The sequence below is a fragment of the cf. Phormidesmis sp. LEGE 11477 genome (assembly GCF_015207105.1).
Classification (GTDB): Bacteria; Cyanobacteriota; Cyanobacteriia; order Phormidesmidales; family Phormidesmidaceae; genus Phormidesmis.
Map to the genome: position 1 here is coordinate 57,480 of NZ_JADEXO010000002.1, position 57,671 is coordinate 115,150.

Below are 57,671 nucleotides of genomic sequence, written 5' to 3' on the forward strand. Positions count from 1 at the left end.
CCGACAGAAAGCTTTCAGCCAACGCGCCCTGCCTTAGCCAACTGACCTTGGCCAGCTGACCAGCTACAAAGTCGCTATCTCAGCGTAACTTCTGGTACGGGCGGCACAGGAGCCTCTGCCGCGCTCAGCTTAGCGGCTTCTAGTGCGTTCAGCTCTTTGTCTAGTCCTTTGATCAGACTAAAGCACATTACCAATAGCACGCAGGCAAAAGGTAGACCCACCGCGATCGCAGCCGATTGCAGCGCCCCTAACCCGCCCGAAAGCATCAGCACCGCCGCCACGACGCCTTCCATCACCGCCCAAAAAATCCGCTGAGGAACAGGAGAATCGAGCTTGCCACCAGAGGTAAGATTGTCTACCACTAGCGAACCAGAGTCAGAAGAGGTCACAAAGAAAACAACAACCAGCACAATGCCAATAAACGAAGTGAGGCCAGTAAGTGGAAAGTTGTCTAGCATCACGAACAGGGCCGTAGCCACATTTTCATTCACCGCTTCAGCAATGTTGCCAATGTTGTTTAGCTCTAGGTACATGGCCGAACCGCCAAATACCGACATCCAAAAGAACGAAACCATCGAAGGCAACAGCAGCACACCCAGCACAAACTCTCGAACCGTGCGCCCCTTAGAGATACGAGCAATAAACGTACCGACAAAAGGTGCCCAAGAAATCCACCAGGACCAGTAGTAAACAGTCCAGCTATTCTGCCACTGGGTATTTTCAAAGGTTTCTGTCCAAAAGCTCAGGGCAGGCAGACTAGAAATGTAATAGCCCAAAGTCTGCGAAAAGCCGCCTAAAATAAACAGCGTCGGTCCAACAGCTAGAACAAACAGCATTAGCGCTGCGGCCAAATAGATATTCAGCTCACTGAGTCTTCTAACGCCTGCCCCCAGACCCGAGACCACAGAAGCTGTCGCAAAGCCAGTAATGATGAAGATCAAACCGACCTGCATAGCGGTTGTATCTGGCGTGCCAAAAAGAAAGTTGAGGCCCGCTGAGATTTGACCTACGCCAAAGCCTAAAGAAGAAGCTAGACCAAACAGCGTCGCCCAAACTGCTAGAACATCAATCGCGTTACCAGCCCAGCCGTAGATGCGATCGCCCAGCACCGGATAGAACACCGAGCGCATCGTCAGCGGCAGTCCCCAGTTGAACGCAAAAAATGCCAGTGCCAGCCCCAAAGCCGCATAGACGCCCCAAGCATGCAGTCCCCAATGAAAAAAGGTCAGACCTAGTGCCTGCTGAGCAGCCTCGGCAGTCTCTGGCGTCACGCCATTCAGCGGCGGTGCCAAGAAGTGAAAAATAGGCTCGCCTACGCTCCAAAACATCAGACCGATGCCCATACCGGCGCTAAAGAGCATTGCTAACCAGGCAAACAAGGGGAAATCAGGGCGAGCCTGCCGCCCCCCCAGTCGAATACTGCCAAATCTACTCAAGGCCAAGAACACCATCGTGCCTAGATAGATGTTGACCGCTAGCACCAGAAACCAACCCATTGAGTTGGAGATCAGCGTCTGTAGATTGGTCAGCGCTGTTGAAGTTTGCTCTTGAAACAACAGCGTGACGCCGATAAATAAAAGCAGCAGCGCCCCAGAGGTAAAAAAGACCTCTGGATGAATATCGAACCCCATCTTGACCAAATTGCGATCGCCAGGGGTTCGATGAAGCTTTGGCGCGCCTACCGAATATTTTCCATTAGATTCCATAGCAGAGAAAAAAAGGTGAACAGTACACAAGGCTAGCGGTAGCCCACGTGAAACTAACCCTGCGTTATTGATGCTAATTTATGAACCCATACAACAATTAGAAGTTTTCCTTTTGAATTGTTGTTGTCCCTGATACCGTTGAATGGATTAAGTTGAGAATCGTTACGTTTAGGCTGTCTCCTTCACCTACCCCTTGACTTATCTGACTTCATCTATATGACCTCATCTGTCTGACTCTAGATTACCTAACCTTTTCGATCTAACCTTTTTGATCTAACCTTTTTGATCTATAGCGATCGCCACCTTACCTCCACTCCAACGGTGGAGTTCTTGTCATAAAAGAGCAAAGTAATCAGCCAGCGGTACGGATACATTCGACACTTGCATTCGACACTATCTGTACTTTGTCGATCTGCCTTATCGGGCCGAACTTCACTGATTTTATTTTCGCTGGGTTTTATTGAGCAGCTAGATTCATTGTTTCTACTTCTTGAACTCTTCTAAATATCATTCAATAGCGACAGGTATGTTCTTCAAAGCTTTATCTCTCAAATAGAAATTTTTCTTTTTAGTTGTTGTCCATTCGTTTAGCTCTCTACCTATTAATTTTTCGATCTCTAAAACGTCTAGCATGACAAAATCTCGAAGAATTTGTTCTAGCCGCTCAGTCACGACAGGTTTATCATCTATCTTTCTTCGACCAGGTTTACGAATAGCGTCAAACACTGGCTTCGCTACATATTCTGGCAGGAGCGACCTTACTCCTTGTGCAAGTGAACCTTGCAAAATTTCATCGATTTTAGCGCTATTCTTGTATTCACCGACTGACCTATTGGCATGAATATCATCAACATAGTCAGACAACGAAGATTCTATTCCCAAGAAATTAAATACCTTACCTAAAGAGGAATTTCTATTTGAGATAAACTCTTCAAAGGTTAATAGTAAAACTTGTTCTCTGCCAAAGCGCTCTATATATGGCTTTATCTGTACATAGTATCGAGAGATATTGATATACTCAGGGCGAGTTAAAACCTCCTTCTCAAAAGAGTCTTCTAAAGTCGTACCTCTCCCGCGCCTATGTACATACTGAGAGACTATTCTATCGATAGGGTCTCTCAATATGTATATCAACTTCATATGGGGATTGAAGTCATAGATTGCCTGACAAGGATCTACGCCAAAGTTTGGATAGAAGGTATAGGTTGTGGATGCTTCTCCGCATATTTGGTTGTCTGTAGGATTATATAGTTCCTTGTATTCTTCAATATGATCCTGCCAGTTAGAGACTTTACTAAAAAAATGAGGCTCTTTGTTTTCGCAAAAACAGACTCTAGGATGCATTGACAAAATTTCAGACAAGCTAGTTGTCCCACTCTTCATAGCACCCACTATTACAAAATCGACGAAAGACATCGCTCACTCCTAAATTGCTTTTCTATAGTACTTTTCTTTTTCTATAGTACTTTTCTACAGTGCTACAACACTTTTCTATAGTAATAGTACATTCATGATGGCTCACTAGCTAAACAGAGGCAATATCTGTGTATACATCTCATTTCCACATTTCCGTGAATTAGCATCTCTAGATAGGCTCAAACTACTTCCATCCAGGCTATAAAAGCGTCTAACAAAGTAGAGGCTAAATTGTACAACAGACCACTTAATTCCGTTGCGAATCAAGAATTATTTCTTCTATATTCTCTAGCTATTATCATCTTCCATACATCTTTGATAGACGTTCAAAGTCATCTGCGCTACGGTCTCCCAGCTCCACTCCGCAGCTATCTGGTAGTTATACTCGCCCATCTGGGATAGATCATTTTTTCTGTCATTAGCGCTCTCCAAAGCCTGAACTAAGCCATCACCGCTGCTAGAGTCATAGAGATAACCGCCCGCCTCATCCAATATCTCTTCCATGCAGCCTATCCTCGGAGCAACGCAGGCTCGACGAAATGACATCGCTAGGATTAAAGCCCCTGATGTCAGCAATCTTCGATATGGGAATAGCACCGCATCACAGGCATTCATATACACTTGGACTTCTTTCTCTGGAATGAAACCAGTTACCAACTTGATATTTTTATCATCCTTCACTTTCTTTTGAATAAGATCGGCTAGCTCTTCGTCGGCATCTCTAAATCTACCTGTGATCGCTAAATAGGTACTCTCAGATTGCAGCACTTTGAAAGCATCAATTAGTTCTGGGACTCCCTTGTACCACCGAATCATACCAAAAAACAAAAAGACAGTACTCGATTCTGGAATCTTTAGCAGCTTGCGGGCTTCTAGCTGACTCATATTATTTTCATAAGCTTCAGCGTAGTTTCCATGGGGAACCACAGAAACCTTTTTGATATCTTTGACGTGAAATGTCTGGCATAGCTCTGATTTGGCTGCATAAGAATGAGTTATAATCGCATCAGCCAGCTTACTGACGAACGAAGTACAGATACTGTCCGAGAGCGGGTACAAATTTTCGTGATGCTTGAGATTATGTACCGTCCAAACGATCTTAATGCCTTTGAATTTTAATAGTGCTAATCCACTAATAAACCCTACTACCTTTAGCAGCGAACTGATTGGGTTGGACGCACGAAAGTATCCTTGCAGCCAGTGTAAGTGCAAGATATCTGTATTCTTTCGATTGACTGTAGCTGGCAGAAAAAATTTTCTATGATCTATGCCTTCTATCTGGATACCTAGTTCCTTCAATTTATTAGATAGTTGCCTTTGATAGGGATTTTTCTCACTAAAATTCGGAGCGTAGCTTATCTTCAAACAGACATTTTCATTCTGTTTCATTCTATCAAGACTGTTGCGAGATTGAATCTTCTGTTCGTCTGTGTACAATATCGAATTAGTCACTTTTGTCTCCTGATTTTCTAATGCCGACACGTAAGTTTTATTCTTTAGTAATAGATACCTCGCCCAGACAAAAGCTGTAGTTTAACCATCTGGCAAAGCCTATAGGCTTCTACTAAATTTCATAGTCTTTTTCAGGAACTCAAAATCTCTAGGTCGACGAAAACTACGCTACGAGAACATATTTTTCAAAATAGGTGTAAATTCGCTCATTCTCTCTTTATACTTTGCCAAACCAATATGTAGCTTGTCACACGAAGCAGGCAAGTCAGACAAAGTTTTATTGACTATCGGCCAAACTTTATCGCTGTTGAATTCTGACAAGGGTATGGATGAATGACCTTGTTCGAGCTCATCCATAAATCCTTTCACTTTAGAATCGTATTCTGCTGCAATGATTGGGACACCTAGTCCGCTAGCAAGAATCAGTGAATGCAGTCTCATTCCTATTACTAGATCCAAGGAAGCTATAGTAGATTTCAGATCCTCTAGGGAGTCAAAATACCGATGGACCTTACAGTGATTCGCATATTTGCTGTATCGAATCGCTTCGAGAGCACAGACGTAGTCATCATCTACTGGATGAAAAGACTCTTTATATGTCCGAAACGGAAGGAAATGTATCTCTGCATCGTAGGTGTCAACTATTAAATCGATAATCTGAGCTATCTCTCGGTATACTGACTCTTCTTTAACTAAGTCAGTGGATAATCCTCTCCCTTGAAGATGTCTAACTGAGATGCCGATATGCATTGACCGACTACCATCATATACTCTTCTTGTAGGTGGCGTTGTTATATCAGATAGGGCCAGATCACTCATTACGTGAATCCGACTGTCAACGCCTATCTCTTTGAGTTTGAGTTTAGAACTGTTATCTCTAACTGCTATCAGGTCAACATTATTCAGAGCCTTGCGAATTAGCCGTTTAGTTTCTGGTCTCCAAACCTCTCCTACACTTACGCCTAAGACCATCGTGCGGCACTTTAACATTTGAGCCTTTTGCAGAGGATCCAGCCAGGTTCTTGCAATCGGCTTTTTAACACTATCGCGTAGTAGATCCCCACCACCGAGAACAAAGTACTTGTTCTTTAGCAGGCTAAGCCAAAACCTTTTGCTCTTTGGATAGATAGCAGAAACGTGAAATCGGCGTTCTGTATCTACCGGATTGCGAGAAACCACAGTAAACTCTAGATCTTCTCTACAGCTCACGAAGAGCTTGAGCATTCCAGCTAGCATGGCTTCATCGCCAAGGTTGAAGTTCCCATAGAAACCACAGATTGTTACCCCACGCATGTTTGATATCTTCATCAAGTTTTTGCACCTTCTGCTTTTACTAGCCTGGCTTGACTAGTATGTTTTCACCAGTAGCATTCAAATGATTTAGAACATTGTGAGTTCGTTTCCTGTCAGCTTATTTTCTGTCAATTATGAAAAGCGGAGCTTCCTAGCAAAACGACCGTACCTAATCTGAATAGTAGCTCCTTCCCGATAGTGACACAGGACAAAGTTACAACATTTGCTTTGAGCAAGCATTGCGGTCGATGCTAGCGGCTTTCAAGGTATTGCCTTCAGTCTTCTGGTGACGAGCTCCTTACAAACTCTCAAAGAACAGTGGTTCGATGATTCAATAAGTAAACTGTATAGATTCTCAGGCTGACGGATTCTCAGGCTAACAGATTCTCAGGCTAACAGATCTTCAGACGTCGGCATACCTTCGTCGATAATTGTACCTCCTAGCCCGCAGAGGAAATGTTTTCGTTGATACGCATGTTGCAAGATAGCTGACTATTCTACAAGCTCTATTCACATAGAACTTCCCGTAGTTTTCTGCTTATCTTTTATTTGACTGAATTTCGGTACCTCGATAGGATTGTTGATTCTCGCCTCTAACAATGTTTCATTGAAGTCTTGCCACCCATGCTCAAATCTACCAACGCTCAAACTTGATCGGACAGATCTAGCCTTTTCATCCATCTACAGAGATTTTTTCTCTTTTTGAAAGTTCGGTGGTGGGGCTGATAGAAGAGCAAGGTTAGACATTCCCTATCTCGGGAGGCATTCCCTAGCGCCATACGACGACGCGGGGTTCTACCGCTAGCGCCAAGCCCTTCACACTACTGAGCTGACACAAAGGCGATGACTGCGCTACGACTAGACGCGATCGCCTCTGATCACCTGTATCTGCTCGCCTGTACCGAAGCAAAAGCCAAAATCCGAGAAGTTGACACTAAAACCACGAAAAATCATCAAATTCAGTGGATACTATAAGACTGGAACTTAATAGAAGCGAATAGGGAATGGATTTTATAGCCTCAGGTAAATCTTGTTTGGAATGGCAGGGAGATTGTTTGGTCGTTGGGCTACTAGAAGAATCGCTGCCTTTGACTGGCGTCCTATCAGACCTGAACGATCAAGTCGGCGGCTTGCTGCAAATGCTGATCGAAGAAGAAGCCTTCAAAGGAAAAGCAGGCTCAACTGCCGTTACCCGACTCGGCCCTGATTCAGATATTAAGAAGATGGGTGTTGTTGGCTTGGGCAGCTCTGATTCTATGGGATTAGAAAGCCTCAGAAAAGGCGCGGCTACAGCCGCCCGCCTCGCTCAAAAAGCCAAGTGTCCTGTCTTGGGCATGAGCTTTCCGGTTTGGAACAACAATCCTACCTTGACTGCACAAGCCCTAGCTGAAGGCGCAACGCTGGCGTTAAATCAAGACAATCGCTTCAAATCTGAGCTAGAGACCGAAAAGACAGCACTATCAGCCATTCATCTACTCTCGTTTGAAGGGCAAGAGCCAGCCATAACAGCGGCTCAGACCGTTTGTGACGGCGTGATCTTAGCTAGAGAGCTCGTCTCCGCCCCGCCCAACGTCGTCACCCCCGAAAAGCTAGCTGACACTGCCGCTGAAATTGCGCGCGATCACGGCCTTCAGCTAGAGATTCTAGAGCGCGCAGACTGTGAGGCTTTGGGCATGGGCGCATATCTAGGCGTAGCCCAAGCCTCCGACTTGCCACCTAAGTTCATTCACCTTACCTATGCGCCCGAAAACCCCAAGCGCAAGCTCGCTATCATCGGCAAGGGACTCACGTTTGACTCGGGCGGGTTGAACCTAAAGCCTAGCGGCTCGGGCATTGAGATGATGAAAATCGACATGGGTGGCGCGGCGGCTGTACTAGGAGCGGCCAAGGCGATCGCACAGCTCAAACCCGACGTCGAAGTTCACTTTATCAGCGCCGCCGCCGAAAATATGGTCAGCGGCCATGCCATGCGCCCCGGTGATATCTTGACCGCCGGTAATGGTAAAACCATCGAAGTCAACAACACCGACGCCGAAGGCCGCTTGACCCTGGCTGATGCGCTAGTCTTCGCGGACAAGCTCGGGGTCGATGCCATGATCGATCTAGCCACCCTCACTGGCGCTTGCATCGTGGCCCTCGGCGATGACATTGCAGCGCTCTTTAGCCCCAATGAGCAGCTCGCTCAATCGCTATCTGCTGCCGCTGATCTCTCTGGCGAGAAGCTGTGGCGGATGCCAATGGAAGAGAAATATTTTGAAGGGCTAAAATCTGTTGTCGCGGATATGAAAAACACTGGGCCAAGAGCAGGCGGATCAATCACAGCAGCGCTCTTCTTAAAGCAGTTTGTCAAAGAGACGCCGTGGGCGCACATTGATCTAGCCGGCCCCGTTTGGACTGATAAAGAAGAGGGATACAACAGCGCCGGAGCGACCGGATACGGCGTGCGAATGCTCGTGCAGTGGATACAGGGAGAAAATTAGTTCAAAGCGACTTCGCGCTGCTTAGAGACGGCTTCTAGATTGGCAGGTTTAGAAGCTCGTCTCTTAGCGCGGACGGTCTGCTTTAGGAGCGGAATGTCCTGGCGGCAAGAAGGGCAATACCAGCTCAGCTCGCGCTGCCGAAAATGCCTCAGCAGTCTGTCGCTGCAGATGGTGCATCGATTGAGCGATCGCGGATTGTCTTTGGAGTAAGCCATAAGATATTGCTCTTTTATTAAACTGGTTTTCAAAGTGTATGAGCGCAAGCGTCGCTGTGTCCTCTGATACCAGAGATGACTAACCCATATCTATCTGAGCCTTTAGGAACAGATTCAGACTGTCATCATCTTTACGACTTTGCTACCTCAGACGTTTTCAACTTGTGCAACCTTCACCGCTATCAAGCAGCTCTGTATATCCGCTAAGTGCGAACCGCTATATGAAAGCGGATCATTAAAACTATACAAAGGTTCTAAGTGATAGCCTCTAAAAACATTGTTACAGTTAGGATAGCGAGGATGCCGAGTCAACGTGTGGTAGGAAATTACTGAAGTTAAAGTAGGGAATCGCTACCTAGCTACCCTTAGCTGGCCAGTTCCAACGAGCCAACTTAGCGCTTAGCCAGTCAGTACCTAGCCAGCTCAGCACCCAGTCGGTTCGATACTTAGTCGATCCAGTTCTTGGCCCTTTCTACCGCCTTTTGCCAGGTAACAAAGTCGGCTTGCGCTTTTTCAGCATTTTCCGATGGCTCGAAAACGCGATCGATCTGACGGTTATTGACTAGCGTGTGATAGTCATCCCACAAGCCGACGGCCAGACCTGCGGCAAAGGCAGCGCCCTGAGCAGTCGCATCGAGTACAGCAGGCCGTTCTACTGGAATGCCTAACACATCAGCCTGATACTGCATCAGAAAGTCGTTCTGGCAGGCACCGCCATCTACCTTAAGCTGCTTGATCGGCGTGCCAGCATCTTGATTAACGGCTTCGACTACTTCTCTCGCCTGATTTGCGATCGCCTCCAACACCGCCCGCACCATATGCGCCTTCGAGGCCCCTCGGGTGATTCCTAAGAACGCACCCCGCGCTCCCATATCCCAGTGCGGTGCCCCTAGTCCGCTTAGGGCGGGCACAAAATACACGCCGCCATTGTCCTCGACTTGAGTCGCCAGATCAGCCGTCTCAGCCGCATCGTCAATGATTTTCAGCCCGTCTCGTAGCCACTGAACACAAGCACCCGCTGTGAACATGCTGCCTTCTAGCGCGTAGCCTAAATCGTAGTCGTCACCGTCTGGTTTGGCCGTTGTCCAGGCGACCGTAGACAGTAGTTGATTTTGCGATCGCTCTCTTTTTTCGCCAGTACTCGCGACCAAAAAGCAGCCAGTGCCATAAGTACATTTGAGCAGACCAGGGCGATCGCACCCATGAGCAAACAGCGCCGACTGCTGATCGCCAAAGATTGCCGCGATCGGCACCTCTACCCCTAGCAGATCTGGATCGGTATGGCCAAAGATCCCCTGACTGGGCTTAATCTCCGGCAGAATCTGAGCAGGAATATCGAACAGCTTTAGCATCGAATCATCCCACTGCTGAGCGTCCAAATTCATCAGCATGGTGCGACTAGCGTTGCTATGGTCCGTCGCATGCACCTTGCCGCCCGTCAGATTCCACAGCGCCCAGCTATCCACCGTACCCGCTAGCACATTATCTAGATCGACATCGCCCAATTGATCTAGCAGCCAGTTGATCTTAGTCGCCGAAAAATACGCATCCAAAAACAGCCCCGTCTTTTCATAGATCTCTTTGCGCGAAGGCTCTATCTTTTTACAAAAGTCTGCCGTCCGTCGATCTTGCCAAACGATCGCCTTGTGCAGCGGTTTACCCGTCGTTTTATCCCACAGCAAACAGGTTTCTCTTTGCACCGTCAGCCCAATCGCCGCCAGCTCTTTGGCTTCGATGCCAGCATCTTTTAGCGCTGCGCCCATCGCCCATTTCACCGCCTCCCAGATCTCGGTAGCATCGTGCTCTACCCAGCCAGGCTGCGGGTAGTACTGCGTCAGCTCTCGGTAGGCTTGGCCGACAATATCGCCGGATTTGTCGAAGATGATGGCGCGGTTGCCAGTGGTGCCGAGATCGAGAGAGAGAATATGAGGCATGGGCAGAAGGGGATTAGAAGGTGGCTGAGCAGAGTCGAAGCTAGGTAGCTGAGCAGAGTCGAAGCTGGGTGATAGGGAGCTACATCATGGCTTCAAACAGGCCGATGAGGTTGCCTGCCGGGTCTCTGAAGTAGGCAACTTTGAGAGAAAATTCGTTGTTTTGCGTTGGCGGCTCATCGAATTTGACATCGGCTCGGCGAAGCTCGTGATAGATATCGTCTAGGTTGTGAACATTGAGGATAAGGCCAACTTTGTCCTGTGCATTTTCGGCTGCAGCGCGATCGCTAGTCCGCAGAATTTCAGCCATTTCGCGCCGACGAAACAGCGAAATCCATACATTCTCAGTGATTTCAAATTCGGCGTAGCCTTTTTCAACTTGCAGTGTGCGCGGCTTAAATTTGAGGACGTCTTTATAGAACTGAGCGCAGGCGGCAACATCATCGACAAATAGACGGGTATGAGCGGTTCGAACTTCCATGTCGCTTGAGCTTTTTCTTCAAAGGGTGCCTTGATTATTTCTTGATTCTGAGACGCTAAGAGGCTGAGTTTGAGGAACTTAATATAGACCGCCCCATCGCCGCCGCGAAAACCCACTACGAAAACTCAATCTGCTTGATATATCAGAATTCGGCCAAACGGCAACTGTAGAGCCTCTTAATCGTATGCATTGAAACAGTTGCTATAGCCGGGTCATCTCAAGCTTAAATCAAACTCAAAATGCTTTTTCCTTATGCCTAATACCAACTCTCATGAGTTAGCTCAGCGCCCAGCCACAGACGCTGTGTCTGCTTCTATATCGGCCCGACCGCCAGCGGTGATTGTGCTGCTGTCGGTTCTCTACTGCACGTTTTTCTTAGTGATGCTGGCAGCCGCATACACCGGAGATCTGCCAGTCGCTGAGCTTTCAAAGATCAATAACTTCGACAAAATTGGCCACGTCATCTTGTACTTTATCCCTACGTACTTGGGTCATCGACTGTGCCGAGGAAAGCATGTTAGGCGGGCCATCCCTGTATTTCCTAGCCTGTTTGCGCTTTTCACGATTGCTGAAGAGTTGGTTCAGGGGCTGTCGCCAAACCGAACGCTAGACGCGGGAGATATGGTGTGTAGCTTAGTAGGGGTTGCCATGGGCTATTGGCTAGCGCAGCGGCAGTTGAAGCGAAGCGTGGATGGGCGTTAGGGGCAACGAATAGTAAGCTTGCAGCGTAACTAAGACGATACAGCTACGAATGAAGTCCATGCCGATGATCTAGTATCTAGTACAGCTTCTAATTCATGAAAGGCTGGGGAGTATTGCTAAAGTGAACCGGCGCTACCAACAGTTACTAGCTCAGTTTGCCGAGGCGCGTAGGGCGGGCACGGCTGATGTAGATTTGCTGACAGCTTATTTACTGCCTGCTTTGGAAAGTTTGGCTGAGGATGGCGAACAAGAATTACTACAAACATTGCTCATAGAATTTGAAGGACTGCTAGGGTCGCTGCAGCTCAGTGAAGCGCCGGAACTAGAGAGTGCAGTCAGCCGACTAGCCCGTTTGTATGATGAGCAAGGGCGTTATGACGAAGCGGAACCGCTGTATGTGCGATCGCTCGAACTTAGAAAAGCGGCATTAGGCGATCGCCATCTATCCACCGCCAACAGTCTGGATAACTTGGCAAAACTGTATTGGTTGACGGGTCGCTATGAAGAAGCCGAACCGCTATATCTAGAGGCGTTGGTCATCCGTCAAACGGCATTAGGCGATCGCCATCTAGATACCGCCAACAGTCTAAATAACCTGGCATTACTGTACTGTTTGATAGGTCGCTATGAAGCAGCCGAACCGCTATATCTAGAGGCGTTGGTCATCCGTAGAACGGCGTTAGGCGATCGCCATCTAGACACCGCTAATAGTTTGGGCAGCTTGGCAGGACTGTATCTATCGATGGGTCGCTATGAGAAAGCCGAACCGTTGTATCTAGAAGAGTTAACTATCTACAAAACAGAATTAGGCGATCGCCATCCATCCACCAACAACAGTCTAAATAACTTGGTAGAACTGTACCTGTCGGCGGGTCGCCATGAAGAGGCTGAACTGTTGTATCTAGAGGCGTTGGCTGTCTGCAAATTGGAACTAGGCGATCGCCATCTAGAGACCGCTAACCGGCTGCTGAGCTTAGCGGTGTTTTACTACAACACTCAGCGTTACCAGCTCGCTCTAGACTATATTCACCAAGCCTTAAATATCTACGTTCCGACACTAGGCACAGATCATATCGAGGTTCAAGCCGCTAATAGCTGGCTAAAATCCATTCGGCAGGCAATCGACCAGTCCCCCGATTGATAGGTGCTTGAAAGACTTCTGTCGTGAGATTAGCAGATCCACAACTCACCTGTGCTGCATTGCCAAAACAACAATCACTTGACGCAGTTCCAGAATCCGCCTATCTTCAATAGCTAAGGCTGTGACATTTCGCACAGTCCCACCTCAGAACTCAACTGACTAAAGCACGATACGGCAGGTGTTGGTAGCACCCACCGCATCGCTAGCTCCCAAACTGAGTACAGCAGTCTGGCAGCTAAGGCACAATGTACCTTAGCGACCCCGATTTGCATACACGTGATGGAGTCGCCGAGGTCTTTTGAGTTCTGGTTTCCTACCCACATACACACATCGGAGACCAGATCTCATGTTTATTTCCCCACAGGGCGCTGATGCGTCCACAGCGTCCACTGCCGCTAAGTCTGCGCTGACGCCCACTGCCGAACCCTTGCGGCACATGCTCTTTGGCAGTCCTAATGCCGTCCGTACCACCATCCAAACCCTGCATAAGCGCGGCTATGCTGAGCCGAATGATTGGAGTAAGCCTGTTGCTACGGGTAAGCCAAATGAAGTCATGACTATATTGACCAAGCGGGTGCGGCTAGAGCGTTAACCGACAGAGTGCGGGTTGCTAGCGGTTCCTAGATATACGCTCCAAGAAAAGCTGTTCCTATGGGAACCGCGCCAAGTAACAAATGCTATGGAAGCATTCAAAGGCGCTGACTATCCTGTCGGCTCCATTGGTTTACTCATTTCCTGATGTCGATAGCTCAAGGACTCCGCAAACGTCTGGACTTCTTCGAGCAGCTCTTCCGGCATTTCGTCTAGCAACCGAAACAACCCAACTTTTACAACATCAGCGCGCTTCAGGAGGATCATTTGCTGACGTTTCACAACCTCAACCCCTAAAGTTTCCCGAAAAGCCCCTTCCTCAGAAGCCGCCGCCCTTCGTAACCCCTCAGCCTCCAGCTTCACCCAGTCACCAAAAAGCTCTACCAAAAACACTTGCGCTGGTTCTAGAACCTCAACAATAGTGCCCACCGTGCCGATAGGCGCTCTATCGGCAACCGTCAAAGCATTGTCAAAACCGCTCTTCAACGGAACGGGCTCTAATAGCCGAACTCGATCTAATAGATTGAACTGTTCCATAATTTTGTCGGACGGGTCACCTTCTTAGCCTCACCGTAGCTAGAGAGTGATATCGCATAGTAACGTTCAAGTGGCTCTTCCCTTTCGCTGCTGATAGCTCCAATAGATAGATTCTAGAAAGGTGTTTGCACTCATTTCTGTTGGAAGTTGTTCTAGTTCAACTTTCGCTTTGAGGCTTTGGGCGAGCTGGGTGCTAATGTTTTGGCGGGCTTCGGGGGTCATCATGCCGCGTCGCTGTAGGTATTCTCTGATGGTGGCGAAGTTGTCGGGGCTGATGCGGTTGAAGTCTATGGTATCTAGCAGGTCGGGGCTGACGGCTTTGGCGGTGTCGGATATTTTGATGCCTTCGCTGGCGCTGCGTGAATCCATTTGTACGACGAGTGTACCGGCTAGCCAGTCGCCGATTCTCTTTTCTTGTTTGCCTAACAGAATGAAGAAGAAACCAATGAACAAAATGTCGTCTACGGGGCGGGCGATCGCACGCAAAGTCGCCTGAAAAAGCCGCACGGGCTGGGCATCGTCTCGAATGACTCGAATCTTGGCATATCGCTTTCCGGGCGTTTGGCCGTACCACAAGGTTTCAAACCCGACAAAGTAGCCGACGTACAGGCCAAACAACAACAGAGAAAGAATGGCGATCGCCCATAGCTGAAGGGTGTCTGTATCCACAGCGATCAGCGTACTAGATTCGCCAAGCTGAAACAGCACGAAGATACCGAGCCACAATACCAGCAGTAGGCCAATCCCGAGCACGATGTAATCGATCGCTAGCGCAACCGCACGGCTGCCTACGCCTGCTAGCGAAAACTCTAGCTCTACACTTTCGGGCGTTCGGATTTTGATGCTATTAAACAAGCTCATTGCTGGCCTCAGCGGACTCGGGCTTATTCTATATAGCCCGAGTGCGGCCCTGCTGGCTAGATATCTGTTGGTTGGATCTGTAGATCTAATCCCTCGCGGCGGCTACGCAAATCGTAGTAAAGTACGCCTTTTGCCGCCTGCCAGAAGGGAAGTACCACCATACTACCCGCCAAGCTAACCGCAAACAGTATCAAGTACACGATTGAATAGACCGCCGTCCCAGGTTCAAATCGTGGTAGCAGAAGCAACTGAGGCAAAATACCAGTAAGCAACAGCAGCGGCAACGTGATCAAATAGGTGGCCAACACCACTAGCTGAATGCGTACAATCGAGTTTTTTGTCAGCGCCCAACTGCGGCCAATGCTCTTGGTCGCGTCATTACCAGGTTCTAGCGCTAAGGGCACTTCGACCAAAAACAAACGGCTAGCCATCCAAAGTAAACCAAAGAAGAAGATGGCAAGAAACAGCAGACCGCCGATGATAGAGGTAATAAGAACGCCGCTTGGCCCTATAAGCGATAAAAACGGGCCTAGCAAGGTAGAGACGATCAGGCTAACGATAACCGCCGCGATTCCCAGGACGATATAGGTGGCAATAAAAATAAGAATAAAGAGTATACCAAGCCCTAAAAACGACCAGAGCTTTGGGTTGACCTGCTGATAGGCTTGCTTGGGTGTTTCTGGCTGATTAATCAGCTCTTGATAGGCCATCCGTGCTATTAGCCCAGTGTGCATGCCGTATTTAGCCCAGCCATAGACAGGCACTAGCAGCCAAAGACAGGCCCGAGCGGACAGGCCGAAGTAAGTTTTAAAGCGATCGCGATAAATTCTCAGCGCAGCGCTAACAACATTACCCGGACTCAGTGGCCCTGGCGTGGAAGACGAATCCGAAATCATCGCGAGTGCTCCTTCATGTTTATCACAGAGATCAAAGTGCGTGGTTTGCGATCACATTACTACAGCGCTTCAAAAAGCGTAAGCTATGTTACTTAAAGGACATCTTTACGAGTGATCGCGATGAATGTGCAAAGGTGGATAGCCCGACGGGAAACGAGCTGGCGACAGCTTGAGCAGTTGCTAAAGCTATCCGAGAAAAGGGGCCTCAAGTCGCTCGAAAGCGATCAGGTGCGGCAGATGGCTAGCCTGTATCGATCGGTATCGGCGGATTTGGCCCGCGCCCAAAGCTATCAGATCAGCCCAGCGGTGATCAGAGACCTGCGATCGCTCACTTCGCGCGGCTACAGCCAAATCTATCAGGGGTCACGCCGGCAGGAGTGGAAGGAGATAGTAGACTTCTATCGCTACGGCTTTCCAGAAGTCGTCCAGCAGTGCTGGGCCTATATCGCAGTGGCAACGCTGCTGTTTATGGCGGGCGGCGCGGTGGGCTGGTGGTACGCCTGGCAAGACGATAGCTTTATGACACTGGTGCTGAGCAGCGGCTTTGTCGAAGAGGTACGCGATAGCAGAGAGCTATGGACGGTTTCGATTATGGGAAATGAGCCGGTTGTCTCTAGCGGCCTCATGATCAACAACATCACCGTGGCTTTCTTTGCCATCATTGGCGGCGTGGCTATGTACCTTCAGCAGATTCCTATAATTACGCCGCCAGGCGGGTTTACGATCTACATACTGGTCTCTAATGGGGTGATGATTGGCTGTGTGGCGGCGCTGGTTGCCCAGGTGAATTTGGCCTACGACCTGTGGGCGTTTGTATTTCCTCACGGGGCGCTAGAGCTGCCTGCAATTTTCTTGGCGGGCGGGGCAGGGCTGCTGCTGGCTAGAGGAATTTTGCTGCCGGGGCGCTACCGTCGAATAGACGCGCTGAAGGTATATGGCCTGCAGGCAGCTAAGCTGGTGTATGGCATTGTGCCCATGCTAGTAATCGCCGGGATTATCGAAGGCTTTTTCTCACCCCAGACATGGATTTTGAATGAACTGAAGTATGTCGTAGGCACGGCGATCTTCGTGGCGCTAGTGCAGTACTGTCGGCGGCGGCGACCTGAAGCTGACACGCTAGAGACGACGGTCTAAAACTACCGATCTAAAGCTACAGTCCTAAAGCTGACAACCTAGAGCTAAAGATCTAAAAACAAAGATCTAAAGCTACAGCAGCGCACGGGCCTTAATCCGCAGGTAGTTGTCTACCAAAGCTTCCGTAATGGCATTAGCGGGTGCGTCCAACACCATCACGCCGCTTTTTTTCAGCCGGCTCAGGGCCGCTCGCCTTTGCGCGATCAGATCGATGGCGACAGCTTTTTCGTACGCGCCTGAAATATCGGGCTGGGTAGCGGCGGCTTGCTGGTCCACGTGCGGATCGCGCAGGGTGACGCAAAAGGGAAGATAGCGAGGCCGCAGACGAACCAGGGCGCTAAGCAGCTCGGCAGAGGCGGTTTGGTCAATAACGTCGGTGATAGCAACGACGAGCGCCCGGCGATTTTGAGCCCGAACCACCTGAGTGACTGCGCCAAAGTAGTCGGATTCTACCAGTGTTGGCTGGATCGGGGTGAGCTGTTCGATCATTTGGCGCAGATAGGGCTGGCCGCGTTTGGGGGGCATCCAGGTGTGCATCGTGCGATCAAAGATGCCGATACCGACGCGATCGCCCCGCCGAATACCAGCTAGCGCCAAGGCCAAAGTCGCATTCAGTCCCCAGTCAAATCGCGACAGTCCCTGCACCTGAGCAGTCATCAACCGACCGCGATCTAGCAAGATAATTAGCGTCTGCTCTCGCTCTGGCTCTAGCGCACGAACCAGGGGCTGACTACGACGAGCGGTCGCTTTCCAATCGATAAAGCGCGGATCGTCACCGACATCGTACTCTCGCAGCTCGGCAAATTCAGTGCCAACGCCAAGCTTACGCTTTTGCTTGAGGGTGCCTGTAGACTGTAAGGCCAAGCGAATGGTCAACTGACGCAGACCGATCAGATCGGGATAGACAGCCGCTGATTCTGTGGCCGGAATGCGCCAGCCAGACCAGGCGAGTTTGAGCGGCCCTCGCTGACGAACGTCAATGTCACCCCAGGTATAATCGCCTCGACGCTTGGGATTGACGGTGTAGTCTAGCGTCTGTACGGTTTGGTCTAAACTGCCTGAACTGGCCGTATTTAGCGCTGCAATCATAGCTCGCAGCGGCATGTCTGGGCCATCAAAAGCGACAGGATAGCGATCGTAAATCAGAATATCGGCGGCTGTTTTCGATGTGATCTGCAGCTCAATGTGATTATCGCGGCCAATAGACAGACGCTGTAACGGATCGCGAACGATCTGGACGCGGCGCTGCTTGACCATGATGCCGTCCCACAGCATCGCTAGTAGAACCGCACCGTCGAAGCAAAGCACAGCCAAAAGGGCAAGGGCGACTCGACCTCCACCACCGCTACCACCGCCTCCCGTAAAGGTCGCCAGCACCGTCGCCGCCGCCCCGCCCGCAATCAGCAGTCCATAGGTTCTTCGAGTAGGCACCATATGTTTTGATCCGTTGTTTTAGCTTCCTTACTCCCAGACCAGCCAGACCTATCTAGGAACAGGTACGCTCTCTAGCAATCCTCGAATCACGTTATCGGCGCTAGAGCCATCGAGCTGCGCCTCTGCCCCCAGAATCAAACGGTGCCTGAGCAATGGCGGAGCGACGGCCTTCACCGCATCGGGAGAAACGTAGTCATAGCCCTGTAGCCAGGCGTAGGCTTTACTTGCCTGTAGCCACTGCACAGTCGCCCGTGGTGAGGTACCGACTTCTAAATCGGGGTGCTGCCGTGTCTTGTGAGCCAAAGCTAGCAGATAGTCTAAAACCGGCTCTTGCACGACTACCTGCTTGACGGCCTGACGAACGTTGAGAATATCAGCAGCGGTAGTCACTGGCTGCAATCGGCTCAGCGAGGTTCGCTTGGCTTCAAAGCCTGCCTGGGCGTTGAGCAGCATCTGCTTTTCAGCCTCAGGGGTGGGGTAGTCGACCACCAGCTTGAACAAAAAGCGATCGAGCTGAGCTTCGGGCAGCGGATAGGTCCCTTCGTATTCCAAGGGGTTTTGAGTCGCGACTACCCAAAACAAATTGGGCAGCGGATGGCTAGTCCCGTCGAGCGTTACCTGCTGCTCTTCCATCGCTTCTAGCAGCGCGGCCTGCGTCTTAGGCGGCGTGCGGTTGACTTCATCAGCCAGCAGCACTTGGGTGAAAACTGGGCCTTTTTTCAGCGTGAAGCTGCGCGTGTTCAGATCGAAGACATTGGTGCCCAAGATATCTGAGGGCAAAATATCGGGCGTGAGCTGAACGCGGCAGAAATCGGCCTGCAGCAGTTGAGAAATGACCTTGACTAGCAGGGTTTTGCCCGTACCAGGCACGCCTTCTAGAATGACGTGACCGTCGGCGAGTAGCGCCACCAGCAGTTGATCGACCAGCGACTGCTGACCAACGACGACCTGGTTGACGGCCTGACTAATCCGACTAAGGCTGGCTTGCAGTTCGTTCATGCCTAAACTTCTTTCCGTAGCGTTGTTTTACTAATCGACTTTCTGAGCTGACTGATTGGCCTGTCGGCCTGCTGAACGATTGGCCTTGAAAGCTAGAGACTGAAGCCGCTGCAGCCAGGTGCGTAAGGCGCTGCTGTTTCGGGGCGCTGATTGTAATACATTCAGTTCGCCAGGGTTTTGACCGATCTGCTGCCAGGCGGTTTGCAGCGTTGCCAAAGAGACAGGCGCTTCACCCAGTCCTAGAGCCTTCTGTAATTTCTTTTGCTCAGCCTGGGTAAGGGTTTCGACGAGAAAATCGCGGCTGTCGGCTTTGTGCAGTACGCCTGCTAGCGCCTTGATATAGGCTTCGCTGTTGTTGGTTTTGACGACAGGCAGCGATCGCCTTAGTCCCAGCCGACGATTTTGAGCAATCAGCACCACGATTAATACAACAGCGGCCTGCGCGATCGCAACTAGCAGCGGCGTTCTAGACAGATAGCCCACCCAGGTTCCTGCTACTTCTTCGACCACAACGTCTCTATCTCTGTAACCGTGCAGATATTCATCCACCCAGATTGGCCCGCCCGCTTCGTTAGCCAACTGCGCCAAAAACGCAAAGTTCCCCGGCGCATCGAGATAGGCATTTGCCGCCAAGAACGGCGTCGTTGACACGATCGAACGGCCAGCAGCAGTCCTAGCCTCAGTGTTACCTTCAGGGTCGCTTCCAGAGCTAGCTTCAGAAGTGCCTTCGGAATTGTCTACCAAGTTATCTCTATCAACTTCCCAAACCACAGCACCATAGCCATCAGACAATAGGGGAGCCTGAGCCTCTTCCTTACGGCGGCGAGTCGCGATCGCCACTTCACCGACTTCAGAAGCTAGCTCAGAGAAAAAAGGCGCGGCTGTCACCGCCTGCGGCTGTCCTAACAGAATCAACTGATTACCTTGATCTAGCCAGTCTTCTTGATCAACAAAAGTGCTGAACAGTTCTATAGATATCCCCGAAGGCACAACTCGAAGCAGTGTTGCCGGACGATCAGACGCCGTTTTTTCTACCAGCTCGGACAAAGGTCGCTGCCACCTTTCGATCGGTGCGCCCTGCGTTTGCATGTACTCGTACCAAGCACCGTAGCCACCCGGATTGGTTTGCCACGTAGATCCTGCCGAGGTGCGGTTATAGGTCGGCGCGATCGCCAGCGCCACCAGCAGCACTATCAATAGTATGCCAATGATCCAATAGCGACGATTCGGCGATTTAGTCTCAGTTCTGTCATCAGGAGAGCTAGTCTCAGGCGAGTTTGAAGGAGAAACCGTCATTTCTTTGCGATCTCCTTCTGAATTTGTTCGTAGGCGCGGCGACAGCGTTTGAACATCTCAGCCGTGGCAGTCGCAGCCCCAAACGTCAGCCGCTCATGAGTGCCAATCAATAGCTGATAGGGGCGGGGCATCGGTTTCCCCAACGCCTGATCAAGACTCGCCAAATACTCACCATCCGTGCGACTAGGATCGTGTGTCAGCGTGCGGCTATCGTCTAACTGCTGCAGGGTGGCCTGATACAGCGCTTTACACGCCTCGCCATAGTGACCATTCTGAGCAAAGGTCTGAGCCTGCTGCCACCAGTACTGAGCACTGTGATCTGCCTCAGGGGCGATCGCACTTTGGCCTAGCTTCACCCACTGCCGATCTTGCGCCAGCCATTTTTGAATAGAAGGCTCCAGCGCTCGGTACAGCAGCCAGCCCAGCCAGACCGACAGCGCCACGACAAACAGCCAAAACAATACCCGCCCAACTTCCTCTGGCAAAGACCAGTCTGGAAATTCAGGCAAATCAATATCGGCTTGAGCAAACTGATACTCCAGCCATTCGGAGCCGCGTCGCCACATCTGACTAAGCCGCCAGCCGATAGAAGTTGTGTTGTAAGCGCCTGTGGACATAGCGGCAAGAACTGCTGCGTGTTGTGGCCTGGGCACGCCTAAGCTATCACCCCAGCTAGCCCCTAAGTTAGCACCTCTTTGCCACAGCGCCTCAACAACCACAGCGCTTTAATCACTAATGCTTTGATCAATAAGATAGAGCAGCCTTTGCAGAGCTACTTTGCCTAGCAGATCATCCTCGGCCAAAAAGACGCTTGAACGGATTTGATGCAATCTGCCCAATCGAAGGGGACATTTCTTTCTTGGCAGCTTGAACCGGATCGGCATCGGTAAGAATTTTGGCCCCGCGCCTGCTGATGTCTACACTGCGCTCTCGACTGTTTGTAGATACTAGCGTTGCTTTGGGATTGCTATCGTCAGATTCCACATCAGACAAAGCGGCTTGATAGGCTTGGTTTAGGCTAGGAATGCTCGCTGCGATCGCCCGCAACTCCATCACTCGGCCTTCTAGATTCTGACCAATACCCGTAAGCTGCGCCTGCAACCCGGCTGGCAAAGACTCCTCTTGCTCGCTAAGGGCCGTCAAAAAGGCGGTCAGATCTTTCTCTTGTTGTTCGTTCATAGTGATGTCCTCAGACGGCTTACAAAATAGACATCAGACAATAACGTTAGAAAGTTCACAAGTCTGCTTGCCTAGGTTTGTCCTTTAGCAGGATAGGCCCATCCTATAGTGAGTGAAACTAGCTGAACCTCTTTCTTCCGAGGTAATGAATAGTCAAGATTGATGAAGCAGCTGTAGTTTGTTTCTCACTGTTTTCTAGGCGCTATTTTTACGGTCAACTTACTGTTGCGGAAAACGGTCATTCAGCCGCTAGGCATTGTAACCGGAACAGCCAAACAGATTAGCGCTCACCACGAGATATCTCTATCCCGCCTTCAATTCTAAAAATCTAGGGTTGTACACGAATCTAGGACTGCATGCTGCACCGTCTACGCAAACCCTTACACGCCTCGACTTACGCGCTCAAATCTCTAAACACGTAGTCTCTCTTATGAACTCTTATTTTGGATGACGCTGAAAGTTTTTAGCAGTTGAAAATCTCTGGGAGGATCAAACGATGATAGACTAAAATCTATGAGAAACAGTTCAGCATAGATTAAAATCTATCTTTTGCCAATTACCTTCACAGAAGAAGTAGTTTTTCTCAGCCAGTTAAAGCCTGTCACTTTCGCGAACACTTCCAATCAAACACCTTTACAAACACCTCTATAAGACATGGAAAATCATCAATCAAACAATTTCTCTCTCCCTCCACACAGATATCTTCAACGGTGTGATGTCTTTAGTAGCGTAACTGTGGCAGTTGTTACCTCATCTTGAGGTTGTCACTAGAAGTTGTCACTAACCCAGCCCCAGTCTTCAACAGCTATAAATAGGCACTGAAGCATGCAGCTTGCTTAAGCCCTCTGTTGTGGACGAAACGCTCACACAATCCGATAACTTTGTTCTTGAATTTTTTCTTTTCCGAATCATCTTTAAACCCTTTTTTGCCCCCAAAGGCGATTTACGATGCTGCCAACTATCGATTATTGTCTATCCCATTTATCTTCTTTCCTAACCCCAAAAGCCTGGTCCACACTACCCACTCTTTTAGCCGAGACCCCAGAGGCGACTACCCCAGAATCTGAATATGGCTCCTGGGTGCTTGCAGGCGTTTTATTGACCCTAGTAACTATCTACGCAGCCAGTAAACTAGGCGGCGAGCTCTCTAAGCGACTCAACCTGCCGCCTGTACTTGGCGAACTGGTTGGGGGTGTTGTTGTTGGCGTCTCAGCGCTGCAGCTGCTGGTGTTTCCCGAATCTGGCGCGGTGGCGAGTGACTCACTGATCATGGGCATTTTGCAGCAGCTAGGCAATCTGGATGCCACAGCAGTTGGTCATATCTTTGAAAGCCAAAGTGAAGTTATCTCTGTTCTCGCTGAACTAGGGGTGATTGTTCTACTTTTTGAAATCGGCTTAGAGTCAGACTTGCGCGAGCTGACAAAAGTTGGCTATCAGGCTGCCATTGTCGCGATTGTCGGTGTAGCCGCTCCGTTTTTACTAGGTACGGTCGGCCTAGTCGCAATATTTCATTCACCGGTTATTCCAGCAATTTTTGCCGGGGCGGCGCTGACCGCAACCAGTATTGGAATTACCTCAAAGGTACTCTCAGAGCTAGGACAGCTAAAGTCAACCGAAGGTCAGATTATTGTTGGCGCAGCAGTAATTGACGACGTGCTCGGCATCATTGTTTTGGCAGTAGTCGCTAGCCTCGCTAAAACGGGTGAAGTTGACCTGATAAACGTTGTTTATCTAATTTTCAGCGCGACAACTTTCTTGCTGGGTTCGATTCTATTGGGCAAATTCTTTAACCGCAGCTTTGTTGCGATCGCAGACAAACTACAGACGCGCGGTGCCCTATTAATTCCGGCGCTCTCCTTCGCGCTAGTCATGGCCTTTCTAGCCAACATCATTCATCTAGAAGCAATTCTAGGTGCCTTTGCAGCAGGCTTAGTGTTAGACGAAACTGACAAGCGCAAAGAACTCGATCAGCAGGTGCTACCCGTGGCTGATATTGCGGTACCGATCTTTTTTGTAACGGTCGGTGCCAAGGCTGACTTAGGCGTATTGAATCCAGCGGTCGCTGAGAATCGCGCCGGGCTGGTCATTGCCGCGTTTCTGCTCGCTGTGGCCATTATCGGTAAGGTCATCACCGGCTGGGCCGTCTTCGGCAAACCAGAGATCAATCGTTTGGCCATTGGCGTCGGCATGGTTCCCCGTGGAGAAGTCGGTCTGGTATTTGCTGGCATCGGCTCAGCTAGCGGCGTCCTAGACAAGCCTTTAGAAGCGGCAATTATCGTCATGGTAATCTTGACCACTTTCCTCGCACCGCCTTTACTACAGCTGGTCTTAGATGAACCAGAAGGCGCATTGGAAGACGAGGCGGAGCTATCGCCGGTTGATTAGAATCTGCTGTTGACCGGGATCTATCAATTCCCTATCAGAACTACGGTCATCTACAGCCTTTGCTATCTGGCGTAGATGACCTTTTTTGTTGAACTCTGCTGGTAATTGATATAGCGTTTCTCTGATGCATCGGAGCCTGTAACGGATGCATCCAGGTACCTATTTAGGGTACGCATTGGAAAACCCCTCCCTTACGGTTCCCACAGGGAACCAAATCCCGTATCTCTAAACACATAGCCAATGTCCCCTCCGCCGGAGGGGTGGCCGAAGCGCAGTGGAGGTCGGGGTGGGTTTCGATATGTAGCGCTAAACAGGTGTGTATCTGATACAGGCAAGTCACTTAGTCCGTTGTCGCATACAGCCTTAGCATGATCTACCCTACCTTTTCACCCGTTTGTACTTTCCACAAGCCTGCATAGATTCCCTCTTTCGATAGCAGCTGTTCGTGAGTGCCACTTTCAACTAGCTTGCCTTGTTCCATCACATAGATACAGTGAGCATTACGGACAGTAGAGAGACGGTGCGCGATCGCAATCACAGTTCTTTCCTTAGTAATCTTCTCAAGCGACTTTTGAATGGCTGCTTCAGTCTCATTATCGACTGCCGAAGTCGCCTCATCTAGCACTAGAATTGGTGGGTTCTTGAGCAGGGCTCTAGCGATCGCTAGCCGCTGCCGCTGCCCGCCCGATAGCTTCTGACCTCTTTCGCCCACAATCGTGTCATATCCATCCGGCAGCCCGACGATAAAATCATGCGCCTCGGCCACATGCGCCGCTCTAGTGATTTCATCCAAAGTCGCATTAAAGCTGCCATAAGCAATATTTTCAGCAACCGTACCGTGAAACAAAAACACATCTTGACTAACTAGCCCAATTGACTTTCTTAGATCTTCTAACGTCAGCGACTGTACATCTAGGGCGTCTAAAAATATTTGCCCCGCGTTTACCTCATAGAAGCGCAGCAACAGTTTGACCAAAGTGCTTTTGCCTGAACCGGTAGCGCCTACAATTGCAGTTGTTTTTCCAGCCGGAATTTTAAGAGAGAGATTATTGAGAATAGGCTGACGCTCGTGATAGCCAAAGGAAACATTCTCAAAGATGACTTCGCCACTCACCTGCGTAATTGGCAAAGCAGTTGTTCCCGGATGGATAGCGACAGGCGTATCCAACAGGTTCAGCACGCGGCGAGTTGAGGCCATCGCTCTCTGGTATTGATCAAGCGTTTCTCCTAGCCTGGTCAGCGGCCAAAGCAAACGCTGCGTCAGAAAAACCAGCACTGTATAGGTGCCCGCTTCTAGGTTGCCAGCCGCCGTCGCCAGTCCCCCATAGAACAGAATGCCGGTAAATCCAATCAGAATAATAATCCGAATCAAAGGGATGAACGCGGCGCTTAGAACAATCATTTGGCGATTGCTGATTTTGTAAGCTTGGCTTTCGCGGCTGAGCTGATCTAGCTCGTAGCCTTCAGCGGTAAAGCTTTTGATAGTGGCGACGCCAGTCAGGTTGTTGATCAGCCGGGCGTTGATCAGGCCCGCTTTGTCTCGTACGTCAGCGTAGCGAGGGGCCAAGAATTTCTGAAAGGCGATCGCCCCGCCCACAATTAACGGCATCGGCACCAGTGCCATCCAAGCGAGTCCCGGCGCTAGCGCAAAAAATACTGCGCCAATAATCAGCACCGTCGCCGCCATCTGAATCAGCTGATTCGCACCTCGATCTAAAAAGCGCTCTAGCTGGTTAATATCATCGTTCAGCATCGACATTAGCTGGCCAGTACTGCGCTCTTCAAAATAGGCCAGCTCTAGGTTCTGCACATGCCCATAAGCGTCTATGCGTAAGTTATGTTCCACCGACTGCGACAGGTTGCGCCACAGCAGCTCGTACGCATACTGAAAGGCAGATTCTAGAATCCAAACCAGGAAAGTCAAGGCAGAGAGCAAGACGAACTGTGATCGCAACTCCACCACGCCCCATCTCGCCAGAATCGAGTTCTGCTGATCGACCACGATATCAATCGCCACACCGATCAACGCCGGGGGAGCCAGATCGAAAACTGTATTAAGCAACGAACATAGGCTAGCCAACCACGCCTGCGACCGATACTTTCGGCCATAGGTTAGCAGCCGCCTAAACGGATGAGTAGAAGAAGACATAGCAAACTAGCGAAAATCGCCAAAAACTAGGAGGCTTTCGCTAGGACTATAGCAAAACAGAACAGCCGAGTATCTCCACCCAATTGACCAGTCAGATCAAAGAGTCGTAAGCGGCGGCGGCTTAAGTAAGCAATGCTCAGAATGGCTTAGATAGATTTAGATAGATATAGTTGCAGATGAAGATTCGACCATTGGAGATCCAACCACTGAGGCAGGCGCTACTGAGTCAAGGGCTGCTAGATCAACGGCTTCAGACCCAACAACTTCAGACTTGGTAACTTCAGGCTTGGCAACTTCAGACTCGGCAACAGAACTTTCAATGGGCGCTGCTTTATCTGTTTCTGCCTCAGCAGCGACAACATCAACTAGACCCAAATCGTCTATAACCCAACCAAGCGCATTATCTAGAAATAAACCAGTTTCTTCTACCGATAGTTGAACCGGAGTCACCTCAAGGCTGTCCACCTCCGGCGCGAGCAGATCTTCAGACGTCAGGTTTTCTCGTGCTTGCTTAAACTCATCGGCTTTCAGCTCAGGTACAAGTTCATCCAAGGACTGCACCGCACTTTCAGAGATCTCAAATTCTCCTAAATCATTCACAATGCAGAACGAAGCTCCCTTGGCAGGCATTTCTTCTGTCGCAAACAATACTTCCAAAGAGTCTTCAGATTCTACGATCTCAATAGCTTTGGGATCTACTATCTCAATGGTCTCGGAATCTACTATCTCAGTGGTTTGGAGCTCTGCAGCCTTAGTATCTGCAATCTCGATAGCTTTGTTATCTACAGTCGTAGGATCTACAACCTTGATATCTACAACCTTGGTATCTGGGGTCTTGATAGCTTTATTATCTACAGCCTTGGTATTTGCAACCTTAGTATCTACAGCTTTAGAAACTACAGCCTTGGCATCTACGATTTCGATAGCTTTGTTATTTGTAACTTCGATACTTTTAGCGACTGCGACCTCAGTGCCCTTAACACTTTCGACTTTGACACTTCTAACGTCTGCGATTTCAATAGCTTCAGCCGTTTGCACCTTGGCCTGAGGCTCTTTAGTCAGCGCTGCTAAAGAAATCATCTGCGGTTGAGTCTTTACGCGCTTAACCGTACGACTATTGACCGCACGACTATTGACCGAATGACGACCGACTGCCCGGCGACCAGCTAATTGACGACCGGCTACTTGACGACCAGCTACTTGGCGACCGACTGTCTGGCGACCGACTGTCTGACTAGCTGTATGACTTGTCGGTAAGATCTCAAGAATTCTCTTTCCGAGTGTGGCCGCTTTCTTCTCCGCTCGGCGATGGGATGCTGCTGCCACCATGCTCGATGCGATCGCAACACCCAGCAAGGTCTTAGCAACACTGCCGTTGGGTAGCAGCGGCAACAGGGTCTGTGCAGCCGTCATAGACTGAGCATTGTAGACAGGTGTGCCATCGGCCATGATCGTCGATCCTGGAGCCGATTCTGGCGAAGCTGCCAGAATGCTATCGCGCTCCGAGTGATAGCTGTCTAATACGGTTCGCTCAGCATTCAGCTCTCTTTGAAGGCTTTCGTATTCACCGATCTTGCTAGATAAGCGCTGCTGACGGCTCGATAAGCCAATTTCGAGTGCGGCCAGCTTGCGCTGGCGAAGCTGCTGAACTCTCTGCTGATGAGTTTCAACCAATAAGTCACCATACGTCTCGACAGCGATCTTCGCGTAATTAGTCAGCCCCGCAATCTGGTTTCCAGCCGTCATATAGCGACTGAGTACTTCTCTAGCAGCGGTTTGGGTTTTTCCAAGCAGCGTTTGATATTCACCATAGAGCTGGTTGAGCGCAGTGCCATCGGCATTGACCTGGCTATATTCTTTTTGAATGTTCTCTTCTACAGCAACGAGCTGCTGCCATAGCGCCTGATAGTTCGCGTCTTCGGCCAAGATATCCTCGGCGCTACCAGCCGCTACATTGGCGAAAGATAGCTGGGTTGTGAGCCGCTCAACTCGCAGGTGAGTTTGGTCTAATTCAATGTCAAGCTGCCGTTCTTGGCCCGAAACTTCTGCAATGCGATCGCCTAGGGCCGTTTTGTAGGCGCTGATATCCCCTTGCCCATGCTGCCGCGAGAAATCCTTGAGCTGTTCTTCTAGACGCTGGACTTTAGCTGTGATGGCAGGAAGCTGCGAACGGATGTAGGTCAACCGGCGGCAGCTATCGTCTACGCAGCTTTTTGCTCGTCTGGTATCAGAAGCTACCTTGGCGATGACCAATTGCACAGCGCTGTTAGTCTGCGCGGTATTGGCCTGCGTAGCATAGGAGAGAGACCAGCTACTGTCTGTATTAGCGACGGCGGGGGATAGCTGCTCACTAGCCGACGCGAGAGCAGAGCTGTGGCTAAAAGAGACTGGTGGCACCTGATCGACTTGAGGTGCGATCGCCTGCGACTGATTGAATGCTTGGGGGGTCTGTGCTGGTTGAGTAACCGCGTCTAGGTGCTGCGAGATGTCGTATGAGGGGGTAGCAGCATTGGCAAACGAGTTGGCGATCGCGCTTTTGCTAGCAAACGGAACTAGCGCTGTAGCTGACGCTAGCATGAGCACGCGCGATAAAGCATTCTTGCGGCTTTTTTTCTGCTTGCTTCGAGCTGGCAAAGGCCCAGAGGTCTGTCCCAATTGAGAGGTTTGGCCGATAGGCGAGTCGACAGACAAGCTGACAGCAGCAGAAAAATTGCTTTGAATACGGCTAGCTTTTTGCATCAAAATATCCAACTGATTGCTTAGCGGCCCCTAGTACAGCTTACCTGTAGAAAAACCACTGGATAGTTACAGGCTACTCGAAATGAAGGGGGGTGTAACATTTTCGAGGGAGACTTTATAGTTTCTAGAAGCGGGCTACTTAGTCTCTTTATGTAAATACAAAGCAATGACCTATAGCTATCGCGATTTAGCCGACCTGTATCGCAGCACCCTATTCGACAACGTCATTCCCTTTTGGGAAAAGCACTCGGTCGATACCCAGTATGGTGGCTACTTTACCTGTCTAGACGCTGAGGGAAGTGTCTACGATACTGACAAATTCATTTGGCTACAGAACAGACAGGTGTGGACGTTCTCTATGCTTTACAACCAAGCAGAAAGCGTATCGGCTCAAAAAAAGGAGAGCTGGCTCAAGCTAGCTCAAGCTGGCGCAGATTTTCTAGCTAAGTACGGTCGAGACCCGGACGGAAACTGGTTCTTTTCTTTGACTCAGCAAGGACAGCCGCTGGTTCAGCCGTACAACATTTTTTCAGATTGCTTCGCGGCCATGGCATTTAGCCAGTATGCCCTGGCCTCGGGTAGCGAGGCGGCTAAAGAAACTTCGCTTCAGGCATATCACAACGTTCTACGCAGGCAATCCAATCCGAAAGGAACTTACAACAAGGCATATCCAGGAACCCGACCGCTAAGGTCGCTAGCGGTGCCAATGATTTTAGCCAATCTATCTTTGGAAATGGACTGGCTGCTAGCAGACAATCAGCTAGACGAAGTACTAGCCAAAACAGTCCACGAGGTGATCAGCGTCTTTCTAGATAAAGAGCAAGGGCTGATGTACGAACATGTAGCTAGTGACGGAGCGCGCGTGGACTGCTACGAAGGACGTCTAATCAATCCAGGGCATGGGATTGAAGCCATGTGGTTCATGATGGCGATCGCCCAGCGTCAGCAAAACACCCAGCTCATCCACCGGGCCACAGAGGTTATCCTCAGCATTCTCGATTTTGCCTGGGACCAGCAATACGGCGGCCTATACTACTTCATGGACGTAGCAGGTCATCCACCTCAGCAGCTAGAGTGGGATCAAAAGCTATGGTGGGTGCATCTAGAGACGTTAGTAGCTCTGGCAATGGCATACCGACTAACCAACCGAAAAGACTGCTGGACTTGGTATCAAAAAGTACACGACTATACCTGGAGCCATTTCCCCAGCGAGCAGGGCGAATGGTATGGCTATCTCAACCGCCGTGGAGAGGTGCTGCTACCGCTAAAAGGAGGAAAGTGGAAGGGGTGCTTTCACGTGCCTCGGGCGATGTACCTGTGCTGGCAAGAATTTGAGCAGCTAAGCGGGCAAGCCTCTGCATAACATTCGATCACCGTTGGCACCACCGCTGATCAATCGACTGCTAAATCAGGCGACTACTGACTAAACCGTTCTGACTAAACCGTTCTGGACTAAGACTATGCTGAGAATTTCCAATATGGTCTCGATTCCAGATAGCGAGATTGAGATCAGCGCGATTCGCTCTCAGGGCGCGGGTGGCCAAAATGTCAACAAGGTGGCAACAGCCGTGCATCTGCGTTTTGATGTCGGCGCGTCTTCTCTGCCAGATTTTTACAAGCGACGGCTGTTGGCGCGTCAAGACAAGCGACTGACCAAAGATGGCGTGATTGTGATCAAGTCACAAGAGCATCGTACTCAGGTGCGGAATAAAGAAGAAGCGCTGAAGCGATTGCAGCAGATGGTAAAGGCAGTCGCAATATTGCCAAAGGCGCGGCGGGTGACCAAACCAAGTCGGAGCGCTAAGCGGCGGCGATTGGAAAGTAAGGCAAGGCGATCGCAGCTCAAAGCCTCCCGCAAGAAAGTCGATCTTGACTAGGGCTCCACGTTTCAAAGCTGTTGATGCTCGGCTTCATAGAGCTGAGCCTGGCGCATTGTCCTGCTTTGCTCGACCACAGTAACGGTTGGATCTGTCTCTAGAAAGGCCACCAGTGGCTTGGAGGCCGCAAAGACGAAAAAGCGTTGACCGTCAGCTAGCTGAGAAATCGCATCGATCAGTTCAGATTCTGGGACGGTAGCCGTGCGATCACGATCAAACAAAACAAAGCGAGCATCCGGGCTGATCTTATGGCTCAAAGAAAGCACATACGGGTGGTCGGCGTCGGTCAAGATCAGCGGCTGCTGCACTTGGTTGATAAGATTGGCTGTCCTAGCGATAACGCCACTAGTCCCTTTACCCCAGCCGAGTGATTGAGTGATCAGCAAGCTGGAAACCACCCCCCCTAATAAAAGCGAAGTCACCGCTATCTGCTGCAGCCTTTTGATACCCGTTCTGGTGCCCAGCCGAGAGTCAGAGATCTTAGAGCCAGCAAGCTCAGCTTTAGATGCAGATACTGCTGGAGCGAAAGCGCGGGCGATCACATAGGCCACGGCTAGCTCCAATCCCAAGTAAGCCGTCAGGGAATAGCGAGCAACGAGCGATCGCCTACCGCCGTTCAATAGATCAGGTAAAACCTGTCCTACCGCACTCACCGACATTAGCAGCATCACAAACAGCCACACCCGCTTTGGCGTATGACGATATAGCTGCCAGGCGCTAGCCGCGATCGCCACCAAAACCAAATAAGAAAATGGATTATTCCATCTAACTGGCCAGTCAAAATCAACAAAGCCAATGCCTAAATTGTGTAGCCACGTCTGCACTCGTACCAGCAAACTCGTCTCAAAATTGCTCGCCCATCTGGTGGTCTGATCGAGCTTGTCTGTTCGGCTGGCAATCACCCACATCCAAGGGACAAAGCCCACAATAATTCCTGCTGACATCAGCAGATATCGCAGCAGCTTCTGGGTTAATCGAAATCGCTCTATTATGACGACATAGAGTCCGTGCGCCATTAGCACCCAAACAAAAAATAGGTGAGTATACATGCCGAGCAGTCCTGTCACCCCGTAGGCTAGCCAGGTCTTCCAGCTACTTTGATCACTGGTTTGATCACTAGGTTGACGACCAGAATTCTGTCGGAGCGATCGCAGCAATAACGCGCTCGATACAGCTATCAGCAGTGCCCACAGAGTATATTGACGAGCCTCATGCGCCAGCAGCACGTGAAATGGGGAGACAGCGATCAGCGCGATCGCACTCCAGCCCACTGCCACAGCACTACAGGCCGTATCGGCAAACAGCTCAATACATAGCCAATAGACAACCGGTAGCAGCAATAGGCCAAATCCAGCGGCCACCCAGCGTGAAGCAACCGCCCAATGCGACAGCAAAGAAAAGCGCATCAGCAGATAATAAAGCGGCGGATGCTCAGGATTACCGGCTAGTGCCCCTAATGCCTGTCCCAGATCGCGACCAATCTGATTCGTCTGATACTGTTGCACATAGCCACTTGCGATTGGGACACCGGTATAAGCGGTCTCGACGAACTCCTGGCTAGTTGACCCTGACGCTCTCAGCAGACCTCGAACCTCATCGAAGCTGTAGACCTTTTGGCCTATATCAGCAAAGCGTCCATAGATACCCACTATCACCAACCCGACCACTAGCCCAGCCATCACCCTAGCGATTGCTCTGGCGATTGAGGGCCGCCTAGCCGCTACTGTATTTAGCATTGCATTCGACCGCCGCTTCTTATTATTTTCATCAGCAGGCTACCCAATAGCTTTCTAAATAAGGCCATGCCATTCAAACCACTGCTGACTCAGCTAAAACCTTATCTACGCTGGGCGATCCTAGGCGGTACGCTCTTTTTTATCGCCACAACGCTCAAAGACCACTGGCAAGAAGTGGTAGGCATCCAGTTCACCGCTCAAGCTTGGCTGATGGTGACTTTGGCCTTCGTTGTTACGCTGATGGCTCACGTCTGGTCGGGCTGGGTCTGGCACTGGATTTTGGTCTTGTTCGATCAGCCGCTAAGCGGGACTTGGAGTACACCGGTCTATCTCAAAACCAACGTCGCCAAGTATCTGCCTGGCAATGTTTGGCACTTTGTTGGACGGGTAAGCGCTTTGCAGTCAGTGGGCACACCGACAGGGATTGCCGTCGTCAGTGTGGTGATGGAGCCACTATTGATGGCCGTGGCGGCACTGATCATCGCCTGTTTGACCGGGGGACAGCTAGCGGGAATCGAGGATCAGTTGGGTGGCCGCTTCGGACAGATAGCGGTGCTGAGCTTGGCGATCGCTGCCGTGCATCCTCGTGTGTTCAACCCCATTCTTCAGACATTGAGTCGGGCCAAAGCCAAAGCTCAGAAGCTGGAGATTGCGACAGATCAAAAGATGCTGCGGGCTTATCCAGGGCGAGCACTGCTAGGAGAAATGGGTTTTGTGCTACTGCGATCGCTTGGATTTATTGCCATCGTTCAAGCTTTTCAGCCGCTGAGCGTCACAGACGTTCAAGCGCTACTAGCTGCGTTCAGCTTATCCTGGCTGCTAGGGCTAGTCGTACCCGGTGCGCCAGGCGGCATAGGTGTCTTTGAAGCCACCGCCATTTCGCTGTTAGATGCTCAATTTCCAGTGGCTATTATTCTCAGTGGTGTCGCGGTTTATCGGCTAGTCAGCGTCTTGGCAGAAGTCAGCGCGGCTGGCATCGTTTGGCTAATCGATCTGTGCCGAAGCCCCAGTACCTAGAAGCCACAGCACCTAGAAGCCATAGCGCCTAGAACAGAGGGCTCGATTTGCAAGGACATAGTAAATTTGTTGATAAAGTTTGCTGACTTTAAGCCCAGCATATCTATCTTTAGTAAAGACTGTCTGTAGTTTGAGGTTTAACCCAGCTAGGCCCAACCGCTGTGATCTTCCCCACACTTCCTGGAGCATTGCCATGACCAACTCTCCGCTCGAACTGCCCACCAGCCCTTTGCCATCTAGTTCTCTGCCATATAGTCCTCTATCGTCTGGCGCTACAGATAGTAGGTTTATGCCTCAAAGCTCTGATAGGCCAGATCTTTCTATCGTCGTTCCGATATACAACGAAGTAGAAACTATCCCTACGTTGGTAGCCAGGATTACCAAGGTGCTAGAGGGGATGGATGTCACCTATGAGTTTATCTGCGTAGACGATGGCTCTACTGATGGCTCAGTCCCACTGCTTAGAAAAGTTGCACAAGAGCATACAGCGTCTGGTGATCTTCGAGTGGTTTTACTGCGTCGCAACTATGGTCAGTCGGCAGCAATGTCAGCTGGGTTCCATCAGGCCATCGGTAAAGTGATAGTGACGCTAGATGGTGATTTACAAAACGAACCTGCTGATATCGCGACCGTATACTACAAGCTGCTAGAAGGCTACGACCTCGTTAGCGGATGGCGAAAAGAGCGCCAAGACGATGCGGTAACCCGCCTACTACCGTCCAAAATCGCCAACGGCCTGATTGCCAGGGTCACAGGCGTACATCTGCACGACTACGGCTGCTCACTAAAAGCTTACCGGGCAGAAGTGCTTGGCGATATGCATCTGTACGGGGAACTCCATCGCTTCTTACCAGCGCTAGCCTACATCGAAGGAGCGCGAATTACTGAGATCCCGGTTCGTCATCACGCTAGACAGTTTGGCCAAAGTAAATACGGTTTGGGGCGCACGCTGCGAGTCGTGATGGATCTGCTGACCATCTATTTTATGAAGACGTTTCTAACTCGGCCAATGCACATATTCGGGCCATTTGGCATTGTTTCAATGTCAATCGGGTTGGCGATCGGTCTATATCTGACCTTTATCAAGCTGTTTTTGAATGAGTCGATTGGCAATCGGCCCTTACTATTGCTTGCGGTACTCTTGCTGCTTTCAGGCATTCAGCTATTTAGCTTTGGCTTACTGGCTGAGCTGAATATGCGAACCTACCACGAGTCGCAGCGGCGACCCATCTACCGGGTTCGTGAGGTGCTAGGCGGTTCGGCTGAGAATGGCTAGCTAAACACTCCTAATAGACCTAAAGTCATCACGCCCTAAGTTAGTAAGCCCAATCCGGTAAACCCTGCTCAGTAAGCCCAGAATCACCAAACCCAAGATAAGAACCTCTATTGAAAACGATAGAGCAGCTTACAATCAGCGCATCCATGACAAATTTGCTCATCGCTAGCCGAACGTGGCAAGCTGTATAGCACCAGTTGTGTTACTTAAAATGCTTTTAATGGCTGAAACGGTCTGGATACCGCAGGTGATACGACTCGCAAACACCCTAATGCACTAAGACGTCTGCTATATCGGCAGCTCGGAGCAACTTTGGGCTGTAGCATGACCGATAGGATCTAGAACGTCTTCTCCAGAACGTCTTCTCTAGGACAGCTTCATCTATGACCAGTGCTTTGCCGCGCCTTCACCGCCTGAATGAAGGTAATTCAGAGAATCCTCCGCTGAATGATCGACCACAGCTCGGCCCAGAACTTACGCCTGAACAGCTCAAGACGCTCAATCAAAAATTCGATCAGGCTAAGGCAACTGAACTGATCGAGTGGGGGGCCAAAACGTTTGGCAACAGGTTGGTAATGAGCACTTCCTTTGGGATTCAGTCAGCCGTAATGTTGGGCTTGGTCACTGAGGTGATTCCAGATATCCCGGTGATCTGGGTAGATACGGGCTATCTGCCAGCGGAGACCTATCGCTTTGCAGAGCAGCTAACACAGCGGCTGTCACTGAATCTAAAGGTGTATCAGTCGCCGCTGAGCCCGGCCCGGATGGAGGCGCTGTACGGTCGCCTGTGGGAGGAAGGGACGGTAGAAGCGTTTAATCAATATGATGCCATTCGTAAGGTGGAGCCGATGAACCGGGCGTTAGCAGAGCTAGGGGCAAGGGCTTGGCTGACGGGGTTGAGATCGCAGCAGACAGAGCATCGCAGAACGCTAGATCGCATCGACGAACAGGCCGGACGCTACAAGCTGCTGCCGATCTTACACTGGCATTCTAAAGACGTGTACGACTATCTAAAAGCGCACGATCTGCCCTATCATCCTTTCTTTGAGCAGGGCTATGTTAGCGTTGGTGACTGGCATTCTAGTCGGCCACTTACCGCTGACGATCTAGATGCTCGCTCGACCCGGTTCAATGGGCTCAAACAGGAGTGTGGCATTCATATTCCTCAGACTCCGGAGGAAGCGGAAAGCCTGAACTCTAGTTCGCTGTAAGGATTGAAAACTGATGTCTACCCTTCGAAGTTTGGCGTCTCAGTTTGTAGCAGAAGGCAAGGTTGCCACGGTCGAACCTTTGGGTAATGGCAATATCAACAGTACTTTTTTGGTCACAGTACAGGCCGAGAGCCAATCGCGGTTTGTGCTGCAAAAGATCAATGCACAGGTGTTTGAGCAGCCAGAGCTGGTGATTCAAAACATGGTGGTGCTCAGTGAACACTTGCGCGATCGCGTAGGTGGACAATCGCTCTACTGGGAGACGCCACAGATTATTCCCACAGTCAATGGGCAAAATTTTTGGCAAGACGAAGCGGATAACTATTGGCGCGCCATTAACTTTATTGAGAACTCACGGGTACTCGAAACAATCGAAACCCTAGCGCATGCTAAAGAAGTGGGCTATGGGCTAGCAATGTTTCACCGTTTGATCAGCAACTTACCGGTCAAGAAACTTGCTAACACGATAAAAAGCTTTCACATCACGCCAATCTACCTAAAACGCTATGGAAAAGTCCTCAGAAGATATCAGGCTAACTTTTCTGTTGATCGCTCCGACCATTCACGTATTATTCGCTACTGCATAGCGTTCATAGAGGCTAGGCAAACATGGGCTCACGTCTTAGAAAAAGCGAAAGCAGCAGGACATCTTCATCTGCGTCCTATCCACGGCGATCCGAAAGTCAACAACATTATGCTAGGGACAGACGGGCGAGCAATCAGCCTAATTGACCTAGATACGCTACAGCCCGGACTGATTCACTATGACATTGGCGATTGTTTGCGCTCAAGCTGCAATCGGTTGGGTGAGGAGACGCCAGATTGGGAGCAGGTCGTTTTTGATGTGGCGCTGGCAAAGGCAATGTTGGAGGGCTATTTTTCTTTAGCTCGAGATTTTTTAAGTGAGTATGACTATCTTTATGTGTATGATGCGATCCGGCTAATCGCGTTTGAACTAGGGCTAAGGTTTTTCACTGACTACCTCGCAGGGAATGTGTACTTCAAGGTGAAGCATCCAACTCACAATCTGACTCGAGCAATGGTGCAGTTTAAGCTAACTGAGAGTATCGAGGCTCAAGCCAAGACAATTAAAGGAGTGGTTGAGGCACTGAAATAATGGCTGCTAGGTCATTTCAACTACAGCCGTTTGAGGCGATCGCTTCCAATACAGCCCTATCGATTACTGGCAGGGTGACTTTGGAAAAAGACCGGCTGGCGATCGCCTACTTGCTCAGTGGCGACTTGGAAAAAGTCGCGATCGCACCATTAAGATCAGGTAGTCAGAGACGCGATCGCCTTTGGGAGCAAACCTGCTTCGAGTTTTTCTTAGCCTGCGGCCCCACGCCTACCACAAACACACCTTACTGGGAAGGCAACCTTTCGCCCTCGGGAGATTGGAATGTGTTTGCCCTAGAGCGATATCGGCAAAATTCTCAAGAAGAAGAAGCTATCTCTGATCTACCTTTTGGGGTAGAAAACAAACCAGACAGCCTCTATCTAGACCTGTGGGAACTAGATATCAGTGGCTTAGTCGGCACCCATCGACCGCTGTGGTTAGGCATCAGTGCAGTCATCGTCCTCAAGACTGGCAGCCAGACATTTTGGGCGATCGCGCATCCCTCCTCAGAACCAGACTTTCACCACCCCAACAGCTTTGTCCTAGCGCTATGACTACAGCAAAGACTATGTTTAAACGCACAGCCTTTCAAGAAACTAGCCATGTCTGCCCCCTCTCAAGGTCAATCTACGGCCAAAACAATCTTCCTGCTATCGTCCGCAGTCGGCTGGCTAATTGTAGGGGCATCGCTAATCTACCTGGTGCCGACAGTAATCAATCAGCTCAGCCCCTCTGCCACCTCAGGCGTATGGATGGAAACACTGGGCCGCAGTGGCTATAATCCTCAGCTAGCTATCGTGGCTGGCGGGCTGGCGCTAGTAGTAACTGTAGCGGGCAACGCTCTTTGGTACCAGAAGTTTGAAGGAAAGCTCTGATGAAAACCATCGGCCTGCTAGGCGGTATGAGCTGGGAATCGACCACCCAGTACTACAGACTGCTAAACGAAATCGTCAGAGCCGAGCTAGGCGGGCTACACTCAGCCAAAATCTTGATGTATTCGGTCGATTTTGAAGAGCTAGTAGCGCTAAAGCACCAGGGCGACTGGTCCGAGATTGGCAATCTATTAGCGACAGCCGCCGCTCAGCTAGAAGGGGCTGGCGCTGAGTGCATACTCTTGGCCACTAACACAATGCATAAGGTGGCAGATGCGATCGCCCTATCCACAGAGATTCCTCTGATTCACATTGCCGATGCTACAGCAGAAGAGATCAAACGGCAGTCCATCCAGCGGGTTGGTCTGTTGGGCACTCGGTTCACAATGGAAGAATCTTTCTACAAAGATCGACTAGTCCAACAGCATGGGCTAGACGTACTAGTGCCGAACAAAGAAGCGCGCGATACCATTCACGACATCATCTACGATGAGCTTTGCCTAGGGCAGATTCGATCAGCCTCACGCGATCAGATGCGCGCAGCCGTCTCGAATCTATTCGAGTCGGGTGCAGAAGCAATTATTCTAGGCTGTACAGAGATTGGCCTACTGATCGGACCAGAAGACAGTGCCATTCCCTTGTTTGACACCACTGCTATCCACGCCAATGCAGCCATCTATTGGGCAATAGAATCAGACCACCGTATTAAACGCTAAGTCACACCTAGCAGTGAGCTACATCCAGCACTCAGTATCGCCGAAGTAAGCATAAACTCTAAAGACTTCATGAGGTTTTTGTGTCTAACCAAGCGTGGGTGCTAAGTTTTGCTATGCCCTTACGAATTTAAACCTTAGTCTTTGCCCCAAGACAATAGGTCTTCTTAGACAATTAGGTTTACTTTATCTATATCGCTCTGCGGTTGACTAGCCGTCACTTTGCTTCGGTTCAGCTCATATGCTGGCGCCATCAAAACAATCTTCTTAACTAGGAATTGCCCCCTTCCTATAGAGAAGGTCAGAGGTAGCAAAGTATCTATATACAAGAATATTTCTATCCCAAACAGATAGCCGAAAGCAGGCTATCACTTGCCGGTTCTAACACCTGCTATTTCAAAAGATAGAGAAAACTAGAAGCGGATACTGAAGGGTGTAATCCAAGAGCAGCTAATGCGCTGACTGCCTGTGCCTGTTTCAATATCAGCATACTCAGGCCACTTTTTTAATAGTGCGTCTCTATTGTATATAGACTTACAGAAGCCTTGTCAAAAGTGAACTTGACTAATAAAAGTAGAAGAAGCTATGTATTTATCTTGAAGAAAGTAGCCAACTAAGCTTGCTAAAGCATTAAGCCTGCTGAAACTTGTTTACCGCTAGAACTAGGTCTGCCGATAGATGTTTGTGCAACTGTATGCAGCTTATAAGTTGTTTTATATGTTGTGAGTATTTTCTCGGAAAAGTTTGACCAAGGAAATGTGACTTACTGCTCGTGATTTTGTACTATCACTCCTCCTTGCATATTTTGTGGGAAGGGTTCGGTGATTACACTGTAGAACTACTACTCGATCACCACGTAGATTTTGTCATCATATAGAAGATTGCTAAACAGAGAGTAAAGCTAATTAAGTAGAGACTCTCAGCAGCTTCTAACTTTGAACTCAGGGTTTTCTCTAGTCGTGTTGTTACAGTAGCTAAAAGCATCAGACTTTAGGTCTTTTCAATGCTTTTCATATCTAAATTAGTGAGTCAATCTAGTAAGTCGTAGATTTACTGAGTTCAGATAGATGTCTGAAGTTAATGTGAAAGAGTCAGTGTAGAGGGCACTGACGTCAGCACCTAGTTGCACACTATATTCTCTGTAACTTAATTCAAGTTAATCAGTAGGCATAGGCAACATAGCAAAAAGCGTTCAAAAGTGCTAATCTAAACTCATAACGATTACGAGTAAGCGGTTTACTCACATATGATGCGATCAATGATATTCAGTCGGTCTAGTTTTCTACGGTAGAGCGAGCAAGAAAATGCTAGTCGCCTGTTTACCCTTTAATTTGAGCGCAAGAGATTTTTTTTGATAGAGGCCCCGGAACATGGCTAAAAGTACAGAAAAATTTAGATCAACCCAGGGCGCTGATAACGTACAGCAGCAGGACGCTACTAGCACACTAGCCGTTCAGGAGAAGAGTATGACTGACGCAAAACAGACGGCAACAAAAGTAAAAAGAGTAACCAAGACAAAGAAAACTACCGCAAAGCAAGCTGCTACTAAGAGATCTGCCACCAAGAGATCTGCTACTAAGAAGTCTGCTAATAAGAAGTCTGCTAATAAGAAAACTAAGCCGGTATACACAACAGATGCCGTTCGGTCTTATCTTCACGAGATTGGTCGAGTGCCACTGCTCAGTCACGAAGATGAGATTGTACTAGGCAAGCAGGTACAGAAAATGATGGCTCTACTAGCTATCAAAGACGAGCTAGCTGCTCAGCTGCCTGAAGGCGAAGAGCGTGAGGTTTCTGACGCTGAGTGGGCCGCTGCCGCTGATATGACCGAGTCTGAGCTAGATCATCATATGCGCCGTGGTCAGCGTTCAAAGCGTAAGATGCTCGAAGCCAACCTACGGCTGGTTGTTGCGGTGGCGAAGAAGTACCAGAAGCGCAATCTAGAGTTTCTAGATCTAATTCAGGAAGGAACCTTGGGACTAGAGCGTGGGGTTGAAAAGTTTGACCCGATGAAGGGCTACAAGTTCTCAACCTATGCTTACTGGTGGATTCGTCAGGCAATTACCCGTGCGATCGCCCAGCAAGCGCGCACCATTCGCCTACCCATTCATATCACCGAAAAGCTCAACAAAATCAAGCGCGTTCAGCGAGAGCTTTCTCAAAAGCTAGGTCGCAGTCCGAATGCGGTTGAAATTGGTCAGGAGCTAGAGCTAGAGCCAAAACAAGTTCGAGAGTATCTCTCTATCGCCAGACAGCCCATCTCTTTGGACGTTCGCATTGGTGATAACCAAGATACCGAGCTTCAAGATCTCTTAGAAGACGATGGCGATTCACCAGAAGATTACACAGTGCAGCAGTCGCTTCGCTCCGATATCTTCAGAATGCTTTCAGAGCTGACATCTCAGCAGCAAGAGGTCATTAACCTGCGCTTCGGTCTAGCCGATGGCAATCCTCTTTCCCTAGCGAAAGTCGGTCAGCGCATGGGCATCAGCCGGGAGCGCGTACGTCAGCTAGAGCAGCAGGCTCTCAAGCATCTGCGTCGTCGTAAGGCGAGTATCAACGGCTACCTAGCGGCTGGTTAAGCTTCAGTGAATGCTACTTAGTGAGAGCTATCTAGGGCGTGTTCTCTTCTGAGCATTCAAAGTAGACAACAGGACAGATAGAAGTGTGCGCTTCTATCTGTCTTTTAATATGTTTGCCTTTGAATTTGTGAAAACATATCAGCCAGACTATCCCAAAACCGACTAGAACTCCTCAGTCACATTCAGCTTTCGGCGTCATTCTTTCAGGTTTCAAACACGAATTGACTTAAGGCTATCAGCGGCCAGTTTGATCGGCCTGAGCAGGTCTAGAGGTAGTGCTAGCGAATTTAAGTCTTTAAAGTCTGGATTCTTCTCTTTCTTGGGGCCGTGATAGTCGCTACCTCCTGTCATCAGCAGGTGGTGCGTTTGGCAGTATTCCTCTAGTTTGCGGGTCTGGCTAACGCTGTGAGTCGGATGGTAGACCTCTATGCCCATTAGCCCAGCTTTGATTAGCTCAGGCAAGATAGTTTCGACTGTCCCCCCTCGAAAAATATAGGGATGCGCCCAGACCGGAACTGCCCCGCAGCTAAGCAAAAGCTCAATACCTTCTTGGGCGGTGAACTTTTCATAAGGGACATAGGCTGGACCGTCGTCTTTGAGAAAGCGGTCAAAGGCTTCGCGATGTGAGCTAACGTGGCCTGCTCTTTTGAGGGCGCTAGCGATGTGAGGGCGTCCAGGAGCCATTGCCCCTGACAGGTCAAGAAGTTCGATAGGATAGCCCAGTTCGGCCAGCTTGTCGGCCATTTTTTGGGCGCGTCGCTTGCGGCCTTCGACCCGTTCTTGTAGTGGCGCAGCTAGTCGATCTTGGTCTGGGTAGAAACCAAGAATATGCATCGAGCGCCCGTTATAGACAGTGCTCAGCTCTAGTCCAGGAACAATTTCTAAATCGAGTGTCCTTGCGGCTGCAGTCGCTTCTGCCCAACCCGCCATCGTGTCGTGGTCGGTAATAGCTAGCACTTTCACGCCTTGTTCGGCGGCAAAGTTCACGAGCTCTGTAGGCGTAAGGCTACCGTCTGAACAAGTGGTGTGGCTGTGGAGTTCGAGCATGTGGTAAGAGGAGGGACGCTGTAATTACTATGATACAGGGCACAGAAGACATGACCTTCTCTGTATCTTTAGAACGGGAGTTGAATACAAAACTCAGTGCCCTCTCCTAACTCAGACGCTACGGTCAAGCTACCGCCATGTTTTTCGGCGACGATTTGCTGCGCGATTACCAAGCCCAACCCGGTGCCTTTGCCCACCCTTTTAGTAGTAAACAGGTGGTCGAAGATCCGTGCTTTCACGTCTTCTGTCATCCCTTTACCGTTATCGCGAATACGAATTTCGAGCCCTTTCTGGTCAGGACACAAGACCGTTTGAACCGTGATAATTTGAGGCTGCTTTTTGAGCACAGCAAAGGATGATTGATCAGCGGCTTCGTCAAAGATATCAATGGCATTGGCCAACAGATTCATAAATACCTGATTGAGCTGGCCGGGGAAACAGTCGATGTCAGGTAGCTCCCCGTAGTCTCTGATGACGGAAATCTCAGGGCGATGCTCATTGGCTTTGAGCCGATATTTGAGAATCAGTAGGGTGCTATCAATGCCTTCGTGCAGATTGGCACTGACCTTGTGCTCGGTATCAGCGCGAGAGAAGGTACGCAGGCTTGTGCTAATAGATTTGATGCGATCATTAGCACCCTTCATGGCGTCCAGCAACTTAGGTAAATCCTCACTCAGGAATTCGAGATCAATTTCTTCTGCATTTTCCTGAATCGGTGCGACTGGACTGGAGTAGTGCTGTTGATACAGGGCCAGATGTTCCAGTAAATCTTGTACATAGTCTTTCCCATTGATAATGCTGCCGTTGAGAAAGCCGATCGGATTATTGATTTCGTGGGCGACGCCTGCGACAAGATTTCCCAGCGATGCCATTTTTTCGCTTTGGACAGTTTGCAGTTGCGATTGCTCCAACTCTTTCAAGACCTGTCTGAGTTTTTGAGTTTTCTGGGAACGTTGATTAGACTCAAGAGTCAGGGCAATCAAGTTAGCAATCGAGCGGATAAAAGTTTTTTCAGCCTGACACCACTGTCGTTTATCCCCTACTTGCTCACAACAAATTACGCCGCTAACTTGACCATTGACCTGAACTCTAGCGTCGAGCATAGATGAGACATTAAATACATCGAGATAGCCCTCCTTAAACTCTCTGGTACAGGAATCGATCCAGGTGTCATCTATAGCTAGGATTGATTCTGACGTGATGGCTGAGAAATAGACTGGGTAGTCAACGACCTTGAGCACTAGACCTGTTGAATGATCTTGGCTGGAGTGTTGAAACAGGTCTACACATGTAATTTGAGTGCAATCCTCATCAAACAGCCAAATACTCACTCGTTCTACGCCTAGCAGTTGTGCTGTTATGGTTGTTAATTCTTGGAATGCATCACTCAAATGCCCTTGGCTAATGGCTTTACTTTCAGAAAGCTGCACCAGTGCCAGAGCCTGTTGTTGCATCATTTGCTCATTTTTCTGTAACTTTGCTTGGGCATTTTGTAAGGTTTGTAGCGACTGTTCTAATTCTTGGGCATTGGCTTGTGACTCCTGATAAAGGCGAGCATTTTCTAGGGAGATGGCGGCTTGGGTACAGAGGAGGTTGAGCAGTTCAACGCGATCACCCGTAAACGCTCCGACCGTAACTTGATTTTCTAGATACAAAATGGCGACGGGCTTGCCCTGCTGCAAAATGGGGGTACAAAGCAGACTTTTAGGCTGATGCTGCAGCACGTAGGCATCGGTGGCCAGGTTGGGATGGCCAGTAGCATTAACGATCACCACAGGTTTTTGAGTGCGTTTAACGGTGTGAATTAAGCTGTGGGGGACCTCTACACTGCTAGAAAGCTCGATCGCGTCTACTCGGGTTGGCTGATTGACGGTGGCAATAGCTTCTACAAACCACTGGCTCTCACGCGGTAGCAGCAGTGCGCCCTTGGTTGCCCCAGCATTTTCGAGTACTGCACGCAGTAAGGTGGCTAGGAGCTTGTCGAGTTGAATTTCACTAGACAGGGTTTGCGACGCTTTTAGAATGGTTGTCAGATCGAGGGTAGCCGAGATATTGGTGCTGTCATAGGTAGAGGAATGCTGGGTACCAGGAGCCTGAAATGACGTAAGCGTACTGATAGCAAAGACGGTTTCCGTTGCCGATAAAGCGGTCTGTTGTTGTTGTTGCGAAATCGGCGCGAGCAAGTTGGGATAGCACTGCTCCAAGTCCTGGACTTTGGCTTTTGCGCCCCAGTGAGCATAGCCATAGTAGGCATTGGTCAGATACTCTTGTGCAATTTTTTCTTTGCCCCAGTTGAGATAGAACTTGGCAGCAAGTTCGTTGGCTAAGGCTTCTTCTTGGATGTAGCCGTTGGTCTTAGCGCCTGTGATCGCCAAATCATAGTGTTCTACCGCAGCCATTGTGTGACCCAAAACGCTTCGGTACTCTGCTTCTATCAGGTCATGCTTATGCTGGAAGTTCATGGGGGCATGGTTAGCCCAACGCTGCATTTCGGCCTGATTGGTCTGAACTTTGTCTAAGATAGCGACTTGTGAATCCTGCTCAGCCTTACTAAACCAAGCTAGTTGGGCTAATGAATCGTAGAAACGGAAAACATGCTCGTCAAAAAAACCAACTACTCCGTCTAGATAGGATGCGGCGATCACAGCGTAATCAACTGCACTTTGATAGTCGCCAAACAGGTAAGCCAGAATCAGCTTGTTGAGATAGACATAATGCAACCCAGTGCGATCCTCTGCCGCAAGTTGTAACGGCAGCGATTTGCTCTCGTCGTAGGCAGTCCCAGTTAACTCGCAAGGATCAGCAGATTGTCCTAGTAAATTCAGCACTGCTTGAGCAAAACTTTGCATCCAGGGTAAGGTGTTCCCCTGTTTGATGGTCGCTAAGGACTGACAGCCAATTCCCATCTCCTTGTAGAGCTGATTCAACTCTTCGCCCACGAAATAAAGATATTGGGCACGGTTCATGAGCGCATAGCCCCCAAATTGAAAATCTCCGGTTTCTAGTCCGGCTTGATAAGCTCGCAGTAAAAAGGGTAGAGATTCTCTAATATGCCTCTTTCCGTAGAGCAAAACAGAGCTAGCCGCAAAGGTGCCGCTGACACGGTTGCCCGTAGAGGGATCTAAATCTAGTTGACAAGCGAGTTGGCCATAGTCATAAGCAGCTTCGAGATCCTGAAAGATATTTGACTGCAACACCCCGTAGCCAGCATACGTAAATGAACTAGCAGGTGAGTTCCCCTGATGCAGCGTGAGCGACATCATCTTGCAGGACACAAAAGGAAACAAGTGCGGTACAGCTTGATAAGCAGCCGAGGTGAGAGCCGCCAAGATACGGATGGCCGCCAAAGACGGAGCATCTTGCATAGCGGGAAGGTGTGCTAAGTCAGCTATCGCTCTGCCGTTCATCGCTGAGGTGATAGCTGCCAATTCGCACTGTAGATCTTCTGGTGTCGGCGTTTCTGGAAAATTAATGCCTAGAAATCTTAGAATTGATAGCCCAGTTTGTAAGGCATCGATTAGGCGAGATTGAGCCACGTAGGCTAGTATCTGTACTTCGTAAACTTTGACCTGGTCGAGATACGATCGCGCCTGTTGGAGTACAGTAGCAATAAGTTGTTCTAACACCTCAAACTCACCGCTTAAATAGGCAGCTTCGGCAGCGGTTTCATGCAGATGTAGCGCCAGTTTGTACTGAGTATCCCAAGCTTCTAGGCTCAGCAACCTAAGCCCTGTTTGTAAATAATTTAGAGCAACAGTATAGGCAGCAGCAGCTTTGGCTTTGCGTCCTGCCAACAAATTGAGATCGACAAGCCGAGCTATTTCTGTTGCATCAGTAATCGTCGGAATAGCTAGATTCCAATGAGCAACAATCGAAAAAATAGTCGCCTCTAGGTCTGCGGCGGCTGTGTTTTGCAGCAACAGCCGCCCGATTTGAAGATGAGTCGTGTTTTGTTTGCCTTCGGGAATCAGCGAATGAGCGGCTTGCTGAACTCGATCGTGCAAAAATCGATAGGCTGGATTAACATTGTCCTGACAATCTGTTTGGCTCGTGTCTTGGAAGAATTTATAGCTCTGAGAGGTGGGTAAGATCAGACCGTCTTGTATTGACTGCCATAATGCGATCGCGACATCGGTAGGGGACTGTTCTAATACAATTGCTAAGGTCGCCAAGTCAAACTGATTGCCGATGCAAGCGGCTAGCTTCAGTACCTGTTGGGTTTCAGCAGGTAATTTTTGCAACTGCAGCGCCATAAATTCGACGACATCATCGGTGAGCGATAACGCTTTCACCTGGGCAATGTCACATTCCCAATAGCGGCGGTTTCGATTAAACGTAATGTGTCTTTCTTCATGCAATGCCTTGAGGAACTGGGTGGTGAAAAAAGGATTACCTTTGGCTTTGCGATCGATTAATTCGGCCAGGGGGTGCGCTAATTCCACCGAACAATTTAACGTATCAGCGACGAGATGATTGGTGTCGGCAAATGCCAACGGTGCCAGCGTGATGGTATTGACAGTCACTTGGGCTTTCTTCAGGTCTTCCACCGTTAGGATAAATGGGTGAACGGGTGACACTTCATTGTCTCGATAGGCTCCCAATATCAACAGATAGCCGTTGTCATTCATCAACAGTCTAATCAGCTGAAGTGATGCCGAATCGGCCCACTGCAAATCATCTAAAAACAATACAAGGGGATGATCTGCGGTGGTAAAGACTTCGATAAACTTCTGGAACAGTAGATTAAATCGATTTTGGGCCGCACTGCCGGAGAGTTCTGTAACTTCGGGTTGTTTGCCAATCACCTGCTCCAATTCTGGAATTACGTCTATCAGAACCTGGCCGTTTTCGCCCACCACAGCTAGGATTTTGGCTTGCCATTGCGCTAGTTGGGCGTCGGATTCGGAGAGCAATTGCCCCATTAAATTACGCAAGGCTTGGACAAAGGCAGAGAGAGGAATGTTGCGATTAAACTGGTCAAATTTGCCTTTGATGAAGTAGCCGCGCTGGCGCACAATCGGCTTATGGACTTCATTCACTACCGCTGTTTTGCCGATGCCCGAAAAGCCCGCCACCAGCATCAGTTCTGAGGTGCCGGCAGAAACGCGCTCAAAGGCGTCTAGTAACGTTTGAATCTCAGCCTGGCGACCGTAGAGTTTTTCGGGGATGAGGAAGCGATCGCTCAAGTCCCGTTCTGCTAAATCAAAGGCGGCGATACTACCCGTTTCTTTCCACTGCGCCAGACACCGCTCTAGATCGTGTTTGAGTCCTAGAGCACTCTGATAGCGATCTTCCGCATTTTTTGCCATTAGTTTAGCCAAGATCGCCGCCAGCATCGCGGGCACATCAGAGTTGACCTGACCGAGCGGCATCGGCACTTTGGCCATATGGCAATGCATCAACTCTAGCGGATCGGATGATTCAAACGGTAGTCGCCCGCTCAATAGCTGATACAGCGTGACACCAAAGGCATAGAAATCAGCCCGGTAATCAATCCCACGATTCATCCGCCCGGTTTGCTCTGGTGCCAGATAGGCCAGCGTCCCTTCCAAAATGTTGGGATTCTGGATCTCTTGCGTTTCCTTGGGCAACAGGGAGGCAATACTAAAGTCGATCAGCTTGACTTGTTTGGAGTCGGGGTGAATCAGAATATTGGCGGGTTTGATGTCTTTATGCACCACCCGATGCTGGTGCAGGTCGTGAAGAATCTCGGTAATTTGCAGGGCGATCGCCAACACTTCAGTGAGATCTAGCGGCGACTGTTGGAGATACTGATTTAGTGCCACTCCGCCCCAGTCTTCTATGACCAGCGCATAGCCGCCACCAAAGGGTTCGAGGCTAAGTGGATGGACAATGCCAGGGATAGCTAGGTTTTTGGCAATCACATACTGATTGCGAAACTGTACCAATTCGCCAAAGCTAGGATAGTCTTTCCGCAGCACTTTGATCACCACTGGCTGTTGCGTTGCCGCTTGCACTGCCTGGTAGACTGCGGTCCGGGAGCCTAGGTAGAGCTGCTCGGTAATACTGTAGCCGGCAATCTCAGGGACTAGCTGGGATGAAGCATTAGTGAGAGGTGCCATAAGTGCGGAGGGTGGTCAGAGGTTCGCTCTTAAAGTTCCCTAGTGAAGCCAAGCTTTTGTCTACGGCGGCTCGACCACTATCGCTAAAGGGCACAGAGATACAAGAGGTCAGACACCCTTATTTCAGCCCGTGGCGGTTTGTTCGTAGGCCAGCTCTCCCAATATATGAACGGCTTCGATGGCGCGGTCGTCTCCCATCATGATCAGTGAAAAAACGCGATCGCTCAGTTCGCCCAAAGAGGTGGGTACACCAGCACTATTGCGAAAAGCCATCAGCGGCGTAGATCGAAGATTGAGCACGATAAAGTCAGCCTCTTTGCCGACATCAAAACTGCCAAGGCTATCCTCTAGACACAGTGCTTTTGCGCCGCCTAAAGTGGCTAAAAATAGTGCCTCAAATGGTGATAGCTTTTGCTGCCGTAGCTGCGCTACTTTGTAAGCCTCGTTAGCGGTCTGTAAGAGTGAGAAGCTAGTGCCCGCGCCAACATCTGTACCTAATCCAACCTTGACTGGATACTCCGACGATTTTGCCTGCTCAATATTGAACAAGCCACTGCCTAAGAACAAATTTGAAGTAGGACAAAAGGCGATCGCACTCTTCGCTTCTGAAAGCCGTTGAAATTCTGCATCGCTCAAATGTACACCGTGGGCAAAAACAGAACGTTCCTTCACCAGTCCGGCCTGATCGTAGGCGTCTAGGTAGCCACTACAGTTGGGAAAGAGTTCTTTCACCCAGGCGACTTCCTTGAGATTTTCGGAAATGTGCGTGTGCAGATAGACGTCGGGAAATTCTCTGAGTAGATCGCCTGCCTTTTGTAGCTGTTCGTCTGTTGAGGTAATCGCAAAGCGAGGCGTGACAGCGTAGCGAAGCCGGCCTTTTTTGTGCCACTTTTGAATCAGGGCTTTGGTCTCTTGGTAGGAGGATTCGGCAGTATCGCAAACCGCTTTGGGGGCGTTGCGATCCATCATCACTTTGCCAGCGATCATGCAGAGGTTGCGGCGCTCTGCAGCTTCAAAGAAAGCATCTACAGATTGGGGGAATACGGTGGCAAAGACAAGCGCGGTAGTGGTGCCGTTGCGAAGGAGCTGGTCTAAAAAGATTTCAGCAACGGCTCTGGCATAATCTTTGTCTTTGAATTTTCCTTCTGTTGGAAATATGTACTGATTTAGCCATTCGAGCAGTTGTTCTCCGTAGGCTGCAATTATCCCAGTTTGGGGATAGTGGATATGGGTATCAATGAACCCTGGCATAATCAGCCGATCCGCATAAATGGTAATCGGAATATCTCCGTACTCAGCTTGCAGTTCTTCATAGGGGCCAAAGGCTTTGATTTTCCCATTCTCTAGAACTAGCAGGCCATCTGGCAGATAGCGGACGCTTTCGGCTTCAGGTACATAAAAGGGGTCATCTACAAAATCTAAGAACGCGCCGCGAATGGCCTTGAGTTGGTTCTTAAGCTGAGGCCGATTCGATTGGTTTTGCAAAACCCCCATCTAAGCAAAGCTCCTAATATGTGTCTTCTATAGGCGTGGTTCAAAGCCGACTTTTAGGTAAGCATTCTGCTGATAGCTTGTAGATGATAGCAAATCGCCCTAACTCGCTTTCAATTCCTCTTCAAGTATTACTTGACGAAGTTGAAGCAACACCTGAAGAGCACTAGGCTAATCTACTAGATATCTTGCGCCAGTTCCGCAAAACAGTATCCTCTACAAGTGATGCTGAAGTAGTTGTCAGCGTCGAGCAGGCACAAGAAAATCTGGACAACCTACCGCTGCGCTAAAAGCATTGGACACAAAGGAGCGACTGAAGCGCTATTGATCGTGGTAAATTCGCTCTAGCCAATCGCGCTGCTCCTCGCTAGCAGGAAGATAAGGATAAAGGCTAGCCTTAGCGCTATAGCGATCTTTGGCCATGACGATGGACGATTGTGCAGACGCTTGAGGCCGCTGCACCATAAAACGAAGAATTGATTTCCAGAGGGTCTTGTTGGACTGCGTTCGAGAAGACTGTCCAACGGGTTGCTGAGGTTGATCGGCGGATGAAGTGAAGTGAGACTTATTTTGCACTGTCTAGCTGAAAAATGAAACTGTATATTTAGATACTATTTTAACTATAAAAATGCGTTTTGTTAGCAGGCAGCGGCATCATTCTTGCTTTAGCCCTATGGATGAGTTGGCAGATCAGCTAAGCAGGCGGACGAAGTGTAGCGATCGGGGCTAGATAATCTGCCTGGCGTTCTTGAGCGACCTCGCAAGCAAGCTGGTCAACAGCTAGCAAGTCATTTCCCCAGATAACCTGACCTATGTCGAAGCTGTTGCCCTTGTCAGGCTTGTAGTCGTGACTGATGAACTTGCGATCGCAATCCACCACCCCACCATCAAACAAATGCCCGATACAGAAATACACATCTTGTAAAACCAGCGGCACAGACGGACGATGCAGCTGACCGCGTGAGTGTGGGCTGCGAGCCCTGTATTTCTCTCTAGGAAATAGGCCGTAGAGATTTTTGAGCGAGGCAGAGATCAGCTCTCTACCTTTCAAATTCGTCTTTTTGAAAGCACTCACAGAAATTCGGCAGTCTACTTCCTGTAGCAGCTTCGGTGCCCACATTGTCTTGAAGCGAACGGGCTCAGGCAACTGGTTAGGGTACTCGATGCACTCTAATTCATCTGCATTGAGTAGTCTGATCCCTTCGGCTAGTAAAGGCATTAGGCCATTCTTGACAGCAATATCCGCCAGCGAAACCTTAGAGCAAACGCCCTCGACAATTAGGATTTCGGCGGTAGGATTAGCCTTTCTCAGCCCTTCTAACACGTTGCTGAGTACAGTCATACTGACGGTGACGGGCGGTCCGACCGGATAGCCGAGGTTTGGTTTTACCAAGATTCGTCTTGCCGTTTTGGCAGTGGGGGGCGGCGAATAGATAAAATCTGCTGTACTGATGGACTGGGCGGCAGTTGGAACGACAGTTTGAGCAGCAGTCTGAGTAGTGTTTTGCAGCGGGTAGGAATGAGCGATGGCTTTCAAGGTAGTGACACCTGGATACGAGGAGGCGTTCGAACGGTGGACAGATGCATTAGAGCAGGCGAATGCGATGAAATCGTCGCTCAAGAGCTGGTTCAAAGATATTCGCATTTTAGAAGACGGTAGACCGGTGTGGGTGTTCGGCAGAGGGCGATCGCACCCCGAATACCTCGGGCCGGGCACCTACGACAGGCTCGCTAGACTATTCATGATCGAAGGTCAGGTGGCAGCGCAGGCAGCAACTATGTGGCAAATTCGCGATCAAAAATTTATTTGGGGCGATCGCACTTATCTGATGGGCGTGCTGAACGTAACGCCCGATAGCTTTAGCGACGGGGGTGAATTTAATACGCTCGAAACAGCCCTAGCTCAGGCGATTGCGTTAGTAGAAGCGGATATGGATATTTTGGACATTGGCGGACAGTCTAGTCGCCCTGGCTCAAAGCCGACCACGCTAGCAGAAGAATGTGATCGCGTCCTGCCCATTATCAAAGCCATCCGCAGCCACCCTCACAATCAGCTGCAAAACATTCCTATTTCAGTCGATACTACCCGCGCCGAAATTGCCAAAGCCGCTCTAGAAGCAGGCGCAGATATCGTCAACGACATCTCCGGGGGCACCTACGAGCCCGACATCTTGAACGTGACGGCCAAGGCGAACGCACCTATCATGCTGATGCATTTGCGAGGTACGCCTGAAACCATGCAGCAAATGACCGACTACGACGATCTAATGCGAGAAATCGTTCTATTCTTAGCCGGACAAGCCGATAAAGCCGTAGAAGCTGGCATCGATCCCAAGAAAATTGTGGTCGATCCTGGCATTGGATTTGCCAAAACTGTCAGCCAAAACCTCACCATCCTAAAAGAGCTTGAAGCGCTCAAAGCTTTGAACTGTCCGATTCTGGTCGGAACATCTCGCAAAAGCTTTATCGGCAAAATCCTCAATCAACCCAACGCAAAAGATCGCCTGTGGGGAACGGCGGCGACAGTGGACTGTGCGATCGCCCACGGCGCAGACATCATCCGCGTACACGACGGCCCCGAGATGCGAGACGTCTGCCGAATGGCCGATCGGCTTTGGCGCTAAGCTCCATTCACTATTTACTGTTCTCAATTTCCCTCTTTTAGAGCATTTGAGAACCGGACACGCTGATTTACACTAAAAGACGCACTTCATAGATCGATCCCGAGGTTTCCCATGAGACGATACAAAGCCATCGTTGGTGTTCTGCTAGCCGCGATCGCCACATTTTTGGTGAGCTGTGGCGGTGGCCCCGAGGCTGTAGCCCCTACCTACACCCCCGAAAAAGTCGCTCAGATAACAAACTACGTTCGCCGACTAGAATCATCGCGCAATCGCTTTCCTGAACTGCTGAACTACATCGAGAAAGACAACTGGGTCAACGTCGACAACTTTACCCACGGACCACTAGGTCAGCTTCGCGCTGAGCTACTGCGGCTATCTGGGCAGCTACTGCCCACCGATCAGCCAAAGGCAAAGGCACTGTCTGAAGAAATTTTAGGCCACTTACAAAATCTAGACGAAGCCTCTCAAGAGCGGAACTATGGCGAAGCACTGACTCAATACCGTGAGTTTGTAGGCGACTTTGAGGCTTTGCTAAGCATTGTGCCTGAAGGGGCTCGTCAAAACGCCATCGATCAGGCAAAAGAAGAAGTCGATGTATACGAGATGAGCACGACCTTCCCAGATGAAGAGATCATTCGGGCTGAAGAAGAAGATATGGTTCGTACGCCAGTTATGTTGGACGGAGATACTGAAAGGACAATGGAAGCGCTAGGCGGAGATGCAGAAAACTTAGAGGATGGTGAATAGGTCTAGTACATGAGTCTAGTAGACAGCTCCAAGGCCGATCAGTACTAAGCGCAAACTGCTGCGGATCTTCAAGTAGTCTTCGAGCAAACAGAGGGTGTCTTATCATCCTCTGTTTTTTATTTGTTTTTTATTCAATAGACCCTGATACAACCGCATGAAACCCAAGATTATTGTCGTTGGCTGTGGTATTGTTGGCGCGATGATCGCCTATGAACTGAGTATTCAAATAGCAGCTGATATTTGCGTTATAGACGAATATTCGCCAGCCCAAGGATCTACAGGTGCAGCACTTGGCGTCTTGATGGGCGTCATTAGTCAAAAGGTAAAAGGAAGAACTTGGCGACTAAGAGAGAAAAGCATTCGTCGCTACCGCTCGCTAACGGATGAGCTACAGGAGCAAGGGTATTCTGTTCCTTTTAATTCACAAGGAATTGTTAGCCTCTGCTTTGATGAAGACAAACTGTCTCGCTGGCATCAGCTCAAAGAGAAGCGAGCGGCGCAAGGATGGCCTCTAGAGATCTGGTCGCCAGGTGAGTTAAAAGAAAAATGTCCGCATATCGAGCTGGAAAGCGAACTCAAAGATGAGAATGGCGATCGCACCCTTCGATCTGTAGCCGCTGCCATCTATTCTCCGATGGACGCTCAGGTGCATCCGGCTAAACTGACGCAGGCACTGGTAGCCGCTACACAGCAAAAAGGCGTTCGTTTTCTTTTTGGTGCTAAAGTAACGGGCTTAAATATGAACGGATCGAGCTGTGTAGGAGTGCAAACAGCAAAGGGAGAGACTGCTGCAGACTGGGTGATTTTATCGGCTGGGCTGGGCTCGGCCCGGCTCTCTGAAATATCGGCTGAGCCTTTAGAGCTGATGCCAGTATTAGGACAGGCGATGGAAATTAGGCTGAAAGGTGAAGTGGGCGATCGCACATTCCAGCCCGTGATCAACGGTGACGATATTCAGTTTGTTCCATTAGGAAAAAATCGCTATTGGCTAGGGGCGACAGTAGAATTTCCTGAAGGCGATGTACCACCGAGTGCGAAAGCGGACGGATTGAAGAACTTGCAGCAGGGAGCAGCGCGATTTTGCCATGCGATCGCTCAGGCCGACATCCTTAATACCTGGAGTGGGCTACGCCCTCGCCCAGTAGGACAACCAGCCCCTGTGATCAAGCCGTTGGGGGATATAGAAAACGTCATACTAGCAACAGGCCACTATCGCAATGGTGTATTGCTCGCCCCTGCTACCGCCAACGCAGTATGTGAACATCTAAAAGCTATGTAATTCGATTCAAAGCAGCTTGAAGTATCAGAGTCGTTAGAATACAAGAATCACAATTGAAGCTCTTGATAATGCCTTCGCCTTTTCCAGGAATGGACCCCTATCTAGAAGCGCCTGAACTATGGAGTGAGGTTCACAGTCGATTAATCGTTGCTCTAGCTGATGACCTTAGCGAACAGCTTTCTGACGCTTATCGAGTTGCCATTGAAAAACGAATCTATCTAAGTGATACTGACGAGAGCTTAATGGTCAGGATTCCAGACGTTGCGTTAGTGTCCTAGAAGACGCAGCCGAAGACAAACAAAAGGCTGACTACAGCAGTGATACCCAAAACAGTAATTGTTCCCACGGTTGAAGAGGTACAGGAACGCTACCTAGAAATTCGAGACGTGAGCAGTGGCATGGTAGTCACTGCCGTGGAGCTGCTATCACCTAAAAACAAACGAGCAGGTGAAGGAAGAAGCGCTTATGAGAAAAAACGTTACCAAGTGCTCTCTAATCTGACAAATCTGGTCGGAATCGATCTGCTTCGGGGCGGCAGGCCGCTGTCTGTGATTGGGATAGAACGGCAGGCATGCTACAGCGTTCTGGTGAGTCGAAGTGATATGAGACCTCGCGCCGAGCTGTATGAGTTTGGACTACAGCAGAGCATTCCGACTTTCTTACTGCCACTAAAGCCCGAAGATGTGTCTTTGACGATTGATTTACGGTCGCTCATGACAGGTGTCTATCGACGAGCGAAGTATCGTTTAGCAATTGACTACAGTCAACCAGTGGGACCGATGCTTTCGTAGGATGAAGGGTCATGGGTTGACAGACTATTAAACAAATCTTCCGCCTCGTGACAGTCTTTTTTGTTCTTTTATAACAGGGGCTCACCGCTAGGATAATATAGCAATGCGCGGATGCATCCGTGCAATTGCTATGCACTTTGCGTTGTAGGGCAAGGGCCGTAGCCTTTCGTAGTGTAGTAAGCAAAGTGCGGAAAGCTATGTGTAGAGCAAAGTGGCAAATGATATATGTCTTCTGAAGAAAACTGGTACATCGTTAAACAAGAGTCTCAGGAGTGCAAAATCGTGTCTGAACAAGAGCTAGAAGCATCGACCGCATCAGATAGTGAAACAGCATCACCTACTGAAGTACCTTCACAATGGGGGCCGTTTGAAACGCAAGAACAGGCCATTGCGAAACGCATTGGCTTAATTAGAGCCGGAAAATGTCAGCCCGCCATCTGAGCCGATCAGTCGTTACAGCCGTCATCGGATGCACACTCTGCAAGAAGGCAAAGCCTACGTACGATGGCTAGCTGCTCAGCCCGAAGTGCATAACGGTTCTAGAGGGCACGAATGTAGTGGGCTAAGTGACCAAAGCTATACTGTGCAATTACTACCGCACCTAGCGATCTGCGACACCAGCACTGCTAGCAGATTGGCGCTGCAGGCGAACCTCATCCGTTAAAATTTTCAGGGCTTCTGCATACTGCGGATCGTCCAAAGTGCCAACCTTGTCACGATCTTCTACTAGTGCCTCACGCTGTTCATCGCTCAGCTCTACGATGTAATCGGGCTCGATGCCTAGCTTATTAATATCGCGACCAGAAGGCGTTAGATATTTGGCAATGGTCACTGCAATTCCAGATCCATCAGTCAATCCCCTTACCGACTGCACCAACCCTTTACCAAAGGTCTGCGTCCCTACAAGCGTAGCTCGCTGATTGTCCTGCAGTGCGCCAGAGAGAATTTCACTCGCGCTAGCAGATCCGCCGTCTACTAAAACGACTAAAGGCTTATCCGTTAACGCTTCACTATGAGCGACTTCTTCGCTACTCGTAGAATTTCGATCAACCGTAGAGACAATCGTGCCTTCTTCTATCCACATCTTGGCAATCTCGATGCTAGAAAACAGCAACCCACCGGGATTGGATCTAAGATCTAAAACATAGCCGGTCACTTTCCGCTCTTCTAATGATTCAATGGCGTCCTTCATCTCAGCCGCCGCGTTGCTACTAAATTGCGTGAGCCGAATGTAGCCAATAGAGCCTTGCGGACTGTCTTTAACAGAGAAGCGTACAGGGTGAATCTCAATACGAGCGCGGGTAAGCTCAAACTCTAAGGCTCTACCGTCTCTGTCTACAGAAAGAACAACGTCAGAGTTCACAGGCCCACGAATCAGGCTAACGGCGTCGTTCAGCTCCATACCCTCTGTGCTGTTGCCGTCAATCGAGGTAATAATATCACCCGAAAGTAAGCCAGCCTCAAAAGCAGGCGTAGCCTCGATAGGAGAGACAACAACAATATCCTCAGTCTCTTCTTCTTTAGAAATTTGAATACCGACCCCAGTGAGTTCCCCAGAGGTCTCGATCTGCATGTTATTGAACTCGTCAGGATCCATAAATCGTGTATACGGATCGTCGAGCTGTTCTAGCATCTCGCGCACGGCCACGTATGCAGATTCTTTATCGGTGTAGGTGCGGTTGAGATAATCTAGGCGAACGTCATTCCAATCTAGCGAATTGAAAGACTCATCAACGTACTGGTTATCGATCAGGTTCCACACCTCATCAACTATCTCTTTGGGGCCGTCTTTGAAGAAAGCCTGCCCGTCAGATAGCTGAATACCTGTACCTGTAATGACTAGAGCTGCGCTCGCCAGCGCAGTCGCTCCCAAGATAAAACCGCGCTTGTTAACTGCCATAAAGAATTAGAATCCTGCGTGGAGGACGTTGTGAGTACGCCCAATTTAACACAACCCTTTTGTTTGTAGCCTGAGCTAAGGGTAAGAAGCCTCCTCTACTGAGCAGAGAGTAAGTTAAGGCTCCGTTAGCAAGGTTTTCAGGAGGAGTCTGTCTTGGAAACCTTAGAAGAAAGCCTTAGAAGAAACCTTAGAAAGCGCTGCGGGGTAGGTGAGCCGATCGGTGGGCCACTTTTTTAAGCGTTCACCGCTCTTAGCGTCAATCAACACCGCAAATACCGATAGCCTCATTGA

Annotated in this window: 46 protein-coding genes and 2 pseudogenes; 22 read left to right on the top strand and 26 right to left on the bottom strand. The window is 49.7% G+C overall.

The window, feature by feature from the left end:
* Positions 1 to 74: 74 nt before the first annotated feature.
* The 5 genes and pseudogenes from IQ256_RS01145 to IQ256_RS01160 form a co-directional block, all read right to left on the bottom strand.
* On the bottom strand, positions 75 to 1,706 hold the full coding sequence (locus IQ256_RS01145; protein ID WP_193853423.1) for a BCCT family transporter: 1,632 nt from the start codon (positions 1,704 to 1,706) through the stop codon (positions 75 to 77).
* A 507-nt stretch (positions 1,707 to 2,213) separates the two neighbouring features.
* Positions 2,214 to 3,122 (bottom strand): sulfotransferase domain-containing protein, encoded by a 909-nt coding sequence (locus IQ256_RS01150; RefSeq protein ID WP_193853425.1) that lies wholly within the window; start codon positions 3,120 to 3,122, stop codon positions 2,214 to 2,216.
* Between the two features lie 288 nt (positions 3,123 to 3,410).
* Positions 3,411 to 4,007, bottom strand: a complete 597-nt coding sequence (locus IQ256_RS29365; RefSeq protein ID WP_228024464.1) for a glycosyltransferase — start codon at positions 4,005 to 4,007, stop codon at positions 3,411 to 3,413.
* A gap of 39 nt (positions 4,008 to 4,046) precedes the next feature.
* Positions 4,047 to 4,511: pseudogene (locus IQ256_RS30255) on the bottom strand (glycosyltransferase); the annotation flags it as partial.
* Between the two features lie 231 nt (positions 4,512 to 4,742).
* Positions 4,743 to 5,882, bottom strand: a complete 1,140-nt coding sequence (locus tag IQ256_RS01160; RefSeq protein ID WP_193853429.1) for a polysaccharide pyruvyl transferase family protein — start codon at positions 5,880 to 5,882, stop codon at positions 4,743 to 4,745.
* An 828-nt stretch (positions 5,883 to 6,710) separates the two neighbouring features.
* On the opposite strand from IQ256_RS01160, the gene IQ256_RS29995 reads away from it, so the two are divergent.
* Both IQ256_RS29995 and IQ256_RS01165 read left to right on the top strand, forming a co-directional pair.
* Positions 6,711 to 6,842, top strand: a complete 132-nt coding sequence (locus IQ256_RS29995; protein WP_255516178.1) for a hypothetical protein — start codon at positions 6,711 to 6,713, stop codon at positions 6,840 to 6,842.
* Positions 6,843 to 6,871: 29 nt separating this feature from the next.
* Positions 6,872 to 8,347: a leucyl aminopeptidase gene (locus IQ256_RS01165; RefSeq protein ID WP_193853431.1), complete on the top strand. Its 1,476-nt coding sequence runs from the start codon at positions 6,872 to 6,874 to the stop codon at positions 8,345 to 8,347.
* On the opposite strand, the gene IQ256_RS01170 is transcribed toward IQ256_RS01165, so the two are convergent.
* The 3 genes from IQ256_RS01170 to IQ256_RS01180 all read right to left on the bottom strand — a co-directional run bounded on the left by IQ256_RS01170 (position 8,344) and on the right by IQ256_RS01180 (position 10,974).
* A complete protein-coding gene (locus tag IQ256_RS01170) occupies positions 8,344 to 8,562 on the bottom strand; it encodes a hypothetical protein (RefSeq protein ID WP_193853433.1) in 219 nt (72 codons plus the stop codon). The genes IQ256_RS01165 and IQ256_RS01170 overlap by 4 nt on opposite strands.
* Positions 8,563 to 9,008: 446 nt before the next feature.
* Entirely contained in the window at positions 9,009 to 10,496 is a 1,488-nt protein-coding gene (glpK, locus tag IQ256_RS01175) for a glycerol kinase GlpK (protein WP_193853435.1), read from the bottom strand.
* A 79-nt stretch (positions 10,497 to 10,575) separates the two neighbouring features.
* Complete coding sequence (locus tag IQ256_RS01180; protein WP_193853437.1) at positions 10,576 to 10,974, bottom strand: VOC family protein; 399 nt, start codon at positions 10,972 to 10,974, stop codon at positions 10,576 to 10,578.
* A 252-nt stretch (positions 10,975 to 11,226) separates the two neighbouring features.
* Here IQ256_RS01180 and IQ256_RS01185 point away from each other — a divergent pair, with 252 nt between their 5' ends.
* The 3 genes from IQ256_RS01185 (at position 11,227) to IQ256_RS01195 (ending at position 13,409) form a co-directional block, all read left to right on the top strand.
* Positions 11,227 to 11,676 carry a hypothetical protein gene (locus tag IQ256_RS01185; protein ID WP_193853439.1) on the top strand — a complete coding sequence of 150 codons (450 nt, stop codon included), beginning with the start codon at positions 11,227 to 11,229 and terminating at the stop codon, positions 11,674 to 11,676.
* Positions 11,677 to 11,797: 121 nt separating this feature from the next.
* Complete coding sequence (locus IQ256_RS01190; RefSeq protein WP_193853441.1) at positions 11,798 to 12,817, top strand: tetratricopeptide repeat protein; 1,020 nt, start codon at positions 11,798 to 11,800, stop codon at positions 12,815 to 12,817.
* A 346-nt stretch (positions 12,818 to 13,163) separates the two neighbouring features.
* The gene (locus tag IQ256_RS01195) at positions 13,164 to 13,409 is read left to right on the top strand and encodes a hypothetical protein (protein ID WP_193853443.1); all 246 of its coding nucleotides are present in this window, start codon (positions 13,164 to 13,166) and stop codon (positions 13,407 to 13,409) included.
* A gap of 110 nt (positions 13,410 to 13,519) precedes the next feature.
* Here the strand turns inward: IQ256_RS01195 and IQ256_RS01200 are convergent, their stop codons facing one another.
* The 3 genes from IQ256_RS01200 to IQ256_RS01210 all read right to left on the bottom strand — a co-directional run bounded on the left by IQ256_RS01200 (position 13,520) and on the right by IQ256_RS01210 (position 15,702).
* A complete protein-coding gene (locus IQ256_RS01200) occupies positions 13,520 to 13,945 on the bottom strand; it encodes a hypothetical protein (protein WP_193853445.1) in 426 nt (141 codons plus the stop codon).
* 66 nt (positions 13,946 to 14,011) lie between these two features.
* Complete coding sequence (locus tag IQ256_RS01205) at positions 14,012 to 14,806, bottom strand: RDD family protein (protein WP_193853447.1); 795 nt, start codon at positions 14,804 to 14,806, stop codon at positions 14,012 to 14,014.
* 56 nt (positions 14,807 to 14,862) lie between these two features.
* Positions 14,863 to 15,702 carry a hypothetical protein gene (locus IQ256_RS01210; RefSeq protein WP_193853449.1) on the bottom strand — a complete coding sequence of 280 codons (840 nt, stop codon included), beginning with the start codon at positions 15,700 to 15,702 and terminating at the stop codon, positions 14,863 to 14,865.
* A gap of 120 nt (positions 15,703 to 15,822) precedes the next feature.
* On the opposite strand from IQ256_RS01210, the gene IQ256_RS01215 reads away from it, so the two are divergent.
* On the top strand, positions 15,823 to 16,836 hold the full coding sequence (locus IQ256_RS01215; protein WP_193853451.1) for a stage II sporulation protein M: 1,014 nt from the start codon (positions 15,823 to 15,825) through the stop codon (positions 16,834 to 16,836).
* Positions 16,837 to 16,908: 72 nt separating this feature from the next.
* Here IQ256_RS01215 and IQ256_RS01220 read toward each other — a convergent pair whose 3' ends face one another.
* From IQ256_RS01220 to IQ256_RS01240, 5 genes are all read right to left on the bottom strand, one after another.
* Complete coding sequence (locus IQ256_RS01220; protein ID WP_193853453.1) at positions 16,909 to 18,270, bottom strand: DUF58 domain-containing protein; 1,362 nt, start codon at positions 18,268 to 18,270, stop codon at positions 16,909 to 16,911.
* A gap of 48 nt (positions 18,271 to 18,318) precedes the next feature.
* Positions 18,319 to 19,269 carry a MoxR family ATPase gene (locus IQ256_RS01225; protein ID WP_193853455.1) on the bottom strand — a complete coding sequence of 317 codons (951 nt, stop codon included), beginning with the start codon at positions 19,267 to 19,269 and terminating at the stop codon, positions 18,319 to 18,321.
* 30 nt (positions 19,270 to 19,299) lie between these two features.
* Complete coding sequence (locus tag IQ256_RS01230; RefSeq protein ID WP_193853458.1) at positions 19,300 to 20,565, bottom strand: DUF4350 domain-containing protein; 1,266 nt, start codon at positions 20,563 to 20,565, stop codon at positions 19,300 to 19,302.
* On the bottom strand, positions 20,562 to 21,284 hold the full coding sequence (locus IQ256_RS01235) for a DUF4129 domain-containing protein (protein WP_193853460.1): 723 nt from the start codon (positions 21,282 to 21,284) through the stop codon (positions 20,562 to 20,564). The genes IQ256_RS01230 and IQ256_RS01235 overlap by 4 nt, the downstream gene beginning before the upstream one ends.
* A 70-nt stretch (positions 21,285 to 21,354) precedes the next feature.
* The gene (locus tag IQ256_RS01240) at positions 21,355 to 21,744 is read right to left on the bottom strand and encodes a hypothetical protein (RefSeq protein ID WP_193853462.1); all 390 of its coding nucleotides are present in this window, start codon (positions 21,742 to 21,744) and stop codon (positions 21,355 to 21,357) included.
* Between the two features lie 948 nt (positions 21,745 to 22,692).
* Here IQ256_RS01240 and IQ256_RS01245 point away from each other — a divergent pair.
* Positions 22,693 to 24,129 (top strand): cation:proton antiporter, encoded by a 1,437-nt coding sequence (locus tag IQ256_RS01245; protein WP_193853464.1) that lies wholly within the window; start codon positions 22,693 to 22,695, stop codon positions 24,127 to 24,129.
* A 373-nt stretch (positions 24,130 to 24,502) separates the two neighbouring features.
* Here IQ256_RS01245 and IQ256_RS01250 read toward each other — a convergent pair whose 3' ends face one another.
* Both IQ256_RS01250 and IQ256_RS01255 read right to left on the bottom strand, forming a co-directional pair.
* Entirely contained in the window at positions 24,503 to 26,278 is a 1,776-nt protein-coding gene (locus IQ256_RS01250) for an ABC transporter ATP-binding protein (protein ID WP_193853466.1), read from the bottom strand.
* 156 nt (positions 26,279 to 26,434) lie between these two features.
* Complete coding sequence (locus IQ256_RS01255; RefSeq protein ID WP_193853468.1) at positions 26,435 to 29,017, bottom strand: hypothetical protein; 2,583 nt, start codon at positions 29,015 to 29,017, stop codon at positions 26,435 to 26,437.
* A 166-nt stretch (positions 29,018 to 29,183) separates the two neighbouring features.
* Between IQ256_RS01255 and IQ256_RS01260 the strand changes: the two genes are divergently transcribed.
* Together IQ256_RS01260 and arfB are read left to right on the top strand one after the other, a co-directional pair.
* The gene (locus tag IQ256_RS01260) at positions 29,184 to 30,380 is read left to right on the top strand and encodes an AGE family epimerase/isomerase (RefSeq protein WP_193853470.1); all 1,197 of its coding nucleotides are present in this window, start codon (positions 29,184 to 29,186) and stop codon (positions 30,378 to 30,380) included.
* Positions 30,381 to 30,477: 97 nt separating this feature from the next.
* Positions 30,478 to 30,894: an alternative ribosome rescue aminoacyl-tRNA hydrolase ArfB gene (arfB, locus tag IQ256_RS01265; protein ID WP_193853472.1), complete on the top strand. Its 417-nt coding sequence runs from the start codon at positions 30,478 to 30,480 to the stop codon at positions 30,892 to 30,894.
* A gap of 11 nt (positions 30,895 to 30,905) precedes the next feature.
* Here the strand turns inward: arfB and IQ256_RS01270 are convergent, their stop codons facing one another.
* On the bottom strand, positions 30,906 to 32,630 hold the full coding sequence (locus tag IQ256_RS01270; protein ID WP_193853474.1) for a hypothetical protein: 1,725 nt from the start codon (positions 32,628 to 32,630) through the stop codon (positions 30,906 to 30,908).
* A 66-nt stretch (positions 32,631 to 32,696) separates the two neighbouring features.
* Between IQ256_RS01270 and IQ256_RS01275 the strand changes: the two genes are divergently transcribed.
* Complete coding sequence (locus tag IQ256_RS01275; protein ID WP_193853476.1) at positions 32,697 to 33,647, top strand: lysylphosphatidylglycerol synthase domain-containing protein; 951 nt, start codon at positions 32,697 to 32,699, stop codon at positions 33,645 to 33,647.
* 12 nt (positions 33,648 to 33,659) lie between these two features.
* Here the strand turns inward: IQ256_RS01275 and IQ256_RS01280 are convergent, their stop codons facing one another.
* A complete protein-coding gene (locus IQ256_RS01280; RefSeq protein WP_193853478.1) occupies positions 33,660 to 33,842 on the bottom strand; it encodes a hypothetical protein in 183 nt (60 codons plus the stop codon).
* Here IQ256_RS01280 and IQ256_RS01285 point away from each other — a divergent pair.
* The 7 genes from IQ256_RS01285 to IQ256_RS01315 all read left to right on the top strand — a co-directional run bounded on the left by IQ256_RS01285 (position 33,841) and on the right by IQ256_RS01315 (position 41,418).
* Complete coding sequence (locus tag IQ256_RS01285; protein ID WP_193853480.1) at positions 33,841 to 34,923, top strand: glycosyltransferase family 2 protein; 1,083 nt, start codon at positions 33,841 to 33,843, stop codon at positions 34,921 to 34,923. The genes IQ256_RS01280 and IQ256_RS01285 overlap by 2 nt on opposite strands.
* A 383-nt stretch (positions 34,924 to 35,306) precedes the next feature.
* Positions 35,307 to 36,134, top strand: a complete 828-nt coding sequence (locus IQ256_RS01290) for a phosphoadenylyl-sulfate reductase (protein WP_193853482.1) — start codon at positions 35,307 to 35,309, stop codon at positions 36,132 to 36,134.
* 13 nt (positions 36,135 to 36,147) lie between these two features.
* Positions 36,148 to 37,251, top strand: a complete 1,104-nt coding sequence (locus IQ256_RS01295) for a phosphotransferase enzyme family protein (protein WP_193853484.1) — start codon at positions 36,148 to 36,150, stop codon at positions 37,249 to 37,251.
* On the top strand, positions 37,251 to 37,805 hold the full coding sequence (locus IQ256_RS01300) for a DOMON-like domain-containing protein (protein WP_193853486.1): 555 nt from the start codon (positions 37,251 to 37,253) through the stop codon (positions 37,803 to 37,805). The genes IQ256_RS01295 and IQ256_RS01300 overlap by 1 nt, the downstream gene beginning before the upstream one ends.
* A 48-nt stretch (positions 37,806 to 37,853) precedes the next feature.
* Entirely contained in the window at positions 37,854 to 38,126 is a 273-nt protein-coding gene (locus tag IQ256_RS01305; RefSeq protein ID WP_193853487.1) for a hypothetical protein, read from the top strand.
* Complete coding sequence (locus tag IQ256_RS01310) at positions 38,126 to 38,839, top strand: aspartate/glutamate racemase family protein (RefSeq protein ID WP_193853489.1); 714 nt, start codon at positions 38,126 to 38,128, stop codon at positions 38,837 to 38,839. Before IQ256_RS01305 ends, IQ256_RS01310 begins: the two co-directional genes overlap by 1 nt.
* A 1,367-nt stretch (positions 38,840 to 40,206) precedes the next feature.
* Positions 40,207 to 41,418, top strand: a complete 1,212-nt coding sequence (locus tag IQ256_RS01315; RefSeq protein WP_193853491.1) for an RNA polymerase sigma factor, RpoD/SigA family — start codon at positions 40,207 to 40,209, stop codon at positions 41,416 to 41,418.
* A 210-nt stretch (positions 41,419 to 41,628) separates the two neighbouring features.
* On the opposite strand, the gene IQ256_RS01320 is transcribed toward IQ256_RS01315, so the two are convergent.
* The 5 genes from IQ256_RS01320 to IQ256_RS01340 form a co-directional block, all read right to left on the bottom strand.
* Positions 41,629 to 42,465 (bottom strand): PHP domain-containing protein, encoded by an 837-nt coding sequence (locus tag IQ256_RS01320; RefSeq protein ID WP_193853493.1) that lies wholly within the window; start codon positions 42,463 to 42,465, stop codon positions 41,629 to 41,631.
* Between the two features lie 68 nt (positions 42,466 to 42,533).
* Positions 42,534 to 48,548: an AAA family ATPase gene (locus tag IQ256_RS01325; protein WP_193853495.1), complete on the bottom strand. Its 6,015-nt coding sequence runs from the start codon at positions 48,546 to 48,548 to the stop codon at positions 42,534 to 42,536.
* A 123-nt stretch (positions 48,549 to 48,671) separates the two neighbouring features.
* Entirely contained in the window at positions 48,672 to 50,042 is a 1,371-nt protein-coding gene (guaD, locus tag IQ256_RS01330) for a guanine deaminase (protein ID WP_193853497.1), read from the bottom strand.
* A 318-nt stretch (positions 50,043 to 50,360) separates the two neighbouring features.
* Positions 50,361 to 50,615, bottom strand: a complete 255-nt coding sequence (locus IQ256_RS01335; RefSeq protein WP_193853499.1) for a hypothetical protein — start codon at positions 50,613 to 50,615, stop codon at positions 50,361 to 50,363.
* A 118-nt stretch (positions 50,616 to 50,733) separates the two neighbouring features.
* Complete coding sequence (locus tag IQ256_RS01340) at positions 50,734 to 51,576, bottom strand: DUF362 domain-containing protein (protein WP_228024453.1); 843 nt, start codon at positions 51,574 to 51,576, stop codon at positions 50,734 to 50,736.
* Between IQ256_RS01340 and folP the strand changes: the two genes are divergently transcribed.
* The 5 genes and pseudogenes from folP (at position 51,566) to IQ256_RS01365 (ending at position 55,921) form a co-directional block, all read left to right on the top strand.
* The gene (gene folP, locus IQ256_RS01345; RefSeq protein WP_193853504.1) at positions 51,566 to 52,663 is read left to right on the top strand and encodes a dihydropteroate synthase; all 1,098 of its coding nucleotides are present in this window, start codon (positions 51,566 to 51,568) and stop codon (positions 52,661 to 52,663) included. The two genes, IQ256_RS01340 and folP, sit on opposite strands and share 11 nt — an antisense overlap.
* 111 nt (positions 52,664 to 52,774) lie before the next feature.
* Positions 52,775 to 53,410, top strand: coding sequence for a photosystem II protein PsbQ (gene psbQ, locus IQ256_RS01350; protein ID WP_193853506.1), 636 nt, complete (start codon positions 52,775 to 52,777; stop codon positions 53,408 to 53,410).
* Between the two features lie 154 nt (positions 53,411 to 53,564).
* Positions 53,565 to 54,689: an FAD-binding oxidoreductase gene (locus IQ256_RS01355; RefSeq protein WP_193853508.1), complete on the top strand. Its 1,125-nt coding sequence runs from the start codon at positions 53,565 to 53,567 to the stop codon at positions 54,687 to 54,689.
* A gap of 68 nt (positions 54,690 to 54,757) precedes the next feature.
* Positions 54,758 to 55,480 (top strand): annotated as a pseudogene (locus IQ256_RS01360) (DUF4058 family protein).
* Between the two features lie 225 nt (positions 55,481 to 55,705).
* Positions 55,706 to 55,921, top strand: coding sequence for a DDE transposase family protein (locus IQ256_RS01365; protein ID WP_193853510.1), 216 nt, complete (start codon positions 55,706 to 55,708; stop codon positions 55,919 to 55,921).
* Positions 55,922 to 56,081: 160 nt separating this feature from the next.
* Here the strand turns inward: IQ256_RS01365 and ctpC are convergent, their stop codons facing one another.
* Positions 56,082 to 57,380: a carboxyl-terminal processing protease CtpC gene (gene ctpC / locus IQ256_RS01370; protein WP_193853512.1), complete on the bottom strand. Its 1,299-nt coding sequence runs from the start codon at positions 57,378 to 57,380 to the stop codon at positions 56,082 to 56,084.
* Positions 57,381 to 57,671: the final 291 nt, after the last annotated feature.

Excerpts from the sequence above, each read along its gene's own strand:
- IQ256_RS01145 (WP_193853423.1), bottom strand. The coding sequence starts at position 1,706 with ATGGAATCTAATGGAAAATATTCGGTAGGCGCGCCAAAGCTTCATCGA.
- IQ256_RS01150 (WP_193853425.1), bottom strand. The coding sequence starts at position 3,122 with ATGTCTTTCGTCGATTTTGTAATAGTGGGTGCTATGAAGAGTGGGACA.
- IQ256_RS29365 (WP_228024464.1), bottom strand. The coding sequence starts at position 4,007 with ATGAGTCAGCTAGAAGCCCGCAAGCTGCTAAAGATTCCAGAATCGAGT.
- IQ256_RS01160 (WP_193853429.1), bottom strand. The coding sequence starts at position 5,882 with ATGAAGATATCAAACATGCGTGGGGTAACAATCTGTGGTTTCTATGGG.
- IQ256_RS29995 (WP_255516178.1), top strand. The coding sequence starts at position 6,711 with ATGACTGCGCTACGACTAGACGCGATCGCCTCTGATCACCTGTATCTG.
- IQ256_RS01165 (WP_193853431.1), top strand. The coding sequence starts at position 6,872 with ATGGATTTTATAGCCTCAGGTAAATCTTGTTTGGAATGGCAGGGAGAT.
- IQ256_RS01170 (WP_193853433.1), bottom strand. The coding sequence starts at position 8,562 with ATGGCTTACTCCAAAGACAATCCGCGATCGCTCAATCGATGCACCATC.
- glpK (WP_193853435.1), bottom strand. The coding sequence starts at position 10,496 with ATGCCTCATATTCTCTCTCTCGATCTCGGCACCACTGGCAACCGCGCC.
- IQ256_RS01180 (WP_193853437.1), bottom strand. The coding sequence starts at position 10,974 with ATGGAAGTTCGAACCGCTCATACCCGTCTATTTGTCGATGATGTTGCC.
- IQ256_RS01185 (WP_193853439.1), top strand. The coding sequence starts at position 11,227 with ATGCCTAATACCAACTCTCATGAGTTAGCTCAGCGCCCAGCCACAGAC.
- IQ256_RS01195 (WP_193853443.1), top strand. The coding sequence starts at position 13,164 with ATGTTTATTTCCCCACAGGGCGCTGATGCGTCCACAGCGTCCACTGCC.
- IQ256_RS01200 (WP_193853445.1), bottom strand. The coding sequence starts at position 13,945 with ATGGAACAGTTCAATCTATTAGATCGAGTTCGGCTATTAGAGCCCGTT.
- IQ256_RS01205 (WP_193853447.1), bottom strand. The coding sequence starts at position 14,806 with ATGAGCTTGTTTAATAGCATCAAAATCCGAACGCCCGAAAGTGTAGAG.
- IQ256_RS01210 (WP_193853449.1), bottom strand. The coding sequence starts at position 15,702 with ATGATTTCGGATTCGTCTTCCACGCCAGGGCCACTGAGTCCGGGTAAT.
- IQ256_RS01215 (WP_193853451.1), top strand. The coding sequence starts at position 15,823 with ATGAATGTGCAAAGGTGGATAGCCCGACGGGAAACGAGCTGGCGACAG.
- IQ256_RS01220 (WP_193853453.1), bottom strand. The coding sequence starts at position 18,270 with ATGGTGCCTACTCGAAGAACCTATGGACTGCTGATTGCGGGCGGGGCG.
- IQ256_RS01225 (WP_193853455.1), bottom strand. The coding sequence starts at position 19,269 with ATGAACGAACTGCAAGCCAGCCTTAGTCGGATTAGTCAGGCCGTCAAC.
- IQ256_RS01230 (WP_193853458.1), bottom strand. The coding sequence starts at position 20,565 with ATGACGGTTTCTCCTTCAAACTCGCCTGAGACTAGCTCTCCTGATGAC.
- IQ256_RS01240 (WP_193853462.1), bottom strand. The coding sequence starts at position 21,744 with ATGAACGAACAACAAGAGAAAGATCTGACCGCCTTTTTGACGGCCCTT.
- IQ256_RS01245 (WP_193853464.1), top strand. The coding sequence starts at position 22,693 with ATGCTGCCAACTATCGATTATTGTCTATCCCATTTATCTTCTTTCCTA.
- IQ256_RS01250 (WP_193853466.1), bottom strand. The coding sequence starts at position 26,278 with ATGTCTTCTTCTACTCATCCGTTTAGGCGGCTGCTAACCTATGGCCGA.
- IQ256_RS01255 (WP_193853468.1), bottom strand. The coding sequence starts at position 29,017 with ATGCAAAAAGCTAGCCGTATTCAAAGCAATTTTTCTGCTGCTGTCAGC.
- IQ256_RS01260 (WP_193853470.1), top strand. The coding sequence starts at position 29,184 with ATGACCTATAGCTATCGCGATTTAGCCGACCTGTATCGCAGCACCCTA.
- arfB (WP_193853472.1), top strand. The coding sequence starts at position 30,478 with ATGCTGAGAATTTCCAATATGGTCTCGATTCCAGATAGCGAGATTGAG.
- IQ256_RS01270 (WP_193853474.1), bottom strand. The coding sequence starts at position 32,630 with ATGCTAAATACAGTAGCGGCTAGGCGGCCCTCAATCGCCAGAGCAATC.
- IQ256_RS01275 (WP_193853476.1), top strand. The coding sequence starts at position 32,697 with ATGCCATTCAAACCACTGCTGACTCAGCTAAAACCTTATCTACGCTGG.
- IQ256_RS01285 (WP_193853480.1), top strand. The coding sequence starts at position 33,841 with ATGACCAACTCTCCGCTCGAACTGCCCACCAGCCCTTTGCCATCTAGT.
- IQ256_RS01280 (WP_193853478.1), bottom strand. The coding sequence starts at position 33,842 with ATGGCAATGCTCCAGGAAGTGTGGGGAAGATCACAGCGGTTGGGCCTA.
- IQ256_RS01290 (WP_193853482.1), top strand. The coding sequence starts at position 35,307 with ATGACCAGTGCTTTGCCGCGCCTTCACCGCCTGAATGAAGGTAATTCA.
- IQ256_RS01295 (WP_193853484.1), top strand. The coding sequence starts at position 36,148 with ATGTCTACCCTTCGAAGTTTGGCGTCTCAGTTTGTAGCAGAAGGCAAG.
- IQ256_RS01300 (WP_193853486.1), top strand. The coding sequence starts at position 37,251 with ATGGCTGCTAGGTCATTTCAACTACAGCCGTTTGAGGCGATCGCTTCC.
- IQ256_RS01305 (WP_193853487.1), top strand. The coding sequence starts at position 37,854 with ATGTCTGCCCCCTCTCAAGGTCAATCTACGGCCAAAACAATCTTCCTG.
- IQ256_RS01310 (WP_193853489.1), top strand. The coding sequence starts at position 38,126 with ATGAAAACCATCGGCCTGCTAGGCGGTATGAGCTGGGAATCGACCACC.
- IQ256_RS01315 (WP_193853491.1), top strand. The coding sequence starts at position 40,207 with ATGGCTAAAAGTACAGAAAAATTTAGATCAACCCAGGGCGCTGATAAC.
- IQ256_RS01320 (WP_193853493.1), bottom strand. The coding sequence starts at position 42,465 with ATGCTCGAACTCCACAGCCACACCACTTGTTCAGACGGTAGCCTTACG.
- IQ256_RS01325 (WP_193853495.1), bottom strand. The coding sequence starts at position 48,548 with ATGGCACCTCTCACTAATGCTTCATCCCAGCTAGTCCCTGAGATTGCC.
- guaD (WP_193853497.1), bottom strand. The coding sequence starts at position 50,042 with ATGGGGGTTTTGCAAAACCAATCGAATCGGCCTCAGCTTAAGAACCAA.
- folP (WP_193853504.1), top strand. The coding sequence starts at position 51,566 with ATGGCTTTCAAGGTAGTGACACCTGGATACGAGGAGGCGTTCGAACGG.
- psbQ (WP_193853506.1), top strand. The coding sequence starts at position 52,775 with ATGAGACGATACAAAGCCATCGTTGGTGTTCTGCTAGCCGCGATCGCC.
- IQ256_RS01355 (WP_193853508.1), top strand. The coding sequence starts at position 53,565 with ATGAAACCCAAGATTATTGTCGTTGGCTGTGGTATTGTTGGCGCGATG.
- IQ256_RS01365 (WP_193853510.1), top strand. The coding sequence starts at position 55,706 with ATGTCTTCTGAAGAAAACTGGTACATCGTTAAACAAGAGTCTCAGGAG.
- ctpC (WP_193853512.1), bottom strand. The coding sequence starts at position 57,380 with ATGGCAGTTAACAAGCGCGGTTTTATCTTGGGAGCGACTGCGCTGGCG.